At 46.7% G+C, this 57,671-nt stretch carries 40 protein-coding genes, 1 pseudogene and 1 CRISPR repeat array (1 of these 42 running past the window's edge); of the genes and pseudogenes, 21 read left to right on the forward strand and 20 right to left on the reverse strand.

Annotated elements, in window-relative coordinates; all coding sequences use genetic code 11:
* Positions 1-602 (reverse strand): calcium-binding protein (locus tag QUB26_RS13795; RefSeq protein WP_333247095.1); only part of this gene is annotated, 602 nt, incomplete at its 3' end.
* A gap of 918 nt (positions 603-1,520) precedes the next feature.
* Complete coding sequence (locus QUB26_RS13800) at positions 1,521-1,766, reverse strand: hypothetical protein (RefSeq protein WP_333318438.1); 246 nt, start codon at positions 1,764-1,766, stop codon at positions 1,521-1,523.
* Between the two features lie 866 nt (positions 1,767-2,632).
* Between QUB26_RS13800 and QUB26_RS13805 the strand changes: the two genes are divergently transcribed.
* Positions 2,633-6,328 (forward strand): chemotaxis protein CheB, encoded by a 3,696-nt coding sequence (locus tag QUB26_RS13805; protein WP_333318440.1) that lies wholly within the window; start codon positions 2,633-2,635, stop codon positions 6,326-6,328.
* 230 nt (positions 6,329-6,558) lie between these two features.
* Here QUB26_RS13805 and QUB26_RS13810 read toward each other — a convergent pair whose 3' ends face one another.
* Positions 6,559-8,346 (reverse strand): efflux RND transporter periplasmic adaptor subunit, encoded by a 1,788-nt coding sequence (locus tag QUB26_RS13810; protein ID WP_333239485.1) that lies wholly within the window; start codon positions 8,344-8,346, stop codon positions 6,559-6,561.
* Positions 8,347-8,518: 172 nt separating this feature from the next.
* Between QUB26_RS13810 and QUB26_RS13815 the strand changes: the two genes are divergently transcribed.
* From QUB26_RS13815 to QUB26_RS13825, 3 genes are all read left to right on the forward strand, one after another.
* On the forward strand, positions 8,519-8,650 hold the full coding sequence (locus QUB26_RS13815) for a hypothetical protein (protein ID WP_333239487.1): 132 nt from the start codon (positions 8,519-8,521) through the stop codon (positions 8,648-8,650).
* Between the two features lie 115 nt (positions 8,651-8,765).
* Entirely contained in the window at positions 8,766-9,899 is a 1,134-nt protein-coding gene (locus QUB26_RS13820; protein ID WP_333055658.1) for an AI-2E family transporter, read from the forward strand.
* A 162-nt stretch (positions 9,900-10,061) separates the two neighbouring features.
* A complete protein-coding gene (locus tag QUB26_RS13825) occupies positions 10,062-11,129 on the forward strand; it encodes an ABC transporter permease (RefSeq protein WP_333318442.1) in 1,068 nt (355 codons plus the stop codon).
* Between the two features lie 257 nt (positions 11,130-11,386).
* Here QUB26_RS13825 and QUB26_RS13830 read toward each other — a convergent pair.
* Positions 11,387-11,572 (reverse strand): annotated as a pseudogene (locus QUB26_RS13830) (ATP-binding protein); the annotation flags it as partial.
* An 82-nt stretch (positions 11,573-11,654) separates the two neighbouring features.
* Between QUB26_RS13830 and QUB26_RS13835 the strand changes: the two are divergent.
* On the forward strand, positions 11,655-12,932 hold the full coding sequence (locus QUB26_RS13835; protein ID WP_333239493.1) for a tetratricopeptide repeat protein: 1,278 nt from the start codon (positions 11,655-11,657) through the stop codon (positions 12,930-12,932).
* Between the two features lie 285 nt (positions 12,933-13,217).
* On the opposite strand, the gene QUB26_RS13840 is transcribed toward QUB26_RS13835, so the two are convergent.
* Together QUB26_RS13840 and QUB26_RS13845 are read right to left on the reverse strand one after the other, a co-directional pair.
* Positions 13,218-16,631, reverse strand: coding sequence for a PAS domain S-box protein (locus tag QUB26_RS13840; protein ID WP_333239495.1), 3,414 nt, complete (start codon positions 16,629-16,631; stop codon positions 13,218-13,220).
* Positions 16,632-16,691: 60 nt separating this feature from the next.
* Entirely contained in the window at positions 16,692-16,937 is a 246-nt protein-coding gene (locus QUB26_RS13845; RefSeq protein WP_333302511.1) for a hypothetical protein, read from the reverse strand.
* Positions 16,938-17,253: 316 nt separating this feature from the next.
* Between QUB26_RS13845 and QUB26_RS13850 the strand changes: the two genes are divergently transcribed.
* From QUB26_RS13850 to QUB26_RS13875, 6 genes are all read left to right on the forward strand, one after another.
* Entirely contained in the window at positions 17,254-17,598 is a 345-nt protein-coding gene (locus tag QUB26_RS13850) for a hypothetical protein (RefSeq protein WP_333055663.1), read from the forward strand.
* 223 nt (positions 17,599-17,821) lie between these two features.
* Entirely contained in the window at positions 17,822-18,847 is a 1,026-nt protein-coding gene (locus QUB26_RS13855; RefSeq protein WP_333318444.1) for an ABC transporter permease, read from the forward strand.
* Positions 18,848-19,054: 207 nt separating this feature from the next.
* A complete protein-coding gene (locus tag QUB26_RS13860) occupies positions 19,055-19,834 on the forward strand; it encodes a hypothetical protein (RefSeq protein WP_333318446.1) in 780 nt (259 codons plus the stop codon).
* Between the two features lie 506 nt (positions 19,835-20,340).
* Positions 20,341-21,381, forward strand: a complete 1,041-nt coding sequence (locus QUB26_RS13865; protein WP_333239501.1) for a hypothetical protein — start codon at positions 20,341-20,343, stop codon at positions 21,379-21,381.
* Positions 21,382-21,964: 583 nt separating this feature from the next.
* A complete protein-coding gene (locus QUB26_RS13870; protein WP_333239503.1) occupies positions 21,965-22,738 on the forward strand; it encodes an ABC transporter permease in 774 nt (257 codons plus the stop codon).
* A gap of 119 nt (positions 22,739-22,857) precedes the next feature.
* The gene (locus QUB26_RS13875) at positions 22,858-23,757 is read left to right on the forward strand and encodes an ABC transporter ATP-binding protein (RefSeq protein WP_333239505.1); all 900 of its coding nucleotides are present in this window, start codon (positions 22,858-22,860) and stop codon (positions 23,755-23,757) included.
* Between the two features lie 127 nt (positions 23,758-23,884).
* Here the strand turns inward: QUB26_RS13875 and QUB26_RS13880 are convergent, their stop codons facing one another.
* Entirely contained in the window at positions 23,885-24,868 is a 984-nt protein-coding gene (locus QUB26_RS13880; protein ID WP_333239507.1) for a GNAT family N-acetyltransferase, read from the reverse strand.
* Between the two features lie 750 nt (positions 24,869-25,618).
* Between QUB26_RS13880 and pap the strand changes: the two genes are divergently transcribed.
* Together pap and QUB26_RS13890 are read left to right on the forward strand one after the other, a co-directional pair.
* Positions 25,619-27,106: a polyphosphate:AMP phosphotransferase gene (gene pap / locus QUB26_RS13885; RefSeq protein ID WP_333239509.1), complete on the forward strand. Its 1,488-nt coding sequence runs from the start codon at positions 25,619-25,621 to the stop codon at positions 27,104-27,106.
* Between the two features lie 353 nt (positions 27,107-27,459).
* Positions 27,460-28,452, forward strand: coding sequence for a YdcF family protein (locus QUB26_RS13890; RefSeq protein ID WP_333054271.1), 993 nt, complete (start codon positions 27,460-27,462; stop codon positions 28,450-28,452).
* Here the strand turns inward: QUB26_RS13890 and QUB26_RS13895 are convergent.
* Positions 28,449-28,793: a hypothetical protein gene (locus QUB26_RS13895; RefSeq protein WP_333318448.1), complete on the reverse strand. Its 345-nt coding sequence runs from the start codon at positions 28,791-28,793 to the stop codon at positions 28,449-28,451. The genes QUB26_RS13890 and QUB26_RS13895 overlap by 4 nt on opposite strands.
* A 449-nt stretch (positions 28,794-29,242) precedes the next feature.
* On the opposite strand from QUB26_RS13895, the gene glsA reads away from it, so the two are divergent.
* The gene (gene glsA, locus QUB26_RS13900; protein WP_333318450.1) at positions 29,243-30,169 is read left to right on the forward strand and encodes a glutaminase A; all 927 of its coding nucleotides are present in this window, start codon (positions 29,243-29,245) and stop codon (positions 30,167-30,169) included.
* 220 nt (positions 30,170-30,389) lie between these two features.
* Here glsA and QUB26_RS13905 read toward each other — a convergent pair whose 3' ends face one another.
* From QUB26_RS13905 to QUB26_RS13915, 3 genes are all read right to left on the reverse strand, one after another.
* The gene (locus QUB26_RS13905) at positions 30,390-32,204 is read right to left on the reverse strand and encodes an adenylate/guanylate cyclase domain-containing protein (RefSeq protein WP_333318452.1); all 1,815 of its coding nucleotides are present in this window, start codon (positions 32,202-32,204) and stop codon (positions 30,390-30,392) included.
* Positions 32,205-32,721: 517 nt separating this feature from the next.
* Positions 32,722-33,828, reverse strand: a complete 1,107-nt coding sequence (locus QUB26_RS13910; protein WP_333318454.1) for a FecR domain-containing protein — start codon at positions 33,826-33,828, stop codon at positions 32,722-32,724.
* Between the two features lie 225 nt (positions 33,829-34,053).
* On the reverse strand, positions 34,054-34,398 hold the full coding sequence (locus QUB26_RS13915; protein WP_333239519.1) for a hypothetical protein: 345 nt from the start codon (positions 34,396-34,398) through the stop codon (positions 34,054-34,056).
* Positions 34,399-34,497: 99 nt separating this feature from the next.
* Here QUB26_RS13915 and petP point away from each other — a divergent pair, with 99 nt between their 5' ends.
* From petP to QUB26_RS13935, 4 genes are all read left to right on the forward strand, one after another.
* Positions 34,498-34,698, forward strand: a complete 201-nt coding sequence (gene petP / locus QUB26_RS13920) for a cytochrome b6f subunit PetP (protein ID WP_333054278.1) — start codon at positions 34,498-34,500, stop codon at positions 34,696-34,698.
* Positions 34,699-34,898: 200 nt separating this feature from the next.
* A complete protein-coding gene (locus tag QUB26_RS13925; RefSeq protein ID WP_333239521.1) occupies positions 34,899-35,999 on the forward strand; it encodes a Get3/ArsA fold putative tail anchor-mediating ATPase NosAFP in 1,101 nt (366 codons plus the stop codon).
* Between the two features lie 374 nt (positions 36,000-36,373).
* Complete coding sequence (locus tag QUB26_RS13930; protein ID WP_333239523.1) at positions 36,374-37,039, forward strand: hypothetical protein; 666 nt, start codon at positions 36,374-36,376, stop codon at positions 37,037-37,039.
* A 1-nt stretch (position 37,040) separates the two neighbouring features.
* Positions 37,041-37,445 (forward strand): HEPN domain-containing protein, encoded by a 405-nt coding sequence (locus tag QUB26_RS13935; RefSeq protein WP_333239524.1) that lies wholly within the window; start codon positions 37,041-37,043, stop codon positions 37,443-37,445.
* A gap of 189 nt (positions 37,446-37,634) precedes the next feature.
* On the opposite strand, the gene QUB26_RS13940 is transcribed toward QUB26_RS13935, so the two are convergent.
* Positions 37,635-39,692 (reverse strand): elongation factor G, encoded by a 2,058-nt coding sequence (locus QUB26_RS13940; RefSeq protein WP_333318456.1) that lies wholly within the window; start codon positions 39,690-39,692, stop codon positions 37,635-37,637.
* A gap of 500 nt (positions 39,693-40,192) precedes the next feature.
* A complete protein-coding gene (locus QUB26_RS13945; protein ID WP_333318458.1) occupies positions 40,193-42,106 on the reverse strand; it encodes a heavy metal translocating P-type ATPase in 1,914 nt (637 codons plus the stop codon).
* A gap of 352 nt (positions 42,107-42,458) precedes the next feature.
* On the opposite strand from QUB26_RS13945, the gene QUB26_RS13950 reads away from it, so the two are divergent.
* Complete coding sequence (locus tag QUB26_RS13950) at positions 42,459-43,559, forward strand: precorrin-8X methylmutase (protein WP_333239530.1); 1,101 nt, start codon at positions 42,459-42,461, stop codon at positions 43,557-43,559.
* Between the two features lie 51 nt (positions 43,560-43,610).
* Positions 43,611-45,854: direct repeats of the CRISPR family, unit length 37 nt; unit sequence GTTTCAATCCCTGATAGGGAGTTTGGTTAATTGCGGC.
* Positions 45,855-46,132: 278 nt separating this feature from the next.
* Here the strand turns inward: QUB26_RS13950 and QUB26_RS13955 are convergent.
* The 6 genes from QUB26_RS13955 to QUB26_RS13980 all read right to left on the reverse strand — a co-directional run bounded on the left by QUB26_RS13955 (position 46,133) and on the right by QUB26_RS13980 (position 53,283).
* Positions 46,133-48,250 carry a DNA-binding protein gene (locus QUB26_RS13955; RefSeq protein ID WP_333318459.1) on the reverse strand — a complete coding sequence of 706 codons (2,118 nt, stop codon included), beginning with the start codon at positions 48,248-48,250 and terminating at the stop codon, positions 46,133-46,135.
* Between the two features lie 370 nt (positions 48,251-48,620).
* Complete coding sequence (locus tag QUB26_RS13960; protein WP_333318461.1) at positions 48,621-49,337, reverse strand: Uma2 family endonuclease; 717 nt, start codon at positions 49,335-49,337, stop codon at positions 48,621-48,623.
* Positions 49,338-49,370: 33 nt separating this feature from the next.
* Positions 49,371-50,375 (reverse strand): ribonuclease III domain-containing protein, encoded by a 1,005-nt coding sequence (locus QUB26_RS13965; RefSeq protein ID WP_333318463.1) that lies wholly within the window; start codon positions 50,373-50,375, stop codon positions 49,371-49,373.
* A gap of 350 nt (positions 50,376-50,725) precedes the next feature.
* A complete protein-coding gene (locus QUB26_RS13970; RefSeq protein ID WP_333318465.1) occupies positions 50,726-51,418 on the reverse strand; it encodes a hypothetical protein in 693 nt (230 codons plus the stop codon).
* Between the two features lie 191 nt (positions 51,419-51,609).
* Positions 51,610-52,395 (reverse strand): PP2C family serine/threonine-protein phosphatase, encoded by a 786-nt coding sequence (locus QUB26_RS13975; RefSeq protein ID WP_333239540.1) that lies wholly within the window; start codon positions 52,393-52,395, stop codon positions 51,610-51,612.
* Positions 52,396-52,620: 225 nt separating this feature from the next.
* Positions 52,621-53,283 carry a VWA domain-containing protein gene (locus QUB26_RS13980; RefSeq protein ID WP_333054290.1) on the reverse strand — a complete coding sequence of 221 codons (663 nt, stop codon included), beginning with the start codon at positions 53,281-53,283 and terminating at the stop codon, positions 52,621-52,623.
* Positions 53,284-53,530: 247 nt separating this feature from the next.
* Between QUB26_RS13980 and QUB26_RS13985 the strand changes: the two genes are divergently transcribed.
* On the forward strand, positions 53,531-54,133 hold the full coding sequence (locus QUB26_RS13985) for a Uma2 family endonuclease (RefSeq protein ID WP_333318467.1): 603 nt from the start codon (positions 53,531-53,533) through the stop codon (positions 54,131-54,133).
* Positions 54,134-54,190: 57 nt separating this feature from the next.
* A complete protein-coding gene (locus QUB26_RS13990) occupies positions 54,191-54,430 on the forward strand; it encodes a DUF6737 family protein (protein ID WP_333318469.1) in 240 nt (79 codons plus the stop codon).
* A 286-nt stretch (positions 54,431-54,716) separates the two neighbouring features.
* Here the strand turns inward: QUB26_RS13990 and carB are convergent, their stop codons facing one another.
* A protein-coding gene (gene carB / locus QUB26_RS13995; protein WP_333318482.1) for a carbamoyl-phosphate synthase large subunit crosses the window boundary here: on the reverse strand, positions 54,717-57,671 show its 3' portion. Its footprint extends 357 nt past the window's final position; only the last 2,955 of its 3,312 coding nucleotides appear in the window; the start codon falls outside the window, past its right edge — the gene reads right to left on this strand; its stop codon occupies positions 54,717-54,719.

Here is a 57,671-nt window from a genome sequence, read left to right on the forward strand (position 1 = left end):
ATCTCCGTACCCGATAGGTTGCCAACTGTTTCGATAAAGCCAACACCTTCGACAGTCGCCGATGCACCGAAGAAGTCGGAAATCACCACGTCATCGGCAGGGCGGGCGATACCGTCTTTGTTGATGTCAATCAGCAAGCTAGTGCCTTGTCGGGCCAAGCCTGTATTTCCCGATGACAGCGACAGCGACAAGGTAGGGCTGGTACTGATTTGGTTGTCAAAATTAACAAAGTCTAGGCGATCGAGGCCACCTGTATCCTGAATTTGTAGTTGATTGAGCGAAAACTCCCGCAGCAGATAGCTATCGTTACCTGCACCGCCTCGCAACACATTCCCACTGCCAAATCCAGCACTGAGCGTATCATCCCCCACACCGCCATCCAAGGTGCTATTACCACCACCAAAGAGAAAGTCATTGCCATCACCGCCAAATAGGCTATCGCGAAAGCCTGGCACGAGAGTGTCATCGCCAGCACCGCCATCTAAGGTGTTATTGGAGCCAGAACCACTAAGGGAGTCATTGCCGTCTGCCCCAAAAAGGCTGTCGTTGCCTAATCCGCCCTTGAGAGTGTCATCTAAGGATGTACCCAGAAATATTGCCACGTTTTTTTCCTGCTTAATGTAAACAGGCGAGGGCTAATTTTACTTAGCTACTACGCCCTAATTATCTATCAGTGCTTTTTCCCAAAAATTATGCGAATTTTCCAAAAAACTTTTTTTTGCACAATTTGTTTCATTGGCGACAAAAGATGCTATGATTTATAGCCTCTGTTCACCACAAAATAACGAGACTTACAGCACTTTGAGATAAAACCCGCCACAAAGAGGGTAAACTTGAAAGATGTAAAAAAAGCAAATTATTTAGAGATAGCTGCATATTCTATTGACTTACGACAGAAGATACTAAGTGCGTGGCCAAACAAAGAAGGCACACAAAGAGACTTAGCAAAACGATTTAAAGTCAGTCGATCGCTCATAGGTGACTTTTTGCCTCGGTATTGAGAGACGGCCCAGATAGCTGCCATGACTCTCTTGAGGGGAGCGCCGCTCGAAGCTTAAAAGTAAAGAGGAAGAATTGTTAAAGATAATAGTGACAGAGCACTCGTGATATATATGCGAGAAATTCACTCTTGAAATAAAAGAGCGCCAAGGCATAGAGGTAAGGAATGAGAATTAAATAACTTCCACTCTTGAAAGTGGGATGGGCGTCCCGCCCGTCCACTCATGACGGGCGGGACGCCCATCCCACAATAACAATTAAAATTGTAAGTTATTTAATTCGCGATCCTAAGTATATCAAGTTTGTCCCGCACTTTTAACCTCTTAAAATTAAGGCGTAAAAAAAACTTTAGTAGCGACTCAGCCTTGCTACAGAAATTGTACAAAAATTGCGCTATGAATGAAAGCGTTGGCTAGATACTATACACATCAAAAACCACGTATTTATTGATGAAACAGTGGCAGCGATCGCACAACCGAGCTATGATACTGTGGCGGAGCAAAATGTCATCGCCTCGCTTCCTAACATTGACAAAGAGTTAGCGGCTTGGGATCGCACATTCCGATCGTGCGATCGAACTGTATCATTTTTAACAGCGCAGCCATTGAGTCCGTAGTTTCAGTCTGCCGCCACACCACAAACTCGCGATCGTCCACTTTCCTCAGCAACATCGGTAGCGACACCGCAGAATAGCCCTTTCTCACAGCCGTTACCCCCCGCAGCCTGTCTTGAGAATCCGAACTTTGCAGCGCTGCTGGGATTTCCATAATTTCCCGAAGCCAATTAAAATATATTTTTGTTACTTTTCTTGACAAGTTTAGCTAGGATTGCCGGATTTTGGGAAGGTTAAAAAAAAATCAGTTATTAGATTGTGTCTGCCAATTAACAGCCTCAAACTTCAACCCCAGAAGAAGTTCAGAAAGTAATTGCTGAATTTGAGCAATATTGGCAACGGCCGAGCGACGATACCCTGGAAATGACTAAAAAGGTAAAAATGCCTCAAGAAGTCGTGATGAGACACTTAGAAAATCATCCCAAGATAGTTTACATCGACGGGGCACTAGCGAATTTGCGATGCCACAACCTGCCTAAAAACGAAATTAATTGCTGTTCTGTAGGGTGTTCTGTTTTCTTAAGTTTATCTACTTAATTGTACAGTTTTCTTTTCCCGCAGCTTCTCCCTAGCCGCACTGCTTGAGAAGGGCGGACAAGAGTCGGGTTTCCAGTTTCTTGATGAGTTGGCGGATTTAGGGGAACCGGACTCTAGGGAAAACCTTCATAGAATTGCTACGATCGCAGAATGTAGTAAATTTACTCTTTCTCTACTTTGAACAGGACAATTAGTAGAATTTATGACGGACTTAAACTCTCACGCTTGTCGCCTTTGATCAAGGTAGTATGGCTCTCAATAATAATAATAATAATAATAATAATTTGAAAATCCCTCGCGTAGAGTGCGCCTCATCAATATATCTCCAGGTAGATTCCAGACTCTTCATTTTATGGGTATCTGTTAGAGATATAATAAAAATAAAAATAAAAATTTCTCATAATCTATCTTCCAACAGCCAGATATATGGTATAAAAAATGACTTATAAAAAGAAGGCCAAGAAATCTAAACCTAAAGCTGGTATGAAAGCTGAAGAAAAGCAACAGAACAGTCCAAACGAGTTATTTCCTGTAGTCGCAATAGGAGCCTCCGCAGGTGGATTGGAAGCCTTTATGCAATTACTGAGCCATTTGCCGATCAATACCGGCATGGCGTTTGTAATAATTCAGCATATGTTGCCGAGTCAGGAAAGTGTGTTGAGTGTGATTTTAGCTCGATCGACCCAGATGCCCGTCCATGAGGTGACAGATGGGATGCTAATAGCACCGAATCAGGTCTACGTCATCCCCCCGAATTTCAGCATGACTATCGATCGAGGGGTGCTGAAGCTAACGCCTCGCGGCAGAGGACGCGGGGTATTTATGTCCGTCGATACTTTTCTGTTGTCCCTCGCCGAAGAACGGGGGAACAAAGCCATCGGCGTCGTTTTGTCCGGGGGCGACGGCGATGGTGCCCAAGGGTTAAAAGCGATTAAGGCCGCCGGCGGTATTACTTTTGCCCAATGTGAAGAATCGGCACAAGTCAGCAGTATGCCGAATACTGCGGTGGCTACGGGTCAGGTAGACTTTATCTTGACACCGGAAAAAATTGCTCAGAAAATATCACAGATCGGCCGTCATCCCTACATTGCAGAGGGGCCTGCGACAGAATCCACCAGCAGCGAAGATGCGATCGAAAATAAAGATGCGATCGCCACGATCTACAGTTTGCTGCGGGCGGCTACAGGAGTTGACTTTACTAACTACAAGCAAACCACCTTGAAGCGGCGGATACATCGGCGGATGTTACTCTACAAGCTCGAACGCATTGAAAATTATGCCGAATATCTCCAAAACACCCCAACAGAAGTAACCGCGCTGTATCACGATGTCTTAATTCATGTCACCAGCTTTTTCCGCGATCCCGAAACCTTTGATGCCTTAAGCAGCAATGTTTTTCCCGCAATTGTCCAAGATAAATCGCCGAAAAAACCGATCCGAATTTGGATTGCCGGCTGTTCCACGGGTGAAGAAGCTTACTCGATCGCCATTTGCTTGCTAGAGTTTTTAGCAGCTCGCTCTACTAACCTGCCGATTCAGATTTATGCCACAGATATCAGCGAAAGTGCGATCGCGATCGCCCGCAGTGGCTTTTATACCCAGGCCCAAGTCGCGGATATTTCACCCGAACGCCTAAATCGGTTCTTTGTCCAAGTCGAGGGCGGATACCAAATCGCTAAGCCCGTGCGCGAACTCTGCGTTTTTGCTAGACAAAACCTGATCGCCGATCCGCCGTTTTCCCGGATGGATTTGATTACCTGTCGGAACGTGCTGATCTATCTGGGACCCCCGTTGCAGAAAAAACTGCTGCCAATGTTCCACTATGGGCTTCGGCCCGCAGGCTTTTTGCTGTTAGGTACTTCGGAAACGGTGGGAGACTTTTCCGAATTGTTTGCGCTATTAGACAAAAAGAACAAAATTTATACTAAAAAACAGTTGTCGCATTGGCTCAGCATAGATTTAACTGCTAACAACTATCCTCTGACACCCCTCAACCCTCAACCGCTGCAGACAGAAAAGTTGGACGAAATCGAAATGGAGAAACAGGCCGATCGCATTGTTTTGAATCACTATGCCCCTGTCGGAGTCGTGATTAACACAGCCAGCGAGATTGTGCAATTTCGAGGGCAGACGAATGCCTACCTAGAACCGGCCCCCGGTAGGGCGAGCTTTAGCCTGCTGAGAATGGCAAAAGAAGGATTGCGCGTGGAACTGCGAACTGCAATTCAACAAGCCTCACAGCAGAAGCAGCCGATCGCACGGGCAGGCTTGCAAGTTAAAGAGGGCCAGATCATTCGGCAGATCAGAATTAATGTGATTCCATTCCAAGCCGGCGCTGTGGCAAAAGACTATTTTTTAGTGTTATTTCAAGAGGAGTCCCCGATATCTGTAATGCCTGCTGCTGATACTGACGATAGTAGAGTCAACTCCGATCCTTCACCCTGTGAAAGTCAGGAGATTGCAAGGCTGCTACAGGAACTGAAAACCACAAAAGAACATCTTGGAGCGATCGTCCAAGAACATCAAGCCGCTAATCAAGATTTGAGAGCCGCCAACGAAGAGATTTTGTCGAGCAACGAAGAGTTGCAAAGCATGAATGAGGAACTCGAAACGGCGAAAGAAGAAATTCAGGCAACCAATGAAGAACTCAACACGATTAATGACGAATTGCAGCGGCGCAATGTGGAATCGACTCAGGTCAGCAACGATTTAGAAAATCTCCTGACCAGCATCAATATTCCGATCCTGATGCTGGGAGGCGACCTGCGAATCCGCCGGTTTACTCCCGCAATCGAACGCATCTTCAACTTGATTTCTACCGATGTTGGGAGGTCTTTGAGCGACATCACTCACAAGTTGAGAGTACCGGACTTAGAGCAATGGATTTTAGACGTGATCCGCACGCTGAATTTGAAAGTTCAGGAGGTTCAAGATCGAGACGGTCGTTGGTACGATATGCACCTTCGACCCTATCGGACGATCGACAACAAGATTGATGGGGCTGTGGTGATGTTGGTGGATATCAACGAGCTCAAACTCAGCGCCCAGCAGTTGACGGAAGCGAAAAATTACGCCGAAACGATCGTGGAAACCGTGCGGGAACCATTGCTAGTGTTAGATCTCGACCTGCGGGCAATAACTGCCAATCGTTCTTTCTACGAGACGTTTCAGGTGATGCCGAGCCAAACAGAGCAGCGCTCATTGTTCGATCTGGGTAATGGACAGTGGAATATTCCCCAGTTGCGATCGCTCCTCACAGCAATTCTGGCAGGAAATCCCCAGTTTCAAGATTTTGAAGTCGAGCATGACTTTGAGCAGATCGGGCATAAGATAATGCTGCTCAATGGCCGCAAAATGCCTCCCATCGGCGATACACAGATGATTCTGTTGGCGATCGAGGATATCACCGAGCAAAAACAGTTAGAGACAGAACGCAGCCTTCGGATTCAAGAACAATCGGCTCGTGCGGCTGCTGAGGATGCCAACCGCATCAAAGATGAGTTTTTGTCCGTCCTCTCTCACGAACTGCGGACGCCGCTCAATGCGATGATTGGCTGGGCACAGTTGCTGCGCCTGAAAAAATTTGACGAGGCTAAAACCAACGAGGCGCTAAAAACGATCGAGCGCGCCGCCAAAGCACAAAACCAACTCATCGATGACATCTTAGACGTTTCCCGGATTACCACCGGCCAATTTCGGCTTAATGCTTCTGAAATTGAGCTCAATCCACTGGTTGAAAATGCGATCGCGGTAATTGGTTTCGCAGCAGAAGCCAAAAATATTCAACTTGAATCCAGGCTAAGTCCTTTACAACCAAAGATTTTGGGCGATCCAACTCGCTTACAACAAGTGGTGTGGAATCTACTTTCAAACGCGATTAAATTCACCCCAGCCGAAGGCAGAATTGACATCGCATTAGACTACATTGATGGCATGGCTCAAATCCAAGTTAGCGATACTGGTAAAGGCATTGACCCTGATTTTCTCCCGTATGTGTTCGATCGCTTCCGTCAGGCGGATAGTAGCTTCTCTCGCAGAGACTCAGGATTAGGGCTAGGATTGTCGATCGTCCGTCATTTAGTAGAACTCCACGGCGGTACTGTTAGTGCAACAAGTTCGGGTGAGGGACAAGGGGCAACGTTTACCGTGAGGTTGCCGCTACGAGCAGATATGCCATGACAGTTAGACGCTAATATTTACCAAAGACATAATTGATATGAATTCCGGTTACACCGTCCGTGATTGTTGACTGTTGACTGTGCTTTATATTATGCAATCCCCGTAGACGTGCGTAATCGAAATATTGGCAGTGGTTATCGGGGTTCATCAGGGTTTATCTGCCTTCATCTGCGGTCAAAAAAGGCAATAATCTCTAAATAACCCTAACTCTAAATAACCCTAACCCATAACTATTTACCAACCTTAACCTCAGCGCCATCCTTCAGAAAACCAGTCCCAGTAACAACCACCCGATCGCCCGCCTTCAAACCTTTTTTAACCACCACCTTAGCAGCAGTCAAATCGCCCACAGCACCCCCGGAAATTTCCCCAAGTTCCACCGGTTGAGCCTGCACCTTGTTTTCGCCCACAAGTTTGTAAACCATAGAACTGCCATCAGATTGCGGTACAATAGCTTTAGCAGGGACTTTCAAACCTTGAGCCGTTGTCGTAGAAATGGATGCGCGCAAAAACATTCCCGATCGCAAAAACTCACTTGTCGGCAAATCAATCTTCACCGTAGCTTGCCGATTTTGCGGGTCAACTACCGGCGAAATCTCTCGTACAGTTCCTGACAACTTAATCCGCTTGTCAGAATCCGAAGTAATTTGCACTGCTGTTCCCGGCCGCACTTGCGAAACCTGACTTTCCGGTACTTTCAATTGCAGTTCCAGCTTGTTGTCGCGAATAATCGAAAATAGTTTTTGACTTCCCGAAGAAACATCGCCAACTCGACCAATTCTTTCAGCCACAGTGCCACTATCCGGCGCTCGAACAATTGTTTGTTCTAGTTGAGTTTGTAACTGTTTGACTTGTGCATCATTGCTGCGGACACTTGCTGCGTTATTTCCCACATTTGCTCTGGCACTACTGACACTCGCTCCGGCCGTATTCACTTTAGCACGAGCGCTGGCGAGAGCCGCTCTAGCCGTACTGATATTAGCTTCCGCAGTAGCTACTCTAGCAAGAGAAGATTGCACTTCTTCCGCTGCTTTATTCTGTTCTTGCAAAGCTGTATTCAAGTCAGCTTTAGCTTTGTTCAAGTCTTGAACAGCAGTCTGCCGCTCTGTCTTTCGCCTTTCCAAATCTTGCTGACTAATTACTCCCTGAGCCGCCAAATCTTGGGTGCGATTTACTTCTCTTTGAGCTTGATCTAATTTAGCCTGAGCGGAGGCAATGCCAGCTTTAGCTTGAGTGACACCGGCTTTAGCTTGTTCCACACCAGCCCTTGCTTGCCCGACGCCTGTTTTGGCTTGCGCTGCGTCAGCGATGGCTTTTTCAACGCCAGCTTGGGCTTGAGCCACGCCTGCTTGGGCTTCTTGTTGGGCTGACTCGGCTTGCTGTACCTGAGCTTGGGCTTGCTCTACCGTAGAATTGGCCGATTGTACTTCCGCAAGCGCTTCGGCAATTTGCGATCGTAGCACCGAATCGTCCAAAACCGCCATCGTCTGACCTTTTTCTACCACATCCCCTTCATTCACCAACACCTGCTTAATTTGCAAACCGTTGGCTTGTGGTAGCACCGGTAGCAAGTCATAGGCTGCCACGGTGCCCGTCGCTTGCAGAGTTTCACCCACCTGGGCAGATTCCACAGGCGCGACTGTCACCGTCGGAGCAATCGCCTGCTGAGTTGCCGAGGGAATTGGAGCTGCAGGCGGCGAACTCTGATTGCCCCCAGTCAATTTTACTGCTAGCAACGTTGCAGCCACGCCAATCCCTGCGCCCGCCAACAAGGCAGGCCACCTGATTTCTTTGCTGGGCCCAACTTCAGTTACTTCTGGTTCCCAAACTTGTTCCGCCTCGATTTCTGGAACTTCCAGCGCAACTTCTCGTTCATCATCCTCACCGGAGAATTGCCAGCGAGATTTGTCTGAGACTTCACTTTCAGCTACATCCACTGCTGAGTTCCTTTCGCGCCCGCTCTCCACGGGGGAAAGGGGTTGCTTTTCTTCGGCTTCTGAAAAAACTTGATTAGTCACGGTAGTTCCTCTCGCCAGTATGAGCCTGTGCTTTTGATATTGTAAAGAAAGATTACGATAATATTTACTTTATTTTAGCGGAGGGCCTCTGGATTAACGCTTCCTCCTTTTGGGTGAGTGTGGCGCACTTTCACCCTACAATGGCGATTTTAATTAAATTTGCTCAAAGTTTGTGCGATCGACATTTAATTTGATCGGTCTCTGGGGCATACTGAATATTAGCGTGATTCCCGATCGTGGGGTCGATCGGGCTGGCCTTGTCTGTCCCGAAGCGGTTTTGCCGTCACCAGCTTATCAATACTGAGAGCATTTAGTCTAATCTTGAACTGATTATTGCTAATCTATACTCTAATGTGTTTCTCGTAGAACCCGACAAATCGGGTCAGGAAATTGTACCAGTTTAATTGACAAAAATCACAATGAATAGCGTCTTTTCTCCCGTCCAACAGTTTCTAATTACTTGGCTACTAATGCTAGTGACGGGATGGTTTACCCTGACTGCTGTCAGTTATGTTGGGGAACTGGTCAGCATTTTAGTAACAGCGGGACTCATTGCATTTTTATTAAATTATGCAGTAAAAAGACTGCAAGTATTTTTGCCTCGGGGAGTAGCGGCGGGGCTGGTTTATTTAACAGCAGGTGTGGTAGTAATAGTAATCGGTTTAACTATTGTGCCGCCCGTGTTCAGCCAAGCGAGACAGTTGGGGGTGAGGTTCCCGGATTTGCTGGAGTCGGGGCGACTGCAGCTAGCTGAATTTCAAGCATGGAGTGCCGAGCGCAATTTGCCGTTTAACGTGCAAATATTGGAGCAGCAGTTATCAGCGAAAGTGCAGGAACAAGTGCAGGCGCTCGCAGGTACGAGTTTAGGCTTAGTTGTCGGTACTGTTAACTGGTTTTTGGACTTGATTTTTATTGTGGTGATTTCCTTTTATATGCTCCTAGACGGGCAAAGAGTTTGGCAGGGTTTGACCAGTATTTTTTCCCCAGACATTCGCTATGTTTTAACAGAGACTTTGCAGCGAAACCTCCAGCGATTTGTATCGGGACAGTTATTGCTGGGACTATTGATGGCCATCTCGTTGACTCTGGCTTTTTGGTGGCTGCAAGTTCCGTTTTTTCTGTTGTTTGCCGTGTTTATAGGATTGACGGAAATAATTCCGTTTATTGGAGCAACTTTGGGAATTGGCACTGTTAGTATAATTGTAGCGTTTATTGATTGGTGGCTGGCGCTACAAGTGTTGGTAGTGGCGATCGGTCTCCAGCAAATCAAGGATAATTTAGTAGCTCCCCGAATCATGGGCAATCTCACCGGATTGAGCCCGGTAATTATTTTCACAGCTTTGCTGTTAGGAGGTAGAGTGGGAGGATTGTTGGGAGTTATCCTGGCAATTCCGCTCACTGGGGTTGTAAAAAGTATAGTAGAAATTGTACTCAATCCCAAATTGCCACCCCAAACAGGCTCGTTTTTCTACAATCCTTTTAGCGGCGAGGAATTGGGGAAAATACCCGAAGATGAAACTCGAATAATCTTGGTCGCAGATGAACAAAAGTAGTCTAATTGTTGTAGTAAGTAATTCTGTTATGAAAAACTTTATAATTCAGTAATTAATTTTTGGCTGCTGAGTTCATCAATAAAAAACTAAAGTCTCTACAAATAAATTTAAGCACTTTAGTCTTGATTACTAACCAACTTAAAATCTCAAACCTAAAAACTTATGAAATGGTGGCAAAATCTTAGAAAAAATCCTCTAGCTCGGTTAGGAGCCGTGCTACTGTTAATTTTTTATACAGTCGCACTCTTTGCCGAATTTGTGGCACCTTACGACCCCTACGACTCTCAATTAGACGGTTCATTATTGCCGCCGACTCAGATTTATTTAACCACCCAAGACGGGCGATTTATCGGGCCCCACGTTTATCCGACTACTCAGGGCCCAGTGGATGCGAATACCGGCGCTCGCGAGGTAATTGTAGACTGGCAAAAACCATCGGCTGTCGGTTTGTTTGTCAAAGGTTCTCCCTATAATTTTTTAGGAGTTTTGCCATTAGAAAGGCACTTGTTTGGTACTACAGGAGAAGGCCAAATTAACATTTTAGGCACGGATGAACAAGCTCGCGATCAATTCAGTCGCTTAGTACACGGCAGCAGAATTAGCCTCAGCATCGGTTTAGTAGGAATAGCAATTTCTTTCCCCTTGGGATTGTTGATCGGAGGCATATCTGGTTATTTTGGCAGTTGGATTGACAGTATCTTAATGCGCTTTGCCGAAGTATTGATGACGATTCCCGGTCTTTATTTATTAGTAGCGCTAGCAGCAGTATTGCCACCGGGATTGACAAGTGCTCAGCGATTTATATTGATTGTGCTGATTACTTCATTTATCAATTGGGCGGGTTTAGCGCGGGTAATTCGCGGTCAGGTACTGTCAATTAAACAACGAGAATTTGTGCAAGCGGCGCGGGCAATGGGCGCCAATCCAATTTATATTATTGTCCGCCACGTGTTGCCACAAACTGCTACTTATGTAATTATTTCTGCTACTTTGGCGGTTCCGGGTTTTATTGTGGCGGAGTCGGTTTTGAGTTTAATTGGCTTGGGAATTCAACAGCCCGATCCTTCTTGGGGAAATTTACTATCCCTCTCTACTAATGCTTCAATTTTAGTATTGCAGCCTTGGTTGGTTTGGCCTCCGGCGATACTGATTATTTTGACTGTTTTGGCGTTTAATTTATTGGGGGATGGGTTGCGGGATGCTCTCGATCCGAGAAGCATTCAAAGGTAATGGGGACTGGGTAATTGGTAAGTGGGAATTCAAAGATTTGTCGGGGCGGGTTCACCCAAATTTATATCATCAATTCCCAGAACTAAAAAACCCGCCTTCACCCATCGCAGATACTCAAAAAATTGTTCCGCAATCAGGGTTAATTGGTTTGGTGGGGGCGGGTTTATGAATATTTTGGATGTGAACCAAAGATTGTTGGTGAACCCGCCCCTACGAGATTTGGTAATAGAAGTATAGCTCAAAAATACCCAGATTAGTTAAGGATTAACAGGTAAGCGGATGGTAAAAGTAGAACCCACACCCTCCTGACTTTTTACGGAAATATTGCCACCCATCATTCGGCAAAAACGCTGGCTGATTGCTAGTCCCAAAGCGGTGCCGCCGTACTTGCGCGTGGTAGAAGCGTCTGCTTGGGTAAAGGGTTGGAAAATGTGCTGCAACTGTGGGGTACAATTTTCTTAAAGTATATACCTGCAATTTGCGGTAAACTTTTTTCAGGAATCTACTAATTATTCAAGTCCGATCGTGAAATTAGAATTTGCCTTAGCTCAATATACGGATGCTCTCGCTCACCTAAAATTGGCCAAGTCTGAACCCTCAGAAATAGCCATTCTCCATATTTTAGTTACTCGCGATGCCATCAAAGAAGCACTCAGCGAGAAAACCCAGCTTTCTGTGGAAAGTTTGGCTAAACTACTCGAATTAGACAACTTCCTGAAACAACAAGCCAATGCGATCGCCCGAGGAGCAAAATTAGCAGAATGGCGAGCTACATTTCACCCCTCCCCAGAAGCTTGGTGGTGGTTCCTCGAACCGACTTCCCACGAGGAAGTTTCCCCCTCAAATCGCTTAGATTGGTTGTTCAACGGGCTGACAATCGCTGGATTGGCAGGGGTAGCGGCTTATATGACAACCTTCGCTCAACTCTTTGCCACGGGAGGAATCAGCTTCGCTGAGAGCTTTGGTCTGCTCGGACAAGGAGGGTTGCTTCTGACGGTAATCCACACCTTGCAGGACACAGGACAAGAACAGATTAAAAATATCCTCAAAAAACTCAATATTGCTCCGCAGTTTCACAGTCAAGCAACCTTGGGTATTACCGCAATGTTATTGTTGGCTTCTGTGGGAGTCTATAACTCTTTGCCTCGGATTGGGGACTGGAACTATCGAGAAGGAAAAAAACTCTACGAAAGAGGTTTACTGGAAAAAGCCAAAGGGAAATACGAGCAAGCGGCCAAAATAAACCCCAATAATTGGGAGATTCCAATTGCCTTGGGACAAATCTACGAATCTTTAGGATCTATAGATTTAGCGAGGAAGGAATATGAAAAAGTGTTAAACCTAGGGGAGGCTCGCGCCTTTAATAATTTAGGTCGCGTTTATATTAGTAAAGACGATAGAGTTACCGCTGAAACTTTACTGCGGATGGGAGTACAACGGGTGAGGAAAGAAGATGCTCAACTCAATTATGAACTGCATCTAAACTTGGGCTGGATACTGCTCAAACAAAAACAGTATCAAGCGGCTGAAAAAGAACTTCGACAAGCAGTTGCTATTGACCAAGCAATTGAAGGAAAACAGCTCGGTGGAGGGATGGCTTATTGCTTGCTAGAAGATGTTCTGGAAGAAAAAAAAGATATAAAAGAGAAACCCCGCTGGAGAAAAATGTGTTTGGAGAGTGCTCGTCCCGAAACGCTTGAGCAGTATAAATGGTTTATTGAAACTGGAAAACAAGAGATCGCCGATCAGATAGATACTACGGGGGTGGTGAATGGAGAATCTAACCCAAGTACACAGCCGTAATGAGTAAGATAAAAGTAAAAAATAGACCTCTTGCAAAAGTCCTTTTCATAAATTTATTGGACGGGCAAGATGCCCATCCCACAAGAAAAAATAACTCTTGTGGGATGGGCATCTTGCCCGTCCTAGTTATTTTTGCAAGAGGTCTAATAAAACCTAAACACAAGGTTATTTTTACTTTTCGTTTCCCTAGTTGGTTTGTATTCCCCTTTTTTTAGGGAAACTTCTTTTGTAAGGTGCGCCAGCATTCTTTTTTTCTGAAATTGAATGCTGCGTGTGCCATCCACCCTAATTTTGCAGATTAACTGGCAACCAGATCGTAAAAGTAGAACCAACACCCTCCTGACTTTTTACGGAAATATTGCCGCCCATCATTAGACAAAAACGTTGGCTGATTGCTAGTCCCAAACCGGTGCCGCCGTACTTGCGCGTGGTGGAAGCGTCTGCTTGGGTAAAGGGTTGGAAAATGTGCTGCAACTGCTCTGGAGTCATCCCAATTCCTGTATCTGTACAATTAATAACTAAAAATTCTTTACTAGCAATTGAAGATTGAGAACTTGTGGCAGGTTCCGAAGTGTTTTCTTGTTTTGCTTCGCTGCTGTCGCCCGCGATTTTTTCTCGGCTGGCTGTGAGGGTAATTGTACCGTTTTGAGTGAATTTGGCGGCATTGCTCAGCAAATTTAATAAAATCTGCTGCACTTTGGTAATGTCACCGTGCATAGTGCCGATATTCGTAATTTGGTGCAAGTTTAGAGTGTTGCCGTTTTTCTCAATTAGCGGTGCGGCGGTGGATGCGACTTCTTCAATCAAGGCGGCAATGTCGAAGGTTTCTAAGTAAAGATCCATGCGGCCGGCTTCGATTTTAGAAATGTCGAGAATGTCGTTAATTAGCGATAGCAAGTGTCGGCCGGAAGTGCGAATTTTGTCTAAATCTGGGGTGAGTTCATCGTAACCCAATTCTGCGGTTTCTTCTTGGAGCATTTCGCTGTAGCCGATGATGGCATTCAGAGGTGTTCGCAGTTCGTGGCTCATGTTTGCCAAAAATGCGCTTTTTGCGGTGGAAGCGGCTTCGGCTGCTTCTAGGGCGAGTTGCAAGGCGGATTCAAAGACTTTTCGATCGCTAATATCCTCGACGCTGCCTTCATAGTAGAGTACCTCGCCATTGGCGTCGCACACTGCACGCGCGCTTTCGGAAATCCAAATTACCTTGCCATCAACGCGGTAAACTTGTGACTCAAACCCCGAAACTTCTCCGAATTCTTCCATCACCCGCATAAACTTGTCGCCCTGCTGAGGATTGACGTAAGCTTGCTGTTTGATGTTGGTGAGATTTGATGTCAATTCTTCGGGAGTGGCGTAGCCATAGATGCGGGCTAAAGCTGGATTTACGCTCAAGAAGTGGCCTTCGGGGGTTCTTTGAAAAATGCCTTCGACTGCATTTTCAAAGATGCTACGATATTTTTGTTCTGCTTGACGCAAAGCACTTTGTGTACGATCGCGCTCGCTGGCTTCGATCGCCAATGATACCAAATCTGCCAGGGAAGCAGCAAAATTTTGTTCTTCTAATGTCCAGTTACGAGGAGTTCCCACTTGTTCGATACAGATAACTCCGACTGTTTGTCCTCCCAGCCGCACCGGCGCATCTAAGGTTGATGTAGTACCCACTTGTGAAAAGTAAGATTCCACAAATTCTCTGGTTCTCACATCTGAGAGAGCGTCATCAGCGGCGATCGTCCGGTGTTCTTCCAAAGCTTTAAAATAAGCTGGATAGTCTGCTGCTGCGAGTTCGGCACCTTGGGAATGGTGCGGGTTGCTGCGGCTAAATTGGTCGAGACAGTGCAGTTTCGAGCGGCTTTCATCGTACAACCAAGCTCCGGCTCGTTCTGCATCTAGGGTATGAGTAGCTGCTTCGGTAATTTGCCTAAAAGCTACTTGCAAATCGCCTCGATACAGCGCTTTATTTCTTGCCAATTCTACCAAAACCGTATTTTGTTTGAGCAATTGTTTTTGCCTGTGGCGTCGCGCCGATTCGGCTCGCTTCTGTTCGGTAATGTCGCGAGCTACCACAATGACGGATTCTTCGGAAAGCGGTGAAATGCTGGCGGCAAAACAAACTTCGCGGTCGTCAATGGTTAAATTGTACTCGATACTGACAGTTTGTTGAGTATCTAAAGCTGTTCGGATGTGGTTGAGAAAATTGTTGGCTGTAGCTTGCGGAAACACCTCTGTGAGTCTTTTGCCTACTAATTCTTCGATTGGTTTGTAGAGCAGAGAAAGATTTGTGGGGGCGATTTTTAAATAGCGACCGCTGGCGTCGAGAACTATAATTAATTCGCTCATGGCTGCAAACAAAGCCCGCAATTCTGCTTCGGCGGCTTCGAGTTCTGCCGTCCGCTCTGCTACTCGCTGTTCTAAACTAGAGTTGGTTTGTTCTAGAGCAACAAAAGACGATCGCAATTGTCTAGCCATTTGATTGAAAGACTGAGCTAGGAGATCGATTTCTTTGAATCCTTGAACTTCGACTTCGCCGTTTAATTCTGCGGAAGTGAAGTCGGATGACTCAGACATTTTTGTTAAAGCTTTGGAAGCTTGCAACAATCGGGTAATCGGTGTGACAACCCAGCGAGAGGTAAATATTCCGAGAACGATCGCCAGTACCAAGGCAAAAAAGCACAATAAGATAGTTGTGCGAGTGTTGGCGTTAATTTGCTCCATAAAGTCTGCTTCCGGGATTGCGACTACAATCAGCCAATCGAGGCCGCGGCCGTCTTGCAGGGGAGCAACGGTAATGAATTGACGTTTGCCGTCTATATCGAAGGTAAACTGTCCTTTGCTGTCAATTTGTTCAAAACTACCAAATCGTTGTTGTAAGTATGTGGAAGCCGATCGAATTAGCAAATTTTTGCTCCTAGTCGCCAACAGCCGTTCTTGTCCGTCTTGGCCGGTGACAAAAGGCAATTCGTCTGTGGAACTGGCGACTATTTTCCCGCTGCGTTCGATCGCAAAAACTTGTCCTGACGGGCTAATTTTGATGCTTTTGAGAAAATCGCTGATTTGAGAAAGAGTCAAGTCAATAGCCAATACCCCCTGCAGGTTTCCTGTTTCATTGTAAATAGGCATCACCGGCGTAATCCCCAGAACTGGCGAGGCTGCGAAGGGGTAGATGGGAGACCAAGTGGCTTTTCCTGACTGTTTGGCAGCTTTGTACCACGGTCTAGTACGGGGGTCATAGGGGACGATTTGGATTAGCTCAGTGCGATTTCCTTGGCTATCTAGGCGATAAATTTCGCGGTTTGGAGCGGTTGATTCGTCTCTGATGTATACTAAGTGTTCTGCTTCTCGCTTGAGCAAGACGAATCTGCCCTGTTCGTCGCCATAGTAAATGGTTGTATTTCGATCGCTCAGCTTGGTCTGGTTCCACAAATAGCGCTCTAAGTTGGGCAAGTCTTCCGGGTCTAAGTTGCCAGAGGCGATCGCAGCAGTATTCATTTGTAGAAATAAATGAGATACATCCCCAAAACTGCGGAAATTTTCTTTGGTTCTGGCTGCAACTTCCAAGCTTAACCTCGTAGCAAGGTCATTAACGGCTTTCTGGCCGTTGCGAAACGACAGCCATCCAGTCACGCCGACTGCTACGGAGATTTGTACCACCAGCGGTATCAACAAGACTAGGCTTAGTGACATCTTGGGGGAGCTTTTCATCAGACAACTGCTTAAATTTTTAAATAACATCAATATTCTGACACCTACCGGGTTTGCGTATCATTTGTCGTTTAAAACATACCCTAGATATAATTTACAAAGTTGTACAGCAATAGTGAAGTGGGGTGGCCGGTCGCTCAAAACTTGGCTGAGATTTCCACCGCTACTGTAAAAACTTGTAATACTAATCATGCCACTACTTGTGTGAATGTGGCGATCGCTCTGCAGACTCCCGATAAAAAAGTCACACGCCGTAAAAAATGCAACTTTAGGCCCGTGTTCCCCATCCTGGTTGTCATCAGTCATTGCCAATTATTCAATTTTTTAATCTAAACTTTTTAATCTAAAATAAGCTCACTTTTTGCGGGTGGGAATTCTCTTCCTTACGCCCGGTTAATAAAAATTTTATTTTCATTTTTTCTACAGTCCCAGGACAAATGTAAATTCTGTGACAATCTGGTGTTAAAAAATTTGCTATTAATAAGATAAGCCGCCAAAATCCAGATCGACTACAAAGAGGATAATTGAAGCATCTGCATTTCATCAACGCCAGCAAAGTAAAGCGTTTTTAGCTTTTTTGGACGATCGACATTTGGGCAAAATAATACTTCTGGAGGATGACATGAACTATACATTTGAAATCCTGGGCGTATCTCCAACTTTAACATTTTTTAACCAGCAGCAGGAATTGCTGCAACAACAGCAGCCGTCCGGTGTAGAATACTTGGCAAACCGAAAGTGCACTCTCGATGCGTTTGTGGCATCCGTAGAGACAGTTTCTCCTCAGCAAGGCTGGGATGTCGATCGAGTTGTAGACACCGTGATTAGTTTCTGGATGAACAACTCTGATAGCATCCAGTATTGGAGACACAGGCTGCAGGATGCCGGCAGCGAAAACTTGTTAGTAGCCAGAGTAGGCGATATCAAGTCTTTGCAAGCTGCATTTGAATCGCTGCTGGGGGAATAGGAAAATCGGGAATGGCGAAAAAGTCGATCGACTTTTTCGCTAAAACTGAGATATTGCACCATTCTCAATCATCCTTTCAGGCCGTTGCTCAGAGCAACGGCCCACAATAAAATTTATCTGTTGTGGAACAGGCATCTTGCCTGTTCTTGAGAATAGTGCAAGATGTAAGTAACATCCACTCAACTGTCTCTTTCCAATTTCCAATTGGCAATTCCCAAATATTATGTCTCGTTCCAAAGCCCTGCAATCTTATATTTTTCTCCGCTTGCTCCTCGCACCGCTAATGTTGTGGACAATCACCACAGCAGTATTTTTGCTCTTGCGGGCCACTCCAGGCGACCCCATAGATGCCATTCTCGGCTCACGAGCTCCCGCAGCCGCCAAAGAAGCAATGCGAGCTCAACTCGGTCTCGACGCACCCCTGTGGCAGCAATATCTCAACTACATGAAAGACTTATTCAGTCTGAACTTGGGAACATCCATCACCACTCGCGGACAAACCGTGTGGCAAATTATCGGAGATTATTTCCCCGCTACAGTGGAATTAGCAGTTTGTAGCATGGCCATAGCTTTAATTGTCGGCATCAGTATCGGTTCCCTGGCCGCATCTCGCCCCAACACTATTTTCGATGCTGCAGGCCGTTTGTTTGGCATTATCACTTACTCGCTGCCCGCTTTTTGGGCTGGCATGGTTTTGCAATTGATTTTCGCAGTGCAGTTGGGATGGTTTCCCTTGGGAACTCGCTTTCCTGTCACATTCCCGGCCCCCGAAGGCTACACAGGACTATACACGATTGACAGTCTCCTGAGCGCTAACCCTGGTCAGTTTCTCACATCTTTGCATTATTTGGCACTTCCGAGTTTGACCTTGGGGATTCTTTTGAGCGGCATTTTCGAGCGCATTGTCAGAGTGAATCTCAAGCAAACTTTGCAAGCAGATTATGTCGAAGCAGCTAGAGCCAGAGGCATTCCCGAATTCCAGATTTTATGGGCTCACGCTCTGAAAAATGCACTAATTCCGGTGATTACTGTCTTAGGATTGACTTTTGCTGCACTGTTGGGCGGTGCTATTTTAACAGAGGTTACTTTTTCTTGGCCGGGGTTGGCAAATCGCCTTTACGAAGCGATTAGCTTGCGGGATTATCCAACTGTTCAAGGTATTGTGGTGTTTTTTGCGGCAATTGTCGTAATTGCCAGCATTGTAATTGATATTTTGAATGCTTACGTTGACCCGCGAATTCGGTACTAAAAATATCAAGGAAGAAGGGCAACGGATGCTCTACTTTTGCACTTAGCCTTTTTCTACCTGTACTTTCTGCGTTCGCGAGATGTTTTAGCCAGGGGTGGGCCTGTAGAAGCAGTTATCAAAAAGATCGATCGGCTTTTAGAGTGACGACACTTGGCGATTTATGGGCAATACTGGAGAAAATAAAATTATACATTTGAGGAAACGCTGATGAGATTATTGCGAACAATCGCCGCTCTATCGGCTGCCTTGACCCCACTGATGGCTGAAGCTGCCTTTAGCCGTCCCATGCCGGGAACAGCCGATTTTCCCAGAGCCTCAAACCCCCAAGTAAATGTGCCGGTTTGCTTCATCGAAACTCCAGGCGGCACAACTTTTGATTTAGTCAGTTTGTGCGGCAGCAACGCTGCTCCCCAAAACACTAATCCGGTTGCGGGCAATGCTCCTGCAAATAACCCCAATGCAAGCACTCCGCCTCCTCCCCCGAACCCCAACGCCATCACCAGAGATGCTGTCGGCACCCCGATAACTACTCCTACTGGCACGGCAAATCCCAACAATCCCAACAATGTCAATCCGGGAACTTCGCCCGCAGGCACTCCCAATAATCTGACTCCGGGAACGGCGCCGAATACTAATCCGAATAATCTCAATCCGGGAACGGCGCCGAATACTAATCCGAATAATCTCAATCCGGGAACGGCGCCCAATACCAATCCGAATAATCTCAATCCGGGAACGGCGCCCAATACCAATCCGAATAATCTCAATCCGGGAACAGCGCCGAATACCAATCCCAATAATCTCAATCCGGGAAGTTCACCGAGTACCAGCCCCAATAATAGTGCGTCTCCCACGGGTGGAAATGCTGGCGACAGCAACAGCGATTTAGTTCCCAATCGCAATCTCAATCTTCCGAGAGTGCCGCCGAGTTCCTTTGGCCCTGGAGGTGTTGCGCCGACTAGAGATGCGATTGATGGCCCCCGCTAGTAATAGGCGAAGTGTCAGAACTTTTACAGAAACCGGGTTTCTCGGAAACGTTCTCTTTTTCAGGGATATTTCACCCGCGAGAAAGCCGGAATATTTATTTGCCTGCATAATATTGATCTCAGGTGCGATCGGCATATTTGGTAGCACAGTAGCCAAATAAAAGTTAAGCTAAGAACTTGTAGACGCTATCGGCTAAGCACTCTTTTAAAACTGGACAACCAGGTAGAAGCAGTGATAGATAGCTAGCTTTAATCCGTAACAGGATTAGTTATCAGCACAGGTTAAAATTATTACCAGGCGGGTGCTCGCCAGCTCCAAGTTCTCAAGCTAAACCATTCAACAGGCATATTTTTGTTAAGCCCGTGTGGTTTGGAAAGTACCGGCTGATAACATTAGCAAGACAAAATTAACCCGATTATTCGGAGGCTCTTCATGAGCAAAATATTTGTTTTAATAAATTGGAACAAAATTGCTCTAGACCCGATCACACTTGAGGAGGAAATCTAGTGTCAAACTTAGTTCAACGCTTAGAAATAACCGCTCATCCGCAACTAGAAAAATCCCTCGGCTATCGAGGAGATAGTCGCTGGGTAGCTTGGCGCTGGGAACCCGACATCGACCAACTTATTTCCAGCGACGGCAAAACAGTCGGGACTGGCAATAATATGGCTTGGCTGGTGTTTTTGCAGCACGATTTAGTCGATCCTGCCGTACAAGAGTACCACCTCGCCGAGGGCGATCGCTACTGGCTGCTTTTAGACACCGAAACTAGAAATCTCTACGTCGGCGAAGGGAAAACGGTTCAAAGTCTGCTCGAACAGCCGGAAAGTTTAGGTTTATTGGCCTGTCTTGATGGCGGGAATGCCGATCAAACTGGTGAAACTTGGCAGCAAACGCTATCTCAACTAACAGCCAAACCAGTTGTTCGCAACCTCACAAATGCCCTTCCTTTCGGTATCGCGGCCGCTTTGATAGGTGCTTTAGGCATCGGAACCGGATTGTGGGTAGTACCGGCAGTGCAGCAGAAACTAGCCGAAAAAACAGCTTTTGTTTCCCCAATTAGTTCTGGCGCCAACTGCGGGCTTGGCGGTTCCGACGATTTTTCAGCTTATATTGGTTCATCAAGCGGAAACAAAGAACTTCATTTAATAGGCGTTTACGAAGCCAATGCGGATCACAAGAACCGAGATTTATCACAAAGTGCGATCGAAATCAAAGTAGAACGCCGAAACAAGCCCATAATTCTCGCACTTTCAGCTTATGAACCGGTGCAGTGGAACATTACCGCAGAACCGGGCGCAGTTATCGAAAAAATCATCGTTAACGGATACCACAACCAAACTGTTTCAGGAGTTTCGGGAATTCCGGTAGAAGAGCACAGCTACGAAGAAACCGGAAACAATCTCGGCGACTTTATGTACAACTGGGGTGCTACCGCTGACACTTCCAATACTTCTTCCCTCGTTACTAAATTGGAACAGATAAACAGCACCAGTTTAACTTCTTTTCAAGGATGCTACAGAGGTAAGAACTTTACGATTAAGTAATAATTATTGATTATTTTGGGGTAGGGAAACGGCACTGCCGTCTCCTCAATAGCCATGTTGTCGATGGGTTGTATCAACAGACCACTCGCAAGGGTAATTTCATCATCTAATGCGGTTGATTTTACCCCTTAGCCGAAATCAGGACACGGCAGTGCCGTTTCCCTACAATTAATCGGGCGATGCTTACATCGTCACCAGGACGATTATTTTGGGGCTAGGGAAACGGCATTGCCCATTGGCGTCAACTTAACGTACAACCAATAGTCCGGCTCTTGTTGAAACCCCTGCCTCAAAACTAAAGTCCTCTTGCATAGGACTAATGAGTTCTTCAGTCCTCTTTGAGAGGACTTTAGCTATTAGACAGGGAATTCATTCCCTGGCGGACTGCCGGGTGAGCGGGAGGACTGGCGGACGAAAAGTTTAAGTTGACACGCCTTGGGCATTGCCATCTCCGACCTTGCCTGATATCAATTCAATGGTGTACATTTTGAACAGTTATTTGACAAGCTTATGTAATGACTGTATCATAAACTATTAACTTTAATTTTTGATTACAAACCATGACAATGCTAACAAATTTAAAATGAAATACTGGTACGAAACGCTCGCAGTAGCACAGCGAATTTTAATTGAATTGGGAAGGCGGCGACGCAGCTTAGTCTTGTGGAGTATTTTTCCAGTTTCTATCTTGCTAATTAACGGTTTGATTTTAAAAGAACGGGCTAATCTCACCACAGCAAAAGCCTTTGAAACTGCTGCACCTGCAAGCTTAGTAGGAGCGGCTTTATTTTTTAGCTGTCTCGGCGGTAGCGTAGCAACAGTAGTAGCAGAGCGAGAACAGCATACCCTCAAACGCTTGTTTATTTCCCCGCTTAGTGGCACTTCCTACTTTTTAGGAATTTTCCTGGCTCACAGTTGCATCGGCATCGGTCAGGTAATTTTAGTATACACGATCGCCTCTTGTTTCGGAGCACAATTCCAAGGCTCTATTCTGCTAGGATGTGCGATTATTTTACTCAGTATTGTATCTTATGTAGGTGTAGGCTTTATTCTCGGCACCCAGTTTGCGAGGCGCACTGAAGATGTCAACTCGCTAGTAGCGGCTTTCGGCGTCCCTTTGTTGATTTTAGGAGGCGCATTTTTGCCTACTTCGCTGTTTCCCAAAAGTCTGCTGGATCTCGCCCAGTACAATCCAATCTATCACATGAACGAAGCGCTGATGGGCGTGTGGGCTGACGGCAAAGATTTGGCTGATATTGCAGAACACTTTTGGTATTTATTCATATTTTCTATTGCCATGATTGCAGGTGGATGGCTTTCTTACCGCAGGATGCTGAGAGTAGAAAGAAGACTTTAAAAGTATCTCATTATTATGTCGTAATTATTCATCTCTCTCTTCTCTTCCTCTGCGCCCTCTGCGCTCTCTGCGGTTAAATAATTCCGAAAAAATCGTAAATAATACGGAGAATTAAAGCAGTGCTGCAAATAGAAAAGCTAAATAAGTCTTACGGCGAGCGCTCAGTGCTTAAAGATTTAACACTGCACATTCAAGCTGGAGAAATTTACGGTTTGCTCGGGCCAAACGGGGCGGGCAAAACTACAACTATCAATATTTTATGCAATTTGCTAAATGCCGACAGCGGCAAAGTTTCCATCAATGGCGAGCCTGTTTCCGAAGCTACAAAATCCTTAATCGGTGTAGCGCCCCAAGAAAATTTGCTTTACAAAAGCCTTAGCTGCGAAGAAAACCTCAATTTTTTTGCTCAAATTTACGGCTTAGAGCGCAAACAGCGGCGCTATCAAGTAAGACACTGTTTGAAAGCAGTTAATTTGACAGATAGAGCTACAAGCCCTGTGGAAACTTTGAGCGGAGGAATGCAGCGCCGCTTGAATATTGCGGTGGCTTTGGTACACCAGCCTAAATTAGTAATTTTAGATGAACCGACAACGGGTTTAGATATTGAGGCTCGCTATGAAATTTGGGAATTAATTCAGCGCTTGCAGTCGGAAGGAATTACAATTTTGCTGACAACTCACTTGTTGGATGAAGCTGAGCGGCTGTGTCAGAGAATTGGAATTTTAAAGAATGGCAGTATTGTAGCTGAGGGCAGTTTGGAAGAGTTGCAAAAACTGATTCCGGCTCAAGAAATTATCGTGGTAAAAACCGACGAAGAAGCTGAAGTCATCGCCCGCGCTAAACAATACAGTTTCATTCCCCGCCGCTACGGTAGCGATTTGGCTTTTTGGCTGCCGGAACGTTTAGAATTAAAAGAAATTATTTTGCTGTTCGACGGGATTTCTATTGATTCAATCGCTCGGTATCCGGTGCGGTTAGAACATATTTATGTAGAAGTAACTAAACAAACTGTATCCTAATCTGCGTCCATCCGCGTATATCCGCCCAGTACGCTTCAAAAACCAAAGAAACCGGGTTTTTTACCGCATCTGCCGACTGTAACGCAGTATTTTCGCAAAAACCCGGTTTCTGACCACCCTAACGAATTTACACTGTCTTAGCCCACTCGATCCAAGTTTCCATCGGGCGGAAACCGACTGATTTGTAAAGCTTTGTCGCCCCCGTCAAACTGTCAGCATCGACGCTGAGTTTAGCTGTGTTTGCACCCGCTGCTTTCAACTTATGCAAACCAGCTAACAGCATCGCTTTTCCTAAACCCATTTTCCGAAACTCGCGCCGCGTACCCAACAATTCAATCCAACCGTCTTTTGTGCCGCTGCGGGGGTTTTTTTGGGGTTTGATTTGACAGTCGCAGAAAGCTGCAAATTTGCGTGAAGCGAAGCTATCCCCCAGGGAATCGCCCGAAACAGCAATCAAGTCTAATTCCGGCTGATAATTCGGATCTTGCATCCAATAACGCACGGTTTCCGCAGTTAAATCGTGGTGATTCCAGTGATCGATAAATGATTGGTTGAACATCTCTACCCAAGGTTGGATGTCTTGTTCTCCTGATACGTGTGTCAGTGCAAAATCTGCGGGAAATTCGGGTGTGGGAATGGGTTCGGCGAGGGATCGGGCCATTGTCCAAAAATAGCGATCGACCTCAAAGCCCTGTTTCTCTAACAGCCGCATCTCATCGGTTTTGTCCTCCCGGCTGTAGGTTCGCAATTTTGCGGGCAAATTGCGTTCTTTCGCCACTTCGCGCAGCCGCTTTTCGCCCCACTTAATTATGTCTTTTTCTAATCCTTCGCCACGGACATTTGGATGCACATAAAACCACAAAGAAGCGTCTATTTCAGCCGGGGAATCGGGCATATCTAGGAGTGACAAACCGATTAGTTTGTAATTACCATCTTCCCACAACTGCACGTCGCGGGCTTGGTCGAGTTTGGGTGCATCAAGTATTAGCTTGAGTTCAGTTGCGGAGACTTCTTCGCCGAGTCTATCCACTGCTTCGCAAGCGTCGATTAAATTTGCGATCGCGCACCAGTCAGTTTCGCCCTTGTAGGAGCGTGTTGTCAAGATATTCATAAAAAACTTGCAATCCGTAATTTCGGACTGTTCCTCTTAGTTGGTATGGGCAAACAAGTACAGTAATTCAGACATTTTGGATAAATGTCAGTAACAGGCACTCCGGCCTGTTCCACAAGAAATAAAGGTTCTTGTGGGGCGGGTTCGCGAGCCCGCACCTCAACTGTTTTTAGTATTTGAGAATGGTGTCGATAAAACTCAGAAACCTGTTTATATCACCCAGGCTTTCAGGTTTTATCTTATAGCGCAATCATAAAAATTGGTTTGCCTTTTTGGGCTAGTTTTGTATGTGAGTTTATGGCCGGATGTCGATGAGTCGCGCTCTCTTTCGTTACCAAGCTTGGTGCTTAAGTAACTACTATTGTTTGAATAAAGTTTCTACAGCTAAGTAAAGAAGTTGTCACCCCCACTGGGTAGTTGATTTTTACTTTTGCTCTGTTTTACAATAAATCCTTTTTCAGGGATTTTGGGCTCCTCCTGTTAACTCGCCCGATCGGGGGAGGGGAGAAGTTGAACTTATTTAAAAGTTCCCTATTTCAACTATAACCTGAGCTGTTTTTTTTGGCAAGTTGGAAATCGAGGGAATCTTGCTAGTATTAACGAGGCTGGCATTTGATTGCAGGAGCGCTCCGGCTTTCAACCAGCCGTAACTGTAATTTTTATAACGTTTTTCCCTGAGTTGAGGATTTAATTTTATCCTAACGTTAAACTAACGTTAAACTGTTTTTTACAGATTAATATGAGGTAAATATGCTCGACAACCTCGATTTAGATATCTCCCTGGATAAAGAAACCTATGATGCCAAGATAGAAATTTTAATGCAACAGTTGCGATCGCTCCAACTGGCCTGCAGAGAAAAAAAATTGCCCGCAATCATCGTCCTCGAAGGTTGGGCCGCCGCCGGTAAAGGCGCGCTGGTCAAAAAAATGGTGGGGTACATGGACCCGCGCGGGTTTGCCGTCCACCCGATTTGGCCGCCGTCAGATGCAGAAAGGGGCTATCCTTTCCTATGGCGGTTTTGGCAGAAACTCCCCGCCCGTGGCAAAATTGGCTTTTTCTACCACAGTTGGTACACTCACATTTTAGAAGACCGATTGTTCGATCGAGTCTCCGACGCAGAAGTACCGACAGCCATCAGGCAAATCAACGCCTTCGAGCGGCAGATGGTTGATGACGGCGCCGCAATTGCCAAATTTTGGATTCACCTGAGCAAAAAAGAACTCAAGCATCGGCTCAAAAAACTAGAAGATGACGCATTACAAGCTTGGCGAGTGCGGCCAGAAGATTGGAAACAAGCCAAAAAATACGAAGAATACACAACTTTTGCCGAAGAAATGGTATCCCAAACCGGCACTGGCCCCGCACCTTGGACGCTAGTAGAAGGCGATTGTCAACGCTGGGCGAGAGTCAAAGTTTTAACGCAAATGGCAGCGACAATTACAGAAGCCTTAGACAGACGAACGATGCAATCAGCACCGATACAATTGCCGCATCAAGAACACTTACAACCCACCGAACCCGACTTGCTGGCCCAAGTAGATTTAACTCAATCGCTGTCGCCCGACGAATACAAACAGCAACTTCGCGAGGAACAAACCCGTTTTGGGAAACTGCAACAAAGCATCTACGAAGAGGAAATCCCCGTGTTAGTGCTGTTTGAAGGTTGGGACGCCGCCGGTAAAGGAGGAGCAATCAAACGCTTGACCGACATATTAGACCCCCGCAGTTACACCGTTAATGCCTTTGGGGTGCCGACAGACGAAGAAAAAGCGCATCAATACCTCTGGCGGTTCTGGCAGCGGCTGCCAACGGCTGGTAAGATCAGCATTTGCGATCGTAGTTGGTATGGTAGAGTGCTGGTCGAGCGAGTCGAAGGATTTGCCACCGAACTCGAATGGCGCCGAGCTTATCAGGAAATCAACGAATTTGAGGAGCAACTCACCAGTTTCGGTTGTGTCTTAGTTAAATTCTGGCTGCACATCAGTCCTGACGAGCAACTAAAGCGGTTTACAGAGCGGCAAAACAATCCATTTAAACAATACAAACTCACCGAAGAAGATTGGCGGAATCGGGAAAAATGGAATTATTATGAAGTAGCGGTGAATCAAATGATTCAGCGCACCAGCACGCCGGCTGCTCCCTGGACGCTAATTGCGGCCAATAACAAGTATTATGCTCGTGTTAAAGTAATTCAAACGGTAACGCAGGCAATTCGGAATCAACTGAAGCGCCGATAAATTGGGATTGGTGAATCGGTAACAGGTAATGGGGAAAAAAGTAGGCAGAACAAAGCAGGCTTGAATTGTCAATTCCACCTGCGGCGTACTCGCTCCATTACCAATTACCAATCAACCATTACCAGTTATCAATTACCAATTAACTGTCAGCAATCTGTGACTGGAAGTAGCGGGTTTCACCCTGCAACCAATGGTTGATAGCTGACCGGAAGCGAGCATCAGGATAAATGCGATCGGACTGCGTTATTCGCGAAAGTTAAAAACCCACCGATGCCCGTATTTCCTCCCGCAGCTAAATTCGCGCTCGTTTCCACACTTCCGTACTAATTTATGAAGACACAGAATATTGCAAGATGCCAGAACTGTTAGCTCGCATTCTATTTCTATTCCTCCTGTTCTCACTGATCAAATCGTGGTGGGATCAATCAGGAGGTAAAGACAATCCGTTATTAGACCGACTGCGCGTTTTGCTGCTGATCAGCCTTTTGTTCCTCGCTTTTTTTGCGCCAGACACACCAGTCGGAGCAGCGATTTTCGGGCTCATAGCCTTCTTCTTTAAGCCGTTGGGTTTTTCCATCACTCTGCTGGTGATTGCGTCGGCGCTGATCACGAACGGGGGCATCCGCAACCCGGCGCCGAGAATGATCCTGGCAGCGCTGCTAGTTTTGATCCTTTCGAGTATGCCAGTTGTCGCTTACTGGTTCGCCGACCAAGCAGAACGGGACGCCGCTGCCGCCGTCCGCACAGCTTGCTGCGATGAAACTGCCGCGGCGATAGTTCTCCTAGGCAAGGGAACCACTCAGCCTCACATCCCCAACCGAGTAGCGATTCAACTGACAGATACAGGTAATCGCCTGCCCTATGCTGCCGTTTTGTACCGCCAAAAAGTGGCACCGATGGTCATCGTTACCGCTGGCCCCAGACCAGAGTTGGAGGGTTATGTTGGGGAAGCGAAGGATATCGAGACTTTGCTGGCAAACAACATGGGCGTGCCACGCAGCAGTATCGTTCTCGACGATAACGGCAGCAACATACGCACCAGCGCCGAAGAAGTGAGAAAGATACTCGACAGCCGTGGCGCCCCGCGCAAAGTAATCCTGGTAACATCTGCGATTCAGATGCGCCGTGCCAGCCTCGCTTTTGCGAATATGGGAATCCAGGTGATTCCTAGGGCTACCGACTTCTACACTTTTCAACCCACGGCAGGAGGGAAATCCAGACTCCGCTTAGACGCGGGAGATTTTCTGCCTAGTGCAGAAGCTTTGGTAACTACGACACGAGTATTCGATGAATATTTCGGGTCTTTCTATTACTATTTGCGTGGCTGGCAGGCTCCCAGGGCCTAAAGTGGCAAGTTGCTGGTGTTTTTCTTAGGCAACAGCGACTGCTCCCCAGATTGGTTTAACATCTGATGAGAATGAGACCTTTGTGGGGAGCTGTATTTTTTTCTCATTCCGGCGGGATCGCCGACAATCAAGTTTGCCATGAATGCAAACAATACCCAAAAGATAACTGGCTCCCACTCGGATTTTTTGGGCGTTGCTTCTGGGGTTGTAACAGATTCGACGTTAACTTTGATATCTAGTTTGCCTTCAATTTCTTTGCCTTTGAGAACTCCCTCCTTGCACACTCCCTTAAAAATCATGGGAGCGGGCTTTGGTGCTTCTGCTTTCGGTTCGTCTGCCATTTTTTTATCCTGGTTTTGGTGAATCCGGTTGGATAGTACATTCTTAAAGGTTCGGGGGTTTTCCGGACAGGATTTGGCGAACTCTGAAAGAATTAAGTTAAATATGCACCCCGCCCCTTGCTGGGGCTTAAATATAACCATCTGAAGGCATTTCCAGCTAGTGCTGGTTTGTTTTAGATAGCAGCCTTGCCTTGAAGCTGCTACTTATATATCCGGGTGAAAGGGAGATTTTTATGCAAAGTACAGGTTTTTTATGAAAAATTTATTTGCTCCCGGCGGGCAGAAACGTCAATAGCCTGAAGTTCGAGCTTGGTTGAGATCCCCGAAGAAACCCAGTTTCTTCCCGCAGCGGGCCCAAGTGACCCAATTCGGTTAATAAACGGGGTTTCTGGCTCAATCTCGCGCCAGGAATGCCAATCTAAAATTTTAAATAATCTAAATAATCGAGAGTGAAAATATCCACCCGCCAACTATCTTCCTTGGAACCGGAACAACTGGCAGCTTGGGCAAAAGAGGCAATTAATCGCAGTAAATTGGGTCAAATCCCTGCGTACATACCTCTCCTAGCGCAAGCCGACAGACAAGGGTTTGCCGTGCAAATTCGGGCAATTGACGCGCAAATTGTGAGCTGGGGTAGCATTGCTCAAGCATTCCCGCTGATGAGTGTAGTCAAGCCTTTTGTGCTGCTTTATTTGCTGTGCGAATTGGGGGAAAAAAGGGTGTTTGACTTCGTTGGCTGTGAGCCTTCGGAACTGCCTTTCAATTCTTTAACTCAACTCGAAATAGACCAAGGGAAGCCGAGAAACCCGATGATTAATAGCGGGGCGATCGCCCTAGCGTCTTTGATTCCCGGTCAAAATGCTGTGTCGCGCTGTCAAAACTTGCGAACTTGGCTGAATCAACAGGCAAACAGTCAGTTATTTGTTGACGAGTTAATGCTCGATTCAGTGAAGACAAATCCGAATCAAAATAATTGGAATCTCGCCTTGAAAATGGTAGAATCGGGTTACATTCAAAATCCCGAAATTGCTTTAGAAACCTACAATCGCATCTGCTGTTTGTCGGGAACTGTGGAGGATTTAGCTAAGCTGGGGATGGTTTTGGTAAATAGCGGCGATCGAGCAATGGGGGAAAATTGCCGTAGTGTCAAAGCGCTGATGGCAACTTGCGGTTTGTATGAAGCATCGGGCCGTTTTGCGCTGCGGGTGGGGTTGCCGGCCAAGTCGGGAGTTAGCGGGGCTTTGGTGTCGGTAATTCCGGGCCAGGGTGCGATCGGCTTTTACAGTCCGCCCCTGGATAAAGATGGAAATTCTATCGGTGGGTTATTTTTGTTAGAAAAAATAGCTAAAACTTTGGGGCTAAGCGTATTTGATTAGATTGGTCAGTAAGCTATACTACATTTAATTTTCACTTTTAGGGCAGGCAAGATGCCCACCCCACAAGATTTTTACTAACATAACTATCCCAATTAAATGCGCGACAGCTTAGTCCGCAGTCATTAGGAACGGGGAATTGGGAATTGGGAATGTCTAATGGGGAATTGGGAAAAAGGTAATTTTCCCAACTGACAACTGACAACTGACAACTGACAACTGACTAATGTTTTTCGCCCAAAATAGCATAAACCACAGTCTCTTCTTTTTTGCCGCGCAATTGAATCGAGCCTACTTTTTGGCCTTCGTAGCGATCGCGCACGTAAGAAAAAGTCCTCGCCGTCACCAACAAATTAAAAGGACTGTCAGAAACAATTTCCTTATTCATCGCCTCCAATCTAGCAGCAACGTTGACAGCATCGCCGATCACAGAATAATTCAAACGCCGGGAACCGCCCACGCTACCAGCAACTAACTGTCCGGTATGCAACCCGATGCCAAACTTAATTAAAGGTTTGCGTTCAATTCTAAGCTGCTGATTAAGTTGGTGCAGCCGTTCGTGCATCGCAATACAAGCCGCAACTGCATTCAAAGCATCTTGTTGAATTTCTGCATATTCGCTATGGCAAAAAGGCACTCCAAAAACTGCCATAATTGCATCACCGATGTATTTATCTACAACGCCACCGTGATCCATAATACAGTTAGTCATCGCTTCCAAATAATTGTTCAGCCAGGTGAGCAAATCCCGCGGTGGCATTTTTTCTGAAATTGAAGTAAAACTACGAATATCCATAAACAGCACCGTTGCTGTAAGTTCTTGAGGTTCGAGTTCTCCCTGTTCAAATATCTCAGCTTTGCGTTGCCAAATAAGCTGAGCAGTCTCTGGATCGACGTGCTTTTCAAATAACCTCATCAACTGCTGCTTTTCGTACTGTTCCCGAAGTTGCAAAGCAGTGCTAGATAAAATGAGAGTGCCGATAGGTGCGGCAATCGGAACCCACCAAAAAAAGAAGCCAAATAACAAAGCGGCAGCCCCAATCCAAATTATAGGCAAACCGAGAGCGATCGCAATTCTCTCTTTAACACCTCGGTTGCCCAGAACCAAAGCGGTAAGCGGGCCAATCCCCAACAATAACAAAATTTCTACGAGTACCGGCAGCCGCTGGAGCAAGCGTTGATTGAGCAAATTGTCAATCAACGCTGCATATAAATAAACCCCAGCCGTAGTCTTGTTGAGAGGTGAAGATATCGGATCGAAACCGGTAGCAACTATGCCCACTAAAACTAACTTATTAGTCAGAGAATCTGCTGGAATTCTACCTTCTACGACATCAACAAAAGCATAGGTAGGTAGATTTTCTGTTTTCCCTGGCCAGTTAACCCAGACTTTTTTTTCCTGCTTATTTTTGGACTGTGGGAGCAATACTGGATCTTGGGGATTAGCAGCATTGTACCTGTGAGTCATTGCTAAACCGAAATTAGGAATCCCGTTGAGAAAGATTTTTGACTCGCGGCTAATACCGTCGCTATCGGGTTCCTGGCCGATGTGCCCGACACCTGCGGCGGCTGCTTTTAAAGATGCTACGGGTTCTTCTTTGGTGGTTCTAGCGAGTACAACTTTGCCGTTGGCGGCGATTGCAGCGGCTAAAATATCATCTTTCGGACTTGGATCGAGGAAAAGAATGTCAAAACCAACTGCTGTAGGGGGAGATTTTTTCAGTGCTTCTAGCAGTTGGGCGTAGCGGTTGCGAGGCCAAGGAAATTGACCGTATTCTTGCAAGGAATGCCGCTCGATCGCAATTACCACAATTCTCTCATCCCATCCGGGATTTGGCAAAATTCCAGATTCTCGAATTTGAAAGAGAGTTTTGTATCCCAAATATTCAAGGGGTTTCCACATTCCCAATTGCAGCATGGCGACAGACATTAGACCTACTACTGCCCCTGTCATCCAGGGAGGATTTGTGAATACATATTGCCGCAAGCCGATCAGTTGATTCTGTTTGAGATGATCGATCCATTTTTTGAACTTCATGCAATTAATTTGACGCAATCATTGACATTCGAGTCACAATTTCGAGAGGAGTGGGAGTCAATCGATTTTAGATTTTAGATTTTAGATTTTAGATTTTAGATTGACTTGCGCGAGATAAATTCGGGGGCTCCTTTATCGGATACAGGTTTTTTATTTCTGGACGGATGAATCACGTGGCGGGTATCCTGGATGCTTTCGGTCATGAAGTTTTACAATACCGTAAGGGCGAAGGGTGGGGGCAAAATTTATTTATTTTGACTACCGAGATTCATCGCAAAATGCTTCGCACCTACACAAAATAATCAACCCAGATAAAACTTAGGATCTAACTCACATCTTGCACCATTGTCAAGAACAGGCTTTTTCGTGGGGTCGGGCGGGTTTATAGAACCTATTTGCAAGCTTTAAGGCTGTTGGCGAACCCGCCCCTACGGCTTATTGAGAATGGTGCAACATCTCAGATATAACTCAAGTCCTCAGAGACGGCCCGCGTAGATTACTCGCGACGATAGGTTGTTTAGCGAACTGCGAAGCTGTAATGCCTTTCTGTGACTGACGGGCCTCGCACTACGATTTTGAGGCGGCGACTTGGAGGTAAAATTCCTTGGATTTTGAAGTTGCCTTTTCGATCGATCTTAATTTCTTCATTGTGGACATAAACTGTGTCGATCGGGTTAATTTGACCGCTGAGGCGATAGATATTGCCGCTGACTCTCAATAAACTGCGGACTTTGAGTTTAGCTAGGCGAGGGCTGGCTGAGGGCGCCACGGGCGAGGTTTGAGGGAAAATAGTCGTGGAGTTGCCGCTGTTGAGAACTACTTCCGAGTCGGTGTTGCCGGATACTACGACTGCACCTTCAATAGTTTCGACTGCGGTTTTGCCGCCGCCGACGCTGACGCCAAAGGATGTGCCGCGGACTCCGGCAACGCCTTCTGGGGTTTCAACCCTGATTGGGGCGGTTCTGGCAGAACGGGTTTGTTGGGCAATTTGACTGGATTTGCCGAGTCCGCTGAAGGTATTGAGGGCGGCTATTTGGTTCGGCGGGATAATTGTTGAGGTGGTGGCTGCGGGAGTTGCAGCAGCAGTTTTGCCGATCGACAACCTGACTCGCCCCCTGCTGACAAAAATGGCTGTGCTTTTTTCGCCGCCTGCACGGCTTGACAAATCGGATATTCTGAGTGTGGTTTTTTCGGCAACTTCCACGGTGCCGATGTTGTTGTCGATGCCTAAACGGGCTGTGGAATTGGGGCCGGTGATGATTTCATCTCCGGGGGCGAGTAGCCGATCGCCCACAACCGCTGGCCGCCCTTTAAAGCTGACTGTACCGCTAATTTCTTCTATTTCGAGCGATCGCGCTGCCGCTGTTCCCTGGGCGTTTATCGTGTCTGCTGGGGATGGATTCGCCGCCACTGTTGCCGGATTTTTGGGAGATTTTGAGTCAGTTGGCAATGCTGGCGGTCGAGCGACTGAGACAATTTTAGTAGGGTTCGACTGCTGTTTGGGGGATGGAGAGAGCGGACTGGCGATCGTCCCACGAAAGGGCGACAGACTCGCGAGCACAGCCAAGGACAAACTTAGGAGCGGAATTTTGGTCGATCGCCCACAGGTAAAAATTTTATTCATAATTTCAATTTTGTCATATTGAAGTTTCTAGACTTCCTTTCCTGTATCAGACACCCTAAATCCGGCAATCGTTCCATTTTTTACGCCGTAACACTGCAGCAAAAATAAACTTTATCAGCCTGAAAGTTTAGCATTAAAACTTCTTTTTTGGGTCAGATTTTAGTAAAGTGTTACAACATGACACTTTACTAAAATCTGACCTTCGGGAAATTTGGCAAACCCGACTCAAAGTCCTTTACAGCATGAAATTTCGCCGTTGTCAACGTCAGAGAGGGCAGATTTATATATAGCAAACATAAAATTAATTACTGCTTTTGAATGTCTTTTGGCTTCTGCCTGAAGGATGACTAATTGGGGAGAAATCCTGTAGTTGTGGCAATTAATAAAAAACTTCTTTTTGCGAATCAATAAAAAATAATTATCTAAGTGGTGAACAGCCTCTGCCAGTGGAGCTTGCCGCTGTGGAACATTATGAAGCAAACCCAAGCGAATCAGGGTAGACGATCGACAAACTCCGACTAGAATACCGTCTTTTAGGGAAAGTTGGTCGAAATTTCGATGGAAAATCATAGCGAGCGATCGACGGAGGGTGTTGCTGTTCCGAAGTAGACGCCAAACTGTAAAATAAACGGTTGTATATAGGTTATATAGAGCAGGAGAACAATTTCAGTGGCAATAGAAGTAGGTCAGAGAGTGAAGGTGCGCCGTCTCAGAGATCGGATACCTGCAAATATGGTGGGCAAGATAAAGGAGAATCCAGTAGGCACTGTTGACGGATTCAGAATGGTTGACGGTAGCGGAGTAGGCGTGGTTGTCAAGTTTGACGGTTTTGCGACTTGGTTCTTTGAAGATGAGCTAGAACCCGTTTAACAGATGTAGAAGGAAGAGGGGCACGACACGGATTCGGACACGGATACACGGATTGAATTTAACTGTGTTTCCTTTCGTCTCCCACTCTCCCCCTCTCCCACTCTCCCACTCTCCTCTTCCTCCACTCTCCCCCCTCCCCCACTCTCGCTGAAGGTTGCGCTTAAATGTTAAAGAGTAAGCTTTGGCAGTGAGAACAGAAAATGGCTTTGATTTTGACATTTTTGGGCAAAGGCGGCACTGGCCGCAGTACGATCGCGATCGCAACAGCTAAAAAATACGCGGCTCAAGGCAAGCGAGTTCTGCTGCTCGGCCAAGATCCGGGCCCTGCATTGGGTATCCTGCTAGGGACTCCCCTGACTCTCAGCCCCCAGGAAATCGCCCCCAACCTCAAAGCAGTTCAGGTGCAAAGCGGGCCACTGCTAGAACGCAGGTGGGACGAAGTTAAACAACTAGAAGCTCAATATGTCCGTACTCCGTTTTTCAAGCAGATTTACGGTCAAGAATTAGGGGTGTTACCGGGAATGGACAGCGCGCTGGCGTTGAATGAACTTCGGGAATACGACGACAGCAAACAATACGATGTAATTGTTTATGACGGCAATGGCGGCATGGATACGCTGCGGATGCTGGGAATGCCGGAAATTCTGAGTTGGTACATCCGCCGCTTCCGCCAAGCTTTGGTAGATTCGGATTTGGGTAAAGCTTTGTCGTCGTCGCCTTTTATTCAACCGCTTGTCAGTACCGTGTTGACTGTGGATATGTCGGGAGACAATGCTTTTCAATCTACTAAGCAAGTCGATAATCTCTTGGATAAGGGTAAGGAAGCGCTGGCAGATCCGAACCGCACGGCCGCTTTTTTGGTGACGACTGGGGATGCAAGCGCGATCGCAACTGCCCGCTATCTTTGGGGAAGTTCTCAACAAGTTAGTTTGACTGTGGGCGGTGTCATTGTTAATCAAGCATCGGTTACAGAAGCTATTACTGCCGAGTTTGATCCTTTGACGGCTGTTTCGGTTCCGGCGCACAGTGACAATAATTGGCAGCCGCTAATTGATGCTTTGCCAGATTTTTCGGAGGCCGCAAAAGCTCCTAAACCGATTAACATAAACATTGCACAGCGTCAAGTTAGTTTGTTTTTGCCTGGGTTTGACAAGAAAGAAATTAAATTGATTCAATCGGGGCCAGAAGTGACGATCGAAGCGGGCGATCAGCGGCGCAATATTTTGCTGCCTCCGGCGCTGACTGGGAAGTCTGTTACTGGTGCTAAGTTCCTGAATGGTTACTTGATTATTTCTTTTTAGGGTAAGGAAGAAGGCACTCTAAGAGATTTTGACACGGATACACTGATGAATTATCGAGTTCTCTAATATCATGTCTCGTTGATTCGCGATCGTATAATTTGTGCGATCGTAAGGGCGGGTTTCAACAACCCTAATCACCTGAAACAAACAATCTCGAAAACCCGCCCTCTCCCCACGATAAATCGAAATGTACATTCAGATTTACCCTGGGATGGGGGCGGGTTTATATAGATTGTTGGTCATCATTATATATTGTTGGTGAGCGCGCCCCTACGAACCAAAAATACATTCAACCGCCAAATCTGCTACAATCTCCAGACAGGCTTCACGATTACTGGTAAAGTTAATCCCTAACTTCCAAACCATCGACTCTTATGAAAGAAACAGATATTATTAGGTTGCAAGCCCTTGGCGCTGCTTTAGCTAAACTAGATTCATCTGTCCAGCTTGGCGAGTTGGAAGAGAATATAAGTAGTCAGATATTGGCTTTAGAAAAATTAGCCGAACAAAACCACACTCTGAACGAGATTTACACAAAAGAACGCCTCGACTTAAAAGAGCAGTACCAAGTAAAATCAAAAGACAAACGCTACAACGAGACAAGTGACAGCATTTACAGCACCGATGCTGCAAATTTAAGCCCTTCCTTTCCTCAGTCACAAGGAGAAATGGAAAATCCCTCTGAAATAGCTAAAGCCTTTGACAATTTAATTGCATCTTTTAATAAAATCAAAAGCCTGTACGCGGTTGAAAACCCCCTAGAAAGTTTTAAAATTCTCATCGAACAAGAAGCTATCGCACCTTTGATTCTGGAAGCTTACGATCACATTCGAGCGCTATTTCCTACGGAAAGATTAGGCTTAGAAGTGAAAACCGATCCAGAAATTGCCAACTGGCGATCGCTGTGGATTACCATTTACACCAAACTCGAAGTCGATGAAGCTTTTGCAAAGTTAAACATCCTTGATGATAGTTGGTGGCTCGAAGCTAAAATAGCAGCCCCCAAAAATGATTTACATATTAGCCTTGAATGGGAGTAAAATGAGATTTGATTGGTCTGAATATTTGAATTTAGCTCAAGAGTTAGCTGCCACGAATAGTGACAGTTCAGCTAACAGGGAAGCCAAGTTGCGATCGGCGATAAGTAGAGCATACTATTCGACATTTTGTCTAGCGCGAAATTACTTACGTGACATTGAACAAGACCCAAGACTTTTTCGTAAGAATCGCGATATCAACGAACATCAATATGTAGCCGAAGAATTTATAGAGCACCCAACTCAAATGAAAAATATGGTCAAAATAGGTGAAAATTTAAGCAGATTGAGAGAACTTAGGAATAAAGCTGATTATGAAGATACTATGTTTAACTTGCAAAGAGAAGCGAGAAATGCGTTAATGCTAGGCGAGAATATTATTTCGGGGTTAAATGAGTTGACTGAATAAGCTGAATCATAATTAAAATCGGTAGGGGCGGGTTCCACCAACCATAATAGCCTAAAACAAACAATCTCGAAAACCCGCCCCCACCCAACAAACAATCGCAATGTACATTCAGATTTACCGTGGGGTGGGGGCGGGTTTATTTATCCTTTGAATGATTCCAGAAATGGTTGGTGAACCCGCCCCTACGGCTTAATTTTTACCGTTTCCGTTGCCATTTCCGTTAGTTTGCAAAACCCGCTTAGCTAAAGGTTCCGGCACTTCTTGCAATCGATCGAACTCCCAATTAAAAAATCCTACTCCCATTGTCTGCGATCGCAATTCTACGATCAAATTCTGCATTTCTGCGATCGGCAAATAAGCAGAAACGGCATCCCATCCCTTCCAGTCTTTTTTACCTTCGTAGCCGAGAATTTGGCCCCGGTGTCCGCTGACCAACTGCAACACCTTTGATGTACACTCGTTCGGAGCGCAAATTTCAACTTTGGCGATCGGCTCCAGCAATGCCGGTTCGCACTTGGCCATTCCCTCCTGCATCGCCAAACGCGCCGCTTGCTTGAAAGCTTGTTCGGAACTGTCAACGGTATGGTAGGAACCGTTCGTCAGCGTCACCGCTACGTCTACCACCGGGAAACCCAGCGGGCCGCGATCCAAATACTCGCGCACTCCCACTTCCACGCCGGGAATGTACTGTTTTGGGACGACTCCGCCGACTATTTTGTCGGTAAAGGTGAAACCTTCTCCGCGAGGCTGCGGTGTAATATCGAGGTACACGTCGCCGAATTGTCCGTGTCCCCCGCTTTGGTGTTTGTAGCGCCCGTGGATGGAAGATGCTGGTTTGCGGATGGTTTCTTTGTAGGGCACTTGCGGTAAGTGAGTTACCATCGGCAAATTATACTTGCGGCGCAACCTGTCTAAGGCTACTTTCAGGTGGATTTCGCCTTGACCCCAAAGTATAATTTCGTGAGTGTCGCCGTGCTGTTCCCAGACTAAAGATGGGTCTTCTTCTAGCAATTTAGCTAAAGCGGAGCTCAGCTTAACTTCATCGTTGCGCTTTTCTGGGACGATCGCCAGTGCGTAGACAGGGGAGATGATTTCGGCTTTTGGCAATTCTTCCTCCGAACCCAGCGTATCGCCTGTTTTCACGCCTTCTAGCCTTCCCAAAGCCACAATTTCCCCGGCGCTGACAGACTGCAAACTTTGCGTTTGCTGACCGGTCAAGCGGTACAAACCGTTAACTCGAACGCCGTTCAAATTTGCTCCGTCTGTCAGCGTCCCCCGCCACATTCTCACTAACGATAGTTTGCCTCCCTGCGGCGTGTAATAGGTTTTGAGGATTTGAGCCAGAACTTTGTTTTCACTTTGTATAATGCCGCGGCGATCGGCTGTAGTTTCCGGTGTCGGCGCTTCCCTCAGCAAAGCTTCCAGCAGAGGCCGCACGCCGAAATCTTGTTCGGCGATGCCGATGAATACTGGCACAATTAAATCTGCGCCTAATTCCATCTTTAAATCGCGGGTAATTTCTTCAACGTCGGGATTGATTTCTTCGAGCAATTCTTCGAGTAAATGGTCGTCAAAATTCGCCAATTCTTCGAGCATTTGCTGCCGCGCTGCGCTTTCTTGTGCTTTGAGGTGTTCTGGAAGCGGGACGGGATCTGCGGCGGCGCCCGGATGGTAGTGGTAAGCTTGTTCGGTTACTAAGTCGATAAAACCGATGATTTGTTCGTTTTTGCCGATCGGATATTGGTGAGGTACGATCGGTCTGCTGGAAACGGATTTGAGCGCGTCGATCACCTCGGTGAAGTTGCTGCCACAAGTAGTTTCGTCTGTGTAAGCTCGATCGATCTTGTTGATGAAAACTAAGTGGGGAATTTCCCAATCATCGAGGAATTTAAACAGGGGTGCGAGGGTTAAAGTGCGATCGGCAACGGGTTCGCAAACAATTACCGCCGCATCCACACCAATCAGCGCATTGTAAGTTTCTTGGGCAAATTCTACCGAGCCCGGACAGTCGAGAAATGTGAAGCGGACGCCTTCATATTCAGCGGTGGCGGCGTTTACTTCTACGCTCATTTGGCGATCGCGTGCTTCCGGCGAACTATCACCTATTGTGTTACCCTCTTTGACATTTCCTTTGCGGGTAATTGTCCCTGTCACCGATAGCAAACTTTCTAGCAGTGCGGTTTTACCGCTTAAATAAGGGCCAACAATTGCAACGTTCCGCGTGGCCCCAAGGACTTTGTGGTTCATAATAGCCTCCAACAGAAAACTTGTTTTCTATTGCTCTTGGTGCAATCAGTTCTGTACCATTTTCTAGACTTTTTCTAGGTTAATTTTTATTGCACTTTCGAGCAACTTTAGATTTTGGTATGATTCTATACTTTTGACGGTAGCGTGTTTTGAGTGACAAAACACAGATTGTATTTTTTCTTAATATTTAGAAGTTTTAACCGCAGATGAACGCAGATCGGATTCTCGTTCCCAGGCAAAGCCCATTGGTGACAGCTTAAGACTGAAACTCATAATAAATGTCGCTTGTAGTTGAGTCTCGATCCCCCTAAATCCCCCTTAAGAAGGGGGACTTTGAGAAGAATCTTGTCCCCCCCTTGTTAAGGGGGGTTAGGGGGGATCTAGGCTTCGATACAAACAAGAGAGACGGTTAGTTTAACGTTAAATTGTCACCAATGGGCCAAGCCGGGAAACTAATTTCGCTCTTGCTCTGCGTCGTCGATTTTAGCGGTTTTTCGTGTCTAATTTCTGAGCAGTCGCAAACCGCTTAAGGTTACTATTACTGTAGAGCCTTCATGACCGATGACGCCGAAAGGCATGGTGATATTTCCGAAAAAATTAGCCGCCAACAACAGTATAATGCAACTGAGTGCAAAAACAATGTTTTGTTTGACGACATTTTGAGCGCGGCGGCCTAAACTAATGGCTTTAGCTAGTTGCTCTAATTTATCTGCCATTAATACGATATCAGCAGTTTCTAAAGCAACGTCGCTGCCGGAAATCCCCATCGCAATGCCTACGGAAGCTTGAGCGAGGGCGGGGGCGTCGTTGATGCCGTCTCCCACCATTGCTACAGTTTGATACTGGGTTTGCAGTTGTTTAATTGCCTGCACTTTGTCTTCTGGCAAAAGTTCGGCGTACACTTCATTGATGCCTAATTGGCGGGCGATGTGTTGAGCTGTTTGCTTGTTGTCGCCGGTTAGCATAATTATATGTTCTACGCCTAATTTTTGCAAGCGTTTTACCGTTGCTGCTGCTTCGGGGCGGATGGTATCTGCTACTGCAATGATTCCTAAAAGTTGCTCGCCTTTTGCCACCCAAACAACTGTTTTACCTTCGGCTTGTAACTGCTGGCTGATTTGAGTCAATTCGGAAGTTGCTTCGACAAATTCGGCTTTACCAATGGCAATGATTTGATTGTTAACTTTGCCGACTATTCCTTGGCCGATTTTTGCTTGTACGTCGGTAGCGGTTGACAATTGTAACTGTTGCTGCTGGGCGGCGCTGACAATTGCAGAGGCGATCGCGTGTTCGGAATGAGCTTCTAAGGCTGCAGCCAATTGCAGAACTTCTGTTTCAGTATATCCGGCTGCTGGTACAATTTGGATAACTTCAGGTTTTCCCGTGGTGAGAGTTCCGGTTTTGTCAAAGGCGATCGCCCTGACTTTACCAATCATCTCTAATTGCGCGCCGCTTTTAAACAAAATCCCCTGTCTCGCCCCGTTAGCAATTCCCGAAAGCAGCGCCGGCATAATCGAAGCCATCAGCGCGCAGGGGGATGCGACTACTAGGAAAATCAGCGCCCGATAGATTGTCTCTTCCCAATTCCAGCCCAAAACAAAGGGCGGCAAAGTTGCGAGAAGCAAGCCTAAACCGACAATTAATTTAGCATAACCGCGCTCGAATTTTTCCACAAACATTTGAGAAGGCGGCGCTGCTGTTTGTGCTTCTTGAACCAGCCGAATCACTCGCTGAATCAAGCTGCTTTCTGGAGTTTTATGCACTTCGAGTTTCAGTGCGCCGACACCGTTAATTGTACCTGCATAGACTTCATCGCCCCTGCTTTTTTCCACGGGCATCGATTCGCCGGTAATCGAGGCTTGGTCGATCGCGCTGTAGCCTTCAATAATTATCGCATCTGTGGGGATGATTTCTCCGGGCTTGACTAAAATGCAATCGCCAATCTGCAATTTGTCGATCGCAATTTCCCGTTCCCCGCCGTACCTTACCACCCTAGCAGTATCCGCCGTCAAACTCATCAAACTGCGGATGCTGCGTTCAGTCCGCTGCATAGCATAACCTTCAAGGGCGCCGCTAATTGCAAAGATTAAAATCAACACCGCACCGTCAACAATTAAATGATATTCTTGCCGCCACAGCCCCAAACCGGCCGCGCCCAAAGCAGCGACAATCATTAACAAATCTACATCTAATTCGCGTTCTTGAAAAAGCGTAGTTAAGCCTTCGCGGGTACTGGAATAGCCGCCGATAACATAAGCCGCGGGTAAGATTAACAGGGCTACGCCCAGCCAGCCGAATTGCAGGGCTAGGGAACCCAAGATTACTAGAATTCCGCACAGGGCGGCAGTCACAGCATCTGGATGTTCTTGGGCGAGGCGCCAGAGGCGAGAAATGGGGAGGGAATTGGGAGTCATTGGGGAAATTTGATTTGGTAGAATGACTCCTTTAGCCTAAACCTTGACATTAGTGTCAATGTCAAGAGTAAAACGAAAATAAATCCAGCATCAACTCGCCCCTCGTTGAGTACCTGAGTTCGACAGTCCGACAGGGAATGAATTCCCTGTCTCATAGCGCAAGTCCTCTGAAAGAGGACTGAAGATGGCTGAGAATTGAATTTAATGTTTCAGTCGGTTTTAACCGACTTCTGCTATGAGACGGGGATTTCAATCCCCGGCGGACTGTGGGTGAATGCGTGGGAATTCATTCTCCGGCGGACTCTGGGTGAATTCGAGAATCAAATATACAATCCCAAAATCCCAAAATCCAATGCAAGAATACCTGACAATCAAACAACTTACAGAAGCGGTAAAAGGCACAATTACCCCTCGGATGGTTCGACATTATCACGCTTTGGGGCTGCTATCTCCGGCGGTACGATCGACCTCTAACTACAGATTGTACACCCGCAGCGATGTGCAAAGGCTGCAAAGAATAGTCGCACTCAAGCAGCAAGGCTTTCAACTGTCTCACATCCGCAAACTGTTAGAAACAGACGCGGATGCTTCTCCTGACGCGCTGATGGCGACTCTGCAACGGCAATATCTGTCGGTTATTCAGCAAATTGTTCGCCTCAGAGAAACGGCTTCGGCGCTGGAAGGATTGCTGGGACGGGATATTTCCTGTCAAGCGGTGCAAGCGGACGCATTGGCGCAATTAAGGCTGTTGCAGGCCGAAACTGACGGGGGGTTGGATGAGTTGGAACAACTTTGGGAGGGTTGGGATGCGGGGGCGCACACTCACCCGGAGGATTTTGGGGAGTCGTTGCAGCTTTTGTTGCCGGATTTGGGCTATCGCTCGGAAATTGAGGTAGACTTGCTTTCTAAACTGGTGTTAGCCTGCGGAGATTGTTCGCTGCTGCCGTTTGTGAAGTTGAGCGAAACGGCGATTCAATCGGCGCGGGAAGCTTTGAAAAATCAGTGTCAAATTGTGGCTGATGTGCCGCCTGTTTTTGCGGCTTTGGATGGGACTAGATTGGCGCATTTGGGAACAAGTATTGCAACTTTAATTGATGATCCGCACATCAATGCTGCGGCGGAAGCGGAACAGGAATTCTGGCAGCAGCGTGAGTGGTTTGATAAGTTGTTGAAACTGGAAAAGGGATGTATATTGGTGATAGGATATGCGCCGTCTGTGCTGATGGCGGTTTGCGAGGCGATCGAGTGTGGGCAATTGCAACCGGCTTTGGTAATTGGAATGCCGATCGGTTTTAGTCATTCTCCGGTGGCGAAACGGCGGTTAGTGCGATCGGGCGTTGCTTATATTACGACTGTGGGGACTTTTGGCGGCGGGTTGTTGGCGGCGGTTGCTTTGAATGCTTTGGTTGAGTCTTTGATTGAAAAGCCGAATTGTCATTGTCATCTTAAGTGAAGATGGGATTTAGGTTGGTTGTGACTTAATTTGTATTTTGCTCTTTCAGAGGTTTCAATCCCTGATAGGGAGTTTGGTTAATTGCGGCTCGGATTAGATGAGGCCATGCAAGCGTCTCATCCCAGTTTCAATCCCTGATAGGGAGTTTGGTTAATTGCGGCATTTTTCGACTTCATCGAGTACATCTCGCATCGAATGTTTCAATCCCTGATAGGGAGTTTGGTTAATTGCGGCCATTGATCCAGATGTATTGACAGAGTTTCTGAGCTTGTAGAGTTTCAATCCCTGATAGGGAGTTTGGTTAATTGCGGCATTTAGGGATTGTAGAAGGAATGGGAGGCATTCACGTTTCAATCCCTGATAGGGAGTTTGGTTAATTGCGGCATATTTGGAGTATTTTGTAATGGAAGAGTGTCAAGTTTCAATCCCTGATAGGGAGTTTGGTTAATTGCGGCCTTCCATCTATTCTGAGCGCCCTTGTAGGCTCCGGTTTCAATCCCTGATAGGGAGTTTGGTTAATTGCGGCTTTTTTAACAGCCATTTCAATATCAGCTTTTGTAAGTTTCAATCCCTGATAGGGAGTTTGGTTAATTGCGGCTCTCCACCAATTCAAGCCCCTGAATGGTTGATTGGTTTCAATCCCTGATAGGGAGTTTGGTTAATTGCGGCTGCGGGTTTGTGTGAGTAGTGTCGCCTTATTCAAATCGTTTCAATCCCTGATAGGGAGTTTGGTTAATTGCGGCGCTGTTGGTAAGACGCGCCGAGTTCTGCGTATTTTGCGTTTCAATCCCTGATAGGGAGTTTGGTTAATTGCGGCGCTATGCAGCAAACTTTGACCGCCAGTGCATCCTTACTGTTTCAATCCCTGATAGGGAGTTTGGTTAATTGCGGCAATTAAAACTAATACTCAATAATGTCATTTAAAAGTTTCAATCCCTGATAGGGAGTTTGGTTAATTGCGGCGGTACGCGGCGGCACTGGCCCCGGATCTGTAACTGTGTTTCAATCCCTGATAGGGAGTTTGGTTAATTGCGGCGCCCATAGGGCATCCCTAATAGGGATTGATGGAACGGGAGTTTCAATCCCTGATAGGGAGTTTGGTTAATTGCGGCATAAGTTTTGCTACTACTTTCAACAATTATCTGAGTTTCAATCCCTGATAGGGAGTTTGGTTAATTGCGGCTTTCCTGAAAAAAACCAGTTGTCCAAACCCGTCGCGTTTCAATCCCTGATAGGGAGTTTGGTTAATTGCGGCTCAGAAAGAGGGCGGCGGAGAAGCGTCAGCAGGCAGTTTCAATCCCTGATAGGGAGTTTGGTTAATTGCGGCTTTCTTAAACTCTTGAAGATAAACACCAGTTAACCGGTTTCAATCCCTGATAGGGAGTTTGGTTAATTGCGGCCCTGGAGCTTCTTGATACCGGCTGCCACTTCTTCCGTAAGTTTCAATCCCTGATAGGGAGTTTGGTTAATTGCGGCGACGCGGTAGTGAGAGGTCACTGGGAAGCTACAGTTTCAATCCCTGATAGGGAGTTTGGTTAATTGCGGCTGGTTTTTGAGCCTCTGCAACGGTTCCCGTAAGGTAGTTTCAATCCCTGATAGGGAGTTTGGTTAATTGCGGCACCATGCCGCCCTCTTCTTGGAGGTCGGTAGCGGTTTCAATCCCTGATAGGGAGTTTGGTTAATTGCGGCTTTAATTAGGCTTGAAAATAAACTCGACACACTACTCCGTTTCAATCCCTGATAGGGAGTTTGGTTAATTGCGGCGGTGCTGGTTAAGCGTTATGGATGCGAGGGTTGCAGTTTCAATCCCTGATAGGGAGTTTGGTTAATTGCGGCTAGAAAATAGCTCCGAAATTTCAACGCCAGGGGAGTTTCAATCCCTGATAGGGAGTTTGGTTAATTGCGGCACTTGATGCTATCAAAGAGTTGGTTGTTACCGGGAATATTGTTTCAATCCCTGATAGGGAGTTTGGTTAATTGCGGCCTTTTTCGCTTTCTTGTGCTGGGTAAGTCTCGTTAGTTTCAATCCCTGATAGGGAGTTTGGTTAATTGCGGCAAAACTATAAATTACCTTTTTCACATGAAATAAATAAGTTTCAATCCCTGATAGGGAGTTTGGTTAATTGCGGCTTTACCCCACGGCTAGGTGGTTAATCTCTGCCTAGCTGATCGCACTTCACGTTTCAATCCCTGATAGGGAGTTTGGTTAATTGCGGCCGAAGAAAGGGCGGCTGCGGATTGATGAGGCGGCATTCCATGTTTCAATCCCTGATAGGGAGTTTGGTTAATTGCGGCTGCCCGTTCCAGAAGCCTTGCTGTATTTGGTTTTCAACGTTCATTTGCGTCTGCATAAAACAAAAGTACCATTTCAGCCTTCGACTTGTCAATACCCCAATTATCAGACAGCCCTCAAACCCTTGTCCCGCAAAGATTTCAGCGATTGCGTCTACCATTTTATTGCTTGAAGGGCCTCTAAACCTTACAGCATCTACATTATAGCCCCCCAATTTAACACCTCGATTTTTACACCTAGGCATAGACGCATTTTCCACCCAAAAACAGACACCAACCGATCACCACTTGCCCAAAGCCCCCCAAACAGTACCCGAAACCACCCCCCAAATCGCCCCCAAACCAGCCCCCACGATCGCCCCCGCCACAGGCCCCAACTCCACCGGCACCCCAGCACTAACAGCCGGAAACATCGCAGACACCCCCGCACCCAACACAGCACCCGCAAAAGTCCCCAAAAAACTGCCCCAAATCGCCCCCAAACTCCCACCACTTACACCCGAAGGCTGAAACGAAATCGGCAACTTCGGCGCAAACCCGCAAAAACCCAACAAACCGCCAGAAACCACACCCCCAACAGAACCCACACCAGCCGCCACGATCGCCACACCCAGCAACAAACCCGCAAACTCATTCACCGGCCGCATCTGGACACCGTATTGCTGCCAAACCACCAGCCCAGCCCCCAAAAAAACACCAGCCAGAGTCCCCACAAACGAGCCCCAGACCGCCCCCAAATACCCTCCGCGCCGGCCCCACACCCTCCCTGCCGGCAGCGCCAGAGGAGGCCTAAAACTCGCCCAAACACAGCCCCAGACGGCACCAACCCCCGCCCCAGCCAAAATCCTCTCCCCGATTCCCGGAGTGCTATTAATCGCGCCAAACACCGCACCGCCGATCGCCGCCAACAAAAAAGCCCCCCAAGACGCCCCCACCAAAACACCGCCCCACTTCCGCCAAATCTGATTCGGCGGCAAAGTAAAAACCCCCCACATCACCCCAAAAAAACAGCCCCAAATCGAACCAACAAAAATCGCCCCCAAAATAGCACTGCCGCCCTCAGCTATTGCCGAATAAATCCCCCCGATCGCCGCCAAACACAAACTACCCCAAACACCTCCCCAAGCAGCATCCTGAAAAATGCGCTCAAACTTGCCCACGGGAAGCTGAGGCGCAGGAGTCCGACTCCGAGAAGACATCGGCATCGGTAGCAACGGCACTGCGTACTGGCCCATGGGGCGTGGCAGCCCCGTGGAAGGCTGTTGCCTGCGAACTGCGGGCTGAGGTACGACAGGCGGGGGTTGGGGCTTTTTACGCTTGATTTTCGCGGGCTGCAAGTGCAATCCGTGGCTGACTGCTTGGCGCGAAGGAAACGGATCGCGACCTTTGAGGAGTTTTGCCCGATCGCACCAAGGGCAGCGACTGAGATGATTTCCGTATTTATGCTGACTATTTCTGCTGCAAGTTACCAAAGCATCTTCCGCTTCCCGAATCGCATTCACCCAAGTTTTCGCATCCGGGCGCGCCGCAGGATTGCCGTGCCCTTCCTCAAAACAGCGGATAAACAGTTGCCGCAGCCGGGGATGCAGGAGTTCAAAAGGAGGCGCAGCGGGCATCGGGCGGTAGGGAATCCGTTTCGTACCTGTAGGGAAATGGCCCGATCGAATTCTCGCTTCCAAAGACGGTGGTTCATCGCTACCGAGATAAACTCCTGAAAACGGATGCGTACCTTCCATCAGCAATTGAAAAATTAATACCGCTAAACCGAACAAATCGTGCTCTGGAGATCGATCGATATCGCGGAAAGTCTGCCCCTGCAACTCCGGCGGCGTAAACTCAGGTTTCCCCACGGGACACCGATAAACGTAACCCGTATAAGGATCGCGCACTTGAAACGAATCCGTGTCTACCAGCGTTACCAACGCCGTATCCGTCACGAGAATATTCGACTCGTTTACGTCGCCGATGACGTAACCCCTGACGTGGAGGGCGTTTACAGCCGAGGCGAGATTTCTGGCGGTACGGTGGAGGTAAAGATAGCTAAATAGCGGTTTTTGTTCGCGCCTGGTTTTGGGAGTGTAGAAAGTGTGTACCGGCATCACTTTGTTGACGCGCGGCATCACAAAACCGACGATTTTTTCGCGCCCGCCGACAGTATGCAGCAAATCGATCGGCCAAGCAATAGAAGCGTGCCCGGGTTCCGCGATCGGCGCATCCGGCGGCATACTGAACATGACTGTGAGTTTGTCGCCGTCTTCGTCTGTCGGTTTGTGGTAGATTTTTGCTACAAGGGACGAGTCTTGGGCGATCGGGTAGATGCGACCTTCACCCCCACTGGCGATCGCGCTTTTGGTGTCGATCGCAATCAGTTGTCCGCTAAATTGGCGCTGCAACTGCATAGAATTCGCTTAGGGTATGGGGGCATCAATCGATTTTAGATTTGAGATTTTGGATTTTAGATTAAAGAAAGCTACCCCACTGATAAATCCGTAATTCTATTTTATTGTGGGGAGTAGGGGTTGGGCAGGAGAGCCCGCCCTTGAAAATTCAGCAACAGGCTTTGGGGCCTGTTCCACGATAATTCTATTTTATTGTGGGTTGGGCAGGAGAACCCGCCCTGGAAAACTCAGCAACAGGCTAGGAGGACCTGTTCCACAATAGTTCAATTTTATTGTGGGGAGTAGGGATTGGGCAGGAGAGCCCGCCCTGGAAAATTCAGCAACAGGCTACGAGGGCCTGTTCCACAATAGTTCAATTTTGCAGTTGTGCTTACAATTGATTCGGATCGATGCCCATTTCTCGGAGTCTTGCTTCCAAAGCTTGCGATCGCGATCGTTCTTGTTCCAGCAGCATTTCTGCCTGTTCGGCCCGGATCTGTGCTTGTTCGGCCCGCGCCTCGGCTTGCTGTCGCAGTCGATCGAGTTCCACAAAACTCATAAACGGTTCTCCAGAGGGCCCGAACATTTCGAGTCCTGTTTCTGATAATTGAAACCGCACTCCCAGTCTCGGACTTACCCAACCATCAATTTGTTCGATCTGTTCTAATTTTCCCTCAGCCCGCAACCATCCTATCAGTTCCAATTTTTCTGGATCGTACAAATAGTATTCTTCCACACCATAGCGTTCGTAAAATTGAAATTTTTGCATCATCGGAGTCAGACGATTTCCCCGCGACCAAATTTCAAATGCGACTTGTGGCGCAATATCATTTTCATACCACTGTTGATAGGAACCTCGATATCCTTTGGGGATGCCAAAAACTGCCATTACATCTGGTGCTTGAGACAGTTTGTTATTGCCTTCCACCGGATACCAAAGCAAGTCACCGGCTACAAAAACATTTGGATCGTCGGCAAACAGCAATTCTAAGTTTTCTTTAATCCAAACGATTAATCGAAACTGATCCGTATTGTTTGACATCGGTTCGCCGTTATCGTCGGGGTAGATGATATTTGATTTTTCGGGAGATTGCAGTTGTGTAACCATTGCTGTTTCCCCAATTTTTTTGACAAGTTGATTTTATTTTAGTCGATCGCCTGTTTCCTCTTCCAGTTCGTCAACTGCGGTTTGGATAAAGTTATCCACCAACCAGTCGCGGGTACGCGAGAAATTGCTTCTCAATTCCAGGTACTGACTGCCTAGTTTTGCCTTAAAGTCTTTGGGGAAAATCTCTTTGGCGACTAACATATTTTTCCAGCGAGTTAGCTGGCTGGCGTTGCGTTCGGGAAAGCGGTTGTACAAATAGTCGATCGCGATCGCATCTAGAATAGCCGCCCCCAGGATTTCCCGGCGTTTCACCTCGTTTTCGGGCCCTATTTGTCGCCGCCCAGTCAGATCCCCATGCTGGCTAACATTTGGTTCAATCCAGTGCTGAATCAGCCAGTTTCCCCCACGCAAAAAATCGCGATTAAACTCCAAGTAAATCGCGCCCAACAAAGCTTCAAAAGTCTCCAAAAAAACTCTATTGTGCTCGCTTTTGTCTGTTTCTTTCCCATTCCCTACGCGCCAACCGAGTTCGTTTAATTTCAAATGTTGTGCAAAATCCGCAAGTTTTTTCGGGTCTGCTAAACGAGCTTTTAAGGTTGAGATAGCATCTGGATCGAGTTGTGGATATTCGCGGTAGAGGTAATCGGTAACAACTGCACCGAAAATCGCTCCCCCTAAGAGTGACAGCCGTTTGTACTTAACCTCTTGCCAAGCGGGAGACTCCTCGGGGCGATCGGAGTAATAGCTGGTAGAGTAACGGCAATTTAAGGCAATTTCCAGCAGTTTTGTCTGCTGAAAGCTGGGAATGTCGATCGCTTCTTTGACTGCTTCAATATCTACATTATGTTTAATTCGCTCTAATTCTTCTTCACATTTACCCCACTTTTCCAACCAATCACCGCCCGCATCTTCCACATACAAATCTACAAAATCTACCCCGTAATTCATCCATTCATCCTGCATTTTTCTGGCTGCTTCCAGTTCTTCCCAGACTTTTTGCAAGTTATTTTCAACGGTATGTGTACCTTGTAATGTCATAGTATTTGATTTTGATGTAATTAGATTTTATTTCCAACATTTTCACCGCAATTAAATCAAATCTCAATTCAATTTAGGCCGAGTTGCTAGTTATTTCACCCGATTGATTGCTGCGGTAAATGTTCCCATTGCTTAGCCTTCGTATCAAGCACCTCTTTCCAGTGTCTGGCAAACCCCTCCCGGAGACAGAAAAGGGGAGGAAAAATCTTGCTCTGTTTTCCCTTTTCCAGAATCTGTCTGGGGACTAGGCTGTTGCCCTTCTCGAAAATTGTGCAATATGTGAGTTAGTCAAATTTTTTTTCACAGAGTTTGGAGCAGTCGAACTATTCTCAGCAGCAGATATGCTTGATTTACGGGAACTTGAGGTAACGACCTGCGGGCAAATTATCACTATTATATAATGCTATATTAACTAACTGATTCAGGAAATTTGCATCGTTTTTATCATAACTTAAAAATAATCCTCTGTCAATCCCCCAATCTTGAAGAGTTTGTTGCCAATTATGATATTTTTGTTCAGAGAATTCATCCGAAAGAGTTGTGACTTGAATGCAGAGGGGCTGCTGTTGGCGGCTACTAACGATCGAATCGGTTGCCATAGAAAGATCTGCAACATATCGATACAAAACAGTGCCTTGGCGATCGACTATCCGGGCTGCGATCGCACGAATCACGATATCATCAGCGGGATCGAATTGACCCGCCTTGAGTTTTTGTTTCCAGATGTAAAATTTGCGATCGTTTTCGCTCAGCCATTTAGGAAATAGATAGCTGTACCAATACCTTTCCCCCGGCGTCATTAACTCAAACGCGGCTTGCTGTTCTCTTTCCGAAGGTAGAGATTGAACGGCCAGCCAAACCTGAGAATCTCGGATAAGCTGCAGCAAAAAAGCCATCACAAATTTTTTAGCAGTTAGCGAACCGGGTTTAACATCTTTCACCCAGCGATTGATTTCATCCAATCTTCTCGCCAAACTCGGATCTATTGGATCTGCTGCGCTAATTAGGGAGTTGAGCTTATCCTTAATCTCTTGTGCTTGCAAACGACGACCTACTGTACAGACTAAAGCAGAATTGTTGACACCTCGATTTTATTATAGAACCGCGCCAAATTTTCACCGCTGATGAGGTTGAACGCATTAGACTTGTTGCAAAATTCAGAATCGGAAATTTTTAACCGCAGATCAACGCCAATTCACCCAGATGGGTATTGGCTGTGGCAAAATGTTTATTTTTAATTGTCCTGTGCCTCCGAACTCGAAAAAGTTGCTAGCAATAATGTTAAGTCATCATCGGTGCGTTCGGAAACGCGGGGCGATCGCAAAAATGACTCTAACTGCTGTTTCGCATCTTCCTCTTCTTTCCACTCGCCAGAAAACCGAAACAAAGGCGCAAAAAACGGCTTGTGCGGCGTCCCTTCTGGGATTTTGAGCGCTAGCATTTGCAAGCCGTCGGAAAACACGGCCAAGTGCCGCAGTTTTTCCCGCAGTACCTGAAATTGCGCTGTTTCTATCGCATTCGGCGAAATCAAAAAAATAGTTTCGTTGATGTATTCGCCGCAGGGGGGTACTGTCAGGGCGATCGCATTTCCTGCACTATCACCTGCTACCGCCGCACCGTCGCCGATTTGAGCAACGGCGATTAATTCCGGCGTAGCAACAACAGCAATTAAAGTGCAGGCTAAATCTCTCGCAGCCACTTCCCGCACTGCCGCTTCTGCTTCCACCTGCGCCCGCGCAACTTGCAGTGATGCTGTCAAGAATACCTGCCATTCATCGTCATTTTCAGGCAGCCTTTCCTGTTGCTGGCAAATCGTTTCGACAACCGCTTCCACAGCAATTTTTGCCCCAACTTCTGCGAGTGCTGCCGAGCCCGCACCGTCGGCAACCGCTGCCGCTAAAACACCGTTTGGCAAGAGACGCCAGCAGTGGGCATCTTGACAAGGCTGCGATCGTTTTTCGTGGCTCGTACCTATCACCGATGCCGCTACAACTTGCCAATTAAAGGATGAATTCTGCATTAATAACTCTTTAACTCAAAACTTCGTAAATTCACAACTATGCAAAGTCTGGACGGGTTTATTTATCCCTAATTAGGTAGGGCGATGCACACCACACTTTACTAATTTGGTAGGGCGATGTACACCACACATTACCGCTTGTCACATACTAATGACCAATGACCAATGACCAATGACCAATAACTAATGACTAATGACCAATGACCAATGACTAATGACTAATAACTAAACAGTTCCCCATCCGGGTGGGGGCAGTGCTACTTGTTCATCAATTTTTGAGTGAGAAACTCTCTGCATACTAGCCGACAGCCAGATGAACATCTCTCTAAAGTCTAATCCTCTCAATTTTACAGGCGTGCGCTCGACAATTTGCGCGAGACGAGGAATATTAGCACCTTCCACTCCGACTGCAAAAAATGCCACGCGCTTGTTAATTTCTTCCTCTTTAATCCGCTGTGCTGCTATTTCCACAACATCGTCGGATTCACCTTGAGGTTCGCCGTCAGTAATCATAAATACCCACGGGCGGTAATAGGTAATGCCGTTGTTGCGGTATTCGGATTTGCGGGCGGCAATGGTGTCTAGCGCTAGCTGAATGCCTGCGCCCATGTGGGTTTGTCCTTGAGCTGTCAGCAGTGGCGTCTCGAACTGGTCGGCGGTAACGAAGTCTTGCACGATTTTGATTTGATTGTCAAATGAAATAATCGCGACTTCGACTCGCTTTTTAGCTAGTTCGTCTTTAATTAGGTCATTCCTAAAAATTTCCAGCCCCTCATTCAAGGCATCTATGGGTGCGCCTTGCATGGAGCCGGAGGTGTCCAGCAGGAGGACGCAGGGACAGCGCGGCTCTGGGTTTTCGGCAAATTCTACGGCTTCGTCTAGTCTCATGGTTCGGGGTTGACCTGGGAGTGGCTCGATTTCTAGGTTTGTTACTTTCTACCCTAGCAACTAGGTGACATATTTAACTCTATCTGCCCGCTGGCGATCGTATTTTACCATTTACGTGAATCGATTTTTGATTTTTGATTATAGATTTTAGATTTGAGAATTGGATGTCGGCGGTCAAAAAAACAAATTCATTCTTGCCTGTGGTAATATAGACTAATAATATTAGTGCAAAATAAGGATAAATCTTATGATTGCAACAGTCACGCACAAATTAACCTTTGACCAATTCCTTGTAGAATGTCCTGAAGATGGACTCTATGAACTGGTAAATGGAGAAATTGTAGAGATGAATGCCACAAGAAATCATGATGATGTTGCTAATTTCATGTTATTTGGCTTCAATGATGAAATCCGGCGACTAAATTTGAATTATGTAGTCAACACTACAACCGTTATCAGAACTGTAAGTAAAGGCGGAATCGAACAAGGGCGGAGACCGGATGTCAGCGTAATCGATCGCGATTTGTGGCGATCGAACCGTTCGGCTTATGCTGCATTGCGGGAACCAATTCAGTTGGCAGTGGAAGTAACATCAACAAATTGGGAGGACGATTATATAGACAAATTGGACGAATATCGGCGCCTCGGAGTTCCTGAGTATTGGATTGTCGATTATTTAGCAATTGGCAGCAGGGAATTGCTGGGAAATCCCAAAGTTCCAACTGTATTTGTTCACCTTTTGGATGCAGATGGCAACTATCAAAGAAGCGCGTTTAAAGGCAGCGAACGAATTGTGTCGCGGACTTTTGCAGAATTAACGCTGACAGCAGAAGAGGTGATGAATGTTTAACTTCCGTTAATCCAGCTACTCTGACTATTATCTATAAAAAAATCACTGAAAATAAATATGAAATCTGTTTCTGATCAAAAAGCTATTAGTCCTTGGAGTTACAAACCTTGGTGGTGCCAGCCTTGGTCGATTCTTTTAACAGGCACGAGTCTGATTTCGGGTAGTTGGTTTTTATTAAAAACTGTTTGGATAACTGTTTTAGTCGCGATTCCTTTATTAGCTTGGATGGGTTTTTTCTTGTTAGTTTGGCCGAGGTTGATGCTGTCTAGCGGAGTTTTGGATGCGGAGGCAGATTAGGTTTTGGTAAGGCGCACCTTATTTTTAGGATAAGGTGCGCGGTCATTGGTGTGAACAAACACGTTAAACCCTCTTTCCGGCAGGGTTTGAAACAACAGCCTCAAAGCGAAAGTCCTCGCTATGAGGACTAATGAGTTCTTCAGTCCTCTTTGAGAGGACTTTCGCTATAAGACAGGGAATTCATTCCCTGGCGGGCTGCCGGGTGAGCGAGAGGACTGGCGGACTAAAAGCTTAAGTTGACACTAATAGTGCGCCCTGCACACCCTACCTTTGAGTGTTTCGCAGTCTAGGTTTGCGGGTAATAGTCTTGAATTGCTTTTACTTCCATCGGGTGAGATTTGAGCGATCGAATTCCCGCTGCTGTCGCTTTGGCACCGGCTATTGTGGTAATAATCGGGATTTTGTAAGTCAAAGCTGTGCGGCGGATAAAGATTCCGTCGGCCCGGGATTCTTCGCCGGAAGGTGTGGTGATAATTAGTTGAATTTTCTCATTCTTGATCGAATCCAACAAATTCGGCCGCCCTTCGTGCAGTTTCAATTCCAAATCTACCTCTAAACCTTGCTCTCGCAAAACTTTGCGTGTCCCGTGAGTTGCGACTACTCGGAAACCCAATTCTAAGAATTCCTTGACAACGGGTACAACTGCTAGTTTGTCCCGATCGCGCATCGAAACCAGCACAGTTCCAAACAGCGGCATCATTTGTCCAGCACCTAATTGAGCTTTGGCAAAGGCTTTACCAAAATCGGTGTCAATTCCCATGACTTCGCCGGTCGATCGCATTTCTGGCCCTAGCAAAGTATCAGTTCCCGGAAACTTAGCAAAGGGCAATACAGCTTCTTTTACCGAAACATGAGTGGGTATAATCTCTTCAGTAAAACCCAAAGCTTCTAGAGTTTTGCCAGACATGACTCGCGAGGCCATTTTTGCTAAGGGAACTCCGATCGCCTTGGACACAAAAGGCACTGTTCGAGAAGCGCGCGGGTTAGCTTCCAAAATGAAAACTTCTTCCCCTTGAACAGCAAATTGAATATTCATCAACCCGATTACTTTCAGGGATTTTGCTAATTCTACAGTCCAGCGGCGGATTGTTACCAAAGCTGCGTCAGGAAGCGTTTGGTAAGGGATAGAACAAGCAGAGTCGCCGGAGTGGATTCCCGCTTCCTCGATGTGCTCCATAATACCGCCGATCGTCACATTGCCCGTAACATCGGCGATCGCATCGACATCCACCTCGATCGCATTCTCCAAAAACTTATCAATTAAAATCGGATGATCGGGTTCTACCAGGACGGCATAGGTCATGTAACGTTCCAATTCCGTATCGGAATAAACAATTTCCATTGCTCGCCCGCCTAATACGTAACTCGGCCGCACCACTACCGGATAACCTATCCGTTGAGCTACTATTAAAGCATCCTCAAAACTGCGCGCTAGACCATTAGCAGCTTGCTGAATATCCAATTCCCGCAGAATCTTTTCAAATCGCTCCCTGTCTTCAGCAGTATCAATGGAATCCGGCGAAGTACCCCAAATTTTTGTTTGTACATCGGGGTGATTTTCCAGAGCTTTTTGTAAAGGAAGCGCTAATTTCAGTGGGGTTTGTCCGCCAAACTGAATAATTATTCCTTCGGGATTTTCGGCTTCGATGATGTTGAGAACATCTTCTTTTGTTAGCGGTTCAAAATACAGGCGATCGCTCGTATCGTAATCCGTTGAAACCGTTTCCGGGTTCGAGTTGACCATAATTGTCTCAAAGCCATCTTCTCCTAGGGAATAGGAAGCGTGACAGCAGCAGTAATCAAACTCAATTCCCTGTCCGATTCGGTTGGGCCCGCCACCTAAAATCATCACTTTTCGCTTGGTAGAAGGCAAAACTTCCGACTCCGGCGCGAGACTGTGGCCCACAGGCGAAACTTTCTTTTCTTCATCGCCCAATTCCCAAATAGCCGCACCCGCTTCGTAGGTGGAATAATAATACGGTGTAAACGCTTCAAATTCAGCGGCACAGGTATCGACGGTTTTGTAAATCGGAATTACGCCTAACTGTTTGCGGTAAGCGCGGACTTGATCTTCCGATGTTTTGGTGGCGTAAGCAATTTGGCGATCGCTAAAACCCAACTGCTTTACTTCAAACATTGTCTCTTTTGTCAACTGTTCCAACCGCGTTCGTTTCAAGAACTTCTCAGTTTCCAGCAATTCCTGCATTTTATCCAAAAACCAAGGATCAATTCCTGTAAACTCGAAGATATCTTCCACCGACATTCCCATCATCATCGCGTGGCGAACTGTAAAAATGCGATCGGGATTTGGCGTCCGCAATCCGGCGCGAATTTGTTCCAAACTCGGCAACTTTTCCGGTTTGTCGCAGCCGAAACCTGCGCGGCCTGTTTCCAATCCCCGCAGGGCTTTTTGGAAGGATTCGTTGAAGCTGCGCCCGATCGCCATTACCTCTCCAACTGACTTCATTTGCGTTGTCAGAGTCGGTTCGGAACCGGGGAACTTTTCAAAGGCAAATCGGGGAATCTTCGTCACCACGTAGTCAATTGTCGGCTCAAAAGACGCCGGAGTTTTCTTGGTAATATCGTTGGAAATTTCGTCTAGGCTGTAACCTACCGCTAATTTTGCCGCCATTTTGGCAATAGGGAAACCAGTTGCTTTCGAGGCCAAGGCGGAGGAACGGGAAACCCTAGGGTTCATTTCAATAACGATGAAATCTCCGTTGACTGGATTGACGGCAAATTGAATGTTGGAACCGCCGGTTTCAACTCCGATTTCGCGAATAATTTTCACCGAAGCATCTCGCAGGCGCTGATATTCTTTGTCTGTGAGAGTTTGCGCCGGGGCGACGGTGATAGAATCGCCGGTGTGGACGCCCATCGGGTCGAGATTCTCGATCGAACAAATAATCACTACATTATCTGCCAAATCTCGCATTACTTCGAGTTCGTACTCTTTCCAACCAATCAAAGATTGTTCGATCAAAATTTGCGATACTGGACTGGCATCAATCCCGCCTTGTGCCATTTCTTCAAACTCTTCTTGATTGTAAGAAATGCCGCCTCCCGTGCCTCCCATTGTAAAAGCAGGACGAATAATTAACGGATAACTGCCGATTTGGTGACCAATGGCTTTGGCTTCGTCGAGAGTGTTGGCAATTCCAGAAGGGCAAACGGCGACACCAATTCGCGCCATCGCTTCCTTAAATAATAGCCGATCTTCGGCCATTTCAATTGCTGGCAA

Origin of the sequence: Microcoleus sp. B4-C1 (assembly GCF_036705285.1) — a bacterium.
In the GTDB taxonomy this organism is placed as follows: Bacteria; Cyanobacteriota; Cyanobacteriia; order Cyanobacteriales; family Microcoleaceae; genus Microcoleus.

Coding starts and splice junctions, on each gene's coding strand:
- QUB26_RS13945 (WP_333318458.1), bottom strand. CDS start 42,106: ATGACTCCCAATTCCCTCCCCATTTCTCGCCTCTGGCGCCTCGCCCAA.
- QUB26_RS13870 (WP_333239503.1), top strand. CDS start 21,965: ATGAAATACTGGTACGAAACGCTCGCAGTAGCACAGCGAATTTTAATT.
- QUB26_RS13930 (WP_333239523.1), top strand. CDS start 36,374: ATGAAAGAAACAGATATTATTAGGTTGCAAGCCCTTGGCGCTGCTTTA.
- QUB26_RS13905 (WP_333318452.1), bottom strand. CDS start 32,204: ATGAAGTTCAAAAAATGGATCGATCATCTCAAACAGAATCAACTGATC.
- QUB26_RS13820 (WP_333055658.1), top strand. CDS start 8,766: ATGAATAGCGTCTTTTCTCCCGTCCAACAGTTTCTAATTACTTGGCTA.
- QUB26_RS13915 (WP_333239519.1), bottom strand. CDS start 34,398: ATGATTTTCCATCGAAATTTCGACCAACTTTCCCTAAAAGACGGTATT.
- QUB26_RS13805 (WP_333318440.1), top strand. CDS start 2,633: ATGAAAGCTGAAGAAAAGCAACAGAACAGTCCAAACGAGTTATTTCCT.
- QUB26_RS13850 (WP_333055663.1), top strand. CDS start 17,254: ATGAACTATACATTTGAAATCCTGGGCGTATCTCCAACTTTAACATTT.
- QUB26_RS13955 (WP_333318459.1), bottom strand. CDS start 48,250: ATGCAGTTGCAGCGCCAATTTAGCGGACAACTGATTGCGATCGACACC.
- QUB26_RS13950 (WP_333239530.1), top strand. CDS start 42,459: ATGCAAGAATACCTGACAATCAAACAACTTACAGAAGCGGTAAAAGGC.
- QUB26_RS13860 (WP_333318446.1), top strand. CDS start 19,055: ATGAGATTATTGCGAACAATCGCCGCTCTATCGGCTGCCTTGACCCCA.
- QUB26_RS13935 (WP_333239524.1), top strand. CDS start 37,041: ATGAGATTTGATTGGTCTGAATATTTGAATTTAGCTCAAGAGTTAGCT.
- QUB26_RS13840 (WP_333239495.1), bottom strand. CDS start 16,631: ATGAAAAGCTCCCCCAAGATGTCACTAAGCCTAGTCTTGTTGATACCG.
- QUB26_RS13965 (WP_333318463.1), bottom strand. CDS start 50,375: ATGACATTACAAGGTACACATACCGTTGAAAATAACTTGCAAAAAGTC.
- QUB26_RS13845 (WP_333302511.1), bottom strand. CDS start 16,937: ATGACTGATGACAACCAGGATGGGGAACACGGGCCTAAAGTTGCATTT.
- QUB26_RS13940 (WP_333318456.1), bottom strand. CDS start 39,692: ATGAACCACAAAGTCCTTGGGGCCACGCGGAACGTTGCAATTGTTGGC.
- QUB26_RS13910 (WP_333318454.1), bottom strand. CDS start 33,828: ATGAATAAAATTTTTACCTGTGGGCGATCGACCAAAATTCCGCTCCTA.
- QUB26_RS13800 (WP_333318438.1), bottom strand. CDS start 1,766: ATGGAAATCCCAGCAGCGCTGCAAAGTTCGGATTCTCAAGACAGGCTG.
- pap (WP_333239509.1), top strand. CDS start 25,619: ATGCTCGACAACCTCGATTTAGATATCTCCCTGGATAAAGAAACCTAT.
- QUB26_RS13855 (WP_333318444.1), top strand. CDS start 17,822: ATGTCTCGTTCCAAAGCCCTGCAATCTTATATTTTTCTCCGCTTGCTC.
- QUB26_RS13890 (WP_333054271.1), top strand. CDS start 27,460: ATGCCAGAACTGTTAGCTCGCATTCTATTTCTATTCCTCCTGTTCTCA.
- QUB26_RS13985 (WP_333318467.1), top strand. CDS start 53,531: ATGATTGCAACAGTCACGCACAAATTAACCTTTGACCAATTCCTTGTA.
- QUB26_RS13980 (WP_333054290.1), bottom strand. CDS start 53,283: ATGAGACTAGACGAAGCCGTAGAATTTGCCGAAAACCCAGAGCCGCGC.
- QUB26_RS13960 (WP_333318461.1), bottom strand. CDS start 49,337: ATGGTTACACAACTGCAATCTCCCGAAAAATCAAATATCATCTACCCC.
- QUB26_RS13975 (WP_333239540.1), bottom strand. CDS start 52,395: ATGCAGAATTCATCCTTTAATTGGCAAGTTGTAGCGGCATCGGTGATA.
- QUB26_RS13825 (WP_333318442.1), top strand. CDS start 10,062: ATGAAATGGTGGCAAAATCTTAGAAAAAATCCTCTAGCTCGGTTAGGA.
- QUB26_RS13925 (WP_333239521.1), top strand. CDS start 34,899: ATGGCTTTGATTTTGACATTTTTGGGCAAAGGCGGCACTGGCCGCAGT.
- QUB26_RS13990 (WP_333318469.1), top strand. CDS start 54,191: ATGAAATCTGTTTCTGATCAAAAAGCTATTAGTCCTTGGAGTTACAAA.
- QUB26_RS13895 (WP_333318448.1), bottom strand. CDS start 28,793: ATGGCAGACGAACCGAAAGCAGAAGCACCAAAGCCCGCTCCCATGATT.
- QUB26_RS13880 (WP_333239507.1), bottom strand. CDS start 24,868: ATGAATATCTTGACAACACGCTCCTACAAGGGCGAAACTGACTGGTGC.